The sequence below is a fragment of the Flavobacterium sp. 21.1 genome, from assembly GCF_057801535.1.
This window is the reverse complement of record NZ_JBYNXA010000001.1, coordinates 403,701-459,860: the sequence shown is the minus strand read 5'-3', so window position 1 is coordinate 459,860 and position 56,160 is coordinate 403,701. Positions and strand designations below refer to the sequence as shown.

Below are 56,160 nucleotides of genomic sequence, written 5' to 3'. Positions count from 1 at the left end.
AAGGCTTTGAGGATTATGAGGCTTTTTCGGATTTTTTCGGATCGATGTTTGGTAAACAAGGACGAACCAAAACAGCGGGTTTTAAAGGTCAGGATGTGTCAGCCACTTTGCGTCTGCAGTTAACCGAAATCCTTACGACCCAAAAGCAGGTATTGGAAGTCAATGGCAAAAAAATAAGGATTACCATTCCAGCCGGAGTAGCCAATGGTCAAACGATTAAAATTGCCGGACACGGAGGCAAAGGGTATAATAACGGGCCCAATGGCGATTTGTATATTACGTTTGATATCGTAAACAATTCATCTTTTGATGTTAAAGGAAACGATCTGTATAAAATGATATCAATCAGCATGTATGATGCCATATTGGGCGGTGAAGTTATCGTCGAAACACTGACTGGAAAAGTAAAAGTACCAATCGCCCCAGAAACCGAAAACAACAAAAAAGTAAAATTGAGAGGGAAAGGGCTTCCTGTTTATAAAAAAGAAGGAGAGTTCGGCGATTTGCACATCACATATTCAGTAGAACTTCCCAAACATTTATCTGAGAAAGAGAAAGAACTCTTCGAGCAATTACGTTCCATAAGAAAACACGCATCATGAGTGAGCAGATAATCAAAATATCCGTAATTACCTTTTGTGAATACCATCAGATAGCTCCTGATTTTATTTATGAATTACAAGAAAGCGGCCTGGTGGAATTACAACTGCAGGAAGAAAGTTATTTTATTACCAATGAACAGGTTGATGTGCTGGAGAAATACATTCGCATGCATTACGGTTTAGGTATCAATATCGAAGGACTGGAAGTTATTGCCCGTTTACTGGCTCAGATGGAAGAAATGCAACAGGAGCTAAATGCGTTAAGGCGGAAGGGGAGATAGCAGAAAGGAGATAGCAGAAGGCAGAAGGCAGTTGGTAGATGGCAGGAAGCAGATAACAGAAAGCATAATGCAGAAGAACAGAAAAATAAAGTTTAACCAATTATAATTAAGTTATGAAATTCAACAGAAGAGCAAATGCCCACTGGAAAGGCAGCGGGTTAGAAGGTAAAGGAACCGTTAGTACCCAAAGTACAGTATTAAACAATACGCAATATTCGTATAAATCCCGATTTGAAGAAGGAGTGGGAACCAATCCGGAAGAACTGGTAGCTGCGGCACATTGCAGTTGTTATGCAATGAAATTAAGCTTTTTGCTTAACGATGCCGGTTTTGTTCCCGATGATTTGGATGTAGAAGCAAAAGTTACTTTCGAAGACGGCGCCATCACGGAAAGCCATCTGAATTTAAAAGCCAAAATTGCCGGTATTAGTGATGAGGTATTTCAGAAAGTAGCTGCAGATGCGAAAGAATCCTGCCCGATTTCAAAATCAATAAAAGCGGCGATTAGCCTTACTGCAACTTTGGTATAAAATATAGCTTCATTTGCCATTTATGTGGATGAGGTAAATATAAACGACTAAACCACAAATTGCAAAGATTGTACCGATGGATTTTCGGCAATCAATGCAGTTTGTGGTTATTGTTTTAGTGCAGGTTTATTGAGATAGGTTTGCAATAGGAGCCTGATAATCTAATAGTCAAATACGTGCTCGACTTTAATTTTCTGGCTGTCCAGTTGCTTCAGTAACGAACTTAAATTGGTTACCGGAGTTGCTAAAGCAATTCTTTGCATTGAAAGGTCAGATGCGATAGGTTGTTTAAAAACGGTCTGTGCATTTTCAAAGTTTGTATCGCTATCGGAAGGAACTAAAACAGTCAATAAAATAGCCGAATTGTTTCCTGCAATTTCTTTAAATGAATGTCCGCTCCTTGCTACGGTTAATGCTGCATTTGCAAACTTGTCGTAGCGTGGAAGGTTTTGTAAACTGTCATTATCAAGAATGACGGCAGTCGTGGGAAGTGCGACATCATAAACCTGTTCGGTTCCAAGTCCGATTAATTTTCCGTAGACATATTTTACAAGTAATTCGGAAGTAAGGATGTATTTGCGTTCCGCCTTTCTGAAAAAGTTGCTTCCAAAAAATGATGTAGAACTCCACAATTCGGTTACCCTGCTTTTGAAATCAAATTCATACCAGGGCCTGTCTTTAATGAAATCAACATAGTCCTTCGTAAATTTTGCGTTGAATTTATCTTCATCTGTCGTTGGTTCTTCAGTGTCGGTAATTCTTCCGATAATTGTTTCGTACCATGATTTGATGGAATACTCAACCGTAGTACTTGACCCGATTACCCAAATCATAAAATGATAACCAGTGTTTGTAGGGAAATTATCTTTTATCTGATCATTTACAATTTTATAGCTCTGCCAAATTTGGGCAGTGTGGCTCATGAACGGAAAAGTTGTTGCCGTATGCTGCTTAAAATAATTCGCCTGTTCTTCCGGGCTAAATACCAAAAACCACTCAGGAAAAGTGAGGAAAGTCTGGTCGGCCGGTCGGATATCAGTTTTTGGTGTTTTCGGATTTTTATTTGGAATCAGCCATTCTTTTGAAATGACAAGTCCGTCACCCGCAGCAATAGTTGTGGGGTTTCTCTTCTTGAAAAAGAAAACACACGCGGCTAATCCGATGGAACAAAGCGTAAGTATATAAAGCCGTTTCATAGACTATAATTTTGTGAATGCTATCAGAGTATTATCAGATGGGTCTTTGTCCTGTAAAATGCGTGCTCCCGAATCCTGGAAACCGTAAGCAGAAATTATGTTACTCCATTCATCAATCGATTTGAATGACTTAAATTCGGAATGATCTGTTTCCCAACTCACATTCAGACCTAAATTAAAAACAGTATGAACCAAAGAGACAAAAGTTGCCATTTCCGGGGTTTTTACATCATGGTCTCTTATAATAAATAATCCACCTTTTCTCAAAACACGGTGGATGGATTTTATATAACCGTCTAAAAGTTCGTGCGGACAATGGTGCAAACCTATATGACAGGTAACCAGATCGATACTTTCACTTGGGATTTCGGTTTCACTGATTGGCTGGTAGGTAAGCGGGAAAAAGTGGCCTATTTTACTCAGTTGTCCTCGTTCAAAAATATCTGCGAGTGAATTACCGGGTACAAGATCATTAGTAAGATAGATTTCTCCGGAAAGTGAAATGTGTTTCTTCAATTCGGAAATGTATCTCCCGGTTGATCCGATTTCCAGATAACCGTTGATTTGTTTTCGGTTGCCCAATAACTGCAAAACCTGTTTCGCCATTTCCTTTTTCTGCTTTTTCAATGCCGGCAAAGCAAAAGTTACTTCAGATAAAAATGGTTTTATCTTAGGCAGGTTTTGTTGAACGGTTTTGTAAATCTCTTCGTCTGAATTATTCTCCTTTGTGGTTGACAAAATCAGATGATGAAATTTATCTTCCGGGTATAAGTGAAAAATAACCTGAAGGAAGCGATAGAAATCATCACTCCATTTTGTATCTGAGAAAACTGTTTTAAATTCTGAATTCATGTTAGTTCATTTTATAGTAGGTATCCCAAATTATATTTCTGAATTTATAATCGGGATCAAGTTGTTGTTTTAGCTTAAATAATTTTTCAGCATTTGGATATGCCTGATGAAACTGCTCCGGCGTGGCATGCGGCTGATAAGGCAGATAGTAACTTCCGTTCAGAGAAATCACTGCGTCGATCAGTTCTCTTGTCCAGATCGCAACCTTATTTTTATCAGTATCGCTGGTGCCTTGTTTGTACCACACCACGAAAGCAAATACTTCCTCTTTTGCCCAGGCCAATAGCGAACCGCTGTCGGCTTTGGCATGACGAACCGAAACATTGATCACATTCACTTTATGTCTGCTGAAAATTTCGGACATAAGTGAAGCAAATGCGTCGAATTTTTCTACAGGGACGAAATACTCCTGTAAAACGTAAGTACTTTCTTTTCGTGATTCGGGCTCCAATTCCAAAACATCATAACCGGCTTCATAATTTCTCCAGTGGATTTTTTTTCTGCTGAAGACAAGTGGGTCGATAATGTATTCCCGTCTCCATTTGCCGAAGGTATTTTTACTGAAGGCTCCGATAAAATAGCGTTCAATCGGATAAGCAGCGGCAAGAGGCATCAATCGCGTTTTTTCGGTTGGTTTCTCATCTGTTTTGGTCCAGCTAACCGCTCTCATGTTCTTAAAATGAGGAGGATAAATATCACCGTTATGAAACACTACATCTTTGTTTTCGCGTATGTTTTCAACAAAGAACTTCTTGTAACCGTCGCGTTTTATTGTCACATGGCTACGTTTTACGGCGACATTTTCAGTCAATTCCAGTTCAACATTCACAATAGCCGCTACAGCATTGTAACAACCTATGCAGGCAAAAAACAGCTCCGGTTTTACAGTTGGCGAAGTATAAACCATTTCTCCGTTGGCCAATAAAACATCCAGCGATTTGACGGAAAGAATTACGGCTCCTAATCCGATATATCTTCCATGACAGTTTACACTTAGGGAACCTCCTACAGTAAAGTTGGCGTAAGTCTGCATGATCTTAATGCTGAGGTTGTACTGATCAACATAATGCTGAATGTCGCACCAGCGGATGCCTGCCTGTACTTTAATCGTTTTCGTTTCAGCTGAGAAATCCAGTACTTTGTTCAGTTGGCGCATGTCGATGTGAATGCAGTTTGAGCTTGCAGTTTGTCCGCCCATACTGAATCTTCCACCACCTATGCAAACCGGTTTATCAGAAGTCTTTATGATGTTTTGCAGTTCTTCAACTGTTTTTGGTGTTTCCACTTTCGCAACCAGAATCGGATTGAGTTGGGTCACATCGTTTACAATTCGTTCTTCTGTTTTTAGGTTCGGAATTTTTTCGGGATCGAGATTTTTGAAATAATCGGGTGCCGAATTGGGAACAGATCCAAAGCGATTGGAATGAATGTTACCTCGTCTGAAACCCAAAATAAAGATCAAAAATAATGGTCCTGCTACTGGAATCATAATAAGCCAAAGCCAAGTTCCTGATTTGTCGGTGTCGTGCAGTCGTTTTGTTGCCGTAGCAAACAAAGCCCAAAACAAAAGCGGATATAAGAACCAGGTTGCACCTGATGAAAAAGCAATTTCAAGTAAATTAAACAACACATAAAAGGCAGTCCAAATAAAAACTGAAGCCGTCCAGTAAGTAAATCTATTGATTCGTCCCCTCGTTGTAAAAAGTAGATAGCTAACAGGAAGTTTGTCTTTTAGTGTCATTAATAATTATTGTTGATCGTGTGTGGAGAGGTGTGTATGTATTTTTGAAACTGATGCAGATGTTCGACAATTGTCTGATGATTATTGGGTTGTGCTCACTCTTTTTTGATTTTGACGAATTATTGGTTTTTGTCTTTTCATTTGTTTTTCAGTTTATTGTTGCACTACCAAGGTTTCAATACTTAAATGCACCAAGGTTTTCAAATTTAGTATTTTTCTGAAATGTTTTTCTGTTTTCAGAATAACTTTTGAAATTTCATTTGTGAAAGAATGAAACTTATGGAACTCCCCGTCTTATAATAAATTGTCAATCAAATAAATAGTTTGTTTCTGACAATTTTAAATAGTAATTTCGCGCGCATTACTCTGACCCTTATGAAAAAACAATTATTTCAGCTGATTTTTTTACTATCAGTATCAACTGCAGTTGCCCAAGTCGGAATCAACACCACAACACCGCAGGCACAACTTGAGATCAAATCCAGTAATCAGGCTGCTCCTGCAAATACCGATGGTATATTGATTCCTAAAATAGACGCCTTTCCGGTAGCGAATCCAACTGCGGCACAAAATGGTATGATGGTTTTCCTGACTACTACCGCCGGAGCCAATCCGCCAGGCTTTTATTATTGGAACAATGCAACTTCTTCCTGGACGGGAATTGCCGCAGCCACAAGTGGTTGGGCATTGGCAGGTAATACGGGAACTGTCAATGGAACTGATTTCATAGGAACTACGGATGCGCAAGCATTAGATTTCAGAACGAATAACATTCTACGAACAAGAATCACGACTAAAGGCCAGATTGAAACTTTAAATACGGGAAATTCTGTATTTATTGGGGAAGAAGCGGGAGCTAACGACGATCTTACCAACAATTTCAACGTAAGCATCGGATATCAGGCCGGGAAAAACAATCTTACCGGTATGAGAAATGTCAGTGTCGGTCATCAGGCTTTGACCAATAACACTTCAAGCAATAATGTCGCGATAGGGTCTCTGGCACAGACAAACACTTCAACAGGGAGCGACAATATTTCCCTTGGAACTTCGTCTATGACAAACAATACCAGCGGAAATAATAATATAGCATTAGGTACGAATGCATTATCTTCCAACAGTACTGGTTCACGAAATATTGCCATAGGAAGCTCCACTCTTGTTTCCACCAATGGCAATTACAATATTGCTGTCGGCGATAAAGCTTTGGTCGCCTCTTCAACTGGAACAGCGAATACTGCGCTTGGGGCACAAACACTTTTTTCTAATTCCACGGGTAATTATAATGTGGGGATAGGATTCAGTGCTTTGATCAACAATATATCAGGAAGCATGAACACTGCTGTTGGTTTTTATGCAGGTCAAAATGCTACAGGAACGGGAAATATCTTTTTAGGTAACCGTGCAGGTTCCAATGAATTAGGTCACAATAAACTTTATATAGCTAATAGCAGTACACCATCACCGCTTATTTACGGAGATTTCGGTGCAGGCTTATTACGAGTGAACGGAACTTTGAACGTAAACAATGCTTACAGCTTTCCAACAATTGATGGAACAGCCGGAAATGTTTTAACTACTGATGGGGCAGGAAATGTAAGTTGGTCAGTCCCTTCCGGAGCAGATGCTAACTCATGGCATAAGGAAGGAGATGCAGGAACTGATCCGACTATAAATTTCCTTGGTACTACAGATGCTACTGATATGGTTTTTAAAACCAATTCAACAGAAGCAGCAAGAATTTCGGCTAACGGCAATTTGGGGATAGGAACAAATGCACCGGCTTCAAAATTACACGTACGGGGAGGTCAAATAATTGAGAACGGAACATTATATATGAATAGCGGTGATAATGTTGAAAAAATCTTACTGACTGACTGGGGTGATAATGGGTCGAAAATCAACACTTCGAATAACTTTACTATAGATTATATAGCTGGTAGTAACGGCTGGGATACAGATGGAAACCACAGGTTCCTTACATCAGTTATGGGGATAGGAGCTGTTGAGAGAATGCGTATAAATAGTAATGGTAATGTAGGTATAGGGACTACAGGTCCGCAAGAAAAATTACATGTAATTGGGAATATCCGAACTTCATCCCTTGCCGGAACGGGAACAAGTATGGTTCAGGCAGATACGAATGGGACATTAACACCGCTCGCTGCAGGTACAGCAGCACAGGTTTTACTTGGAACCGGAGTGTGGGGAAGCGTTCCGGGAATGGCAAACAACTGGTCAATAACAGGAAACGCAGGAACAGTTAGCGGCACAAATTTCCTCGGAACAACTAATAATCAGGCTTTAGATTTCAGAACAAATAATACTATTCATACAAGAATTACAACCAAAGGGCAAATAGAAACTTTAAATATGGGCCGTTCGGTTTTCTTGGGTGAAAATAGCGGTGCAAATGATGATTTATCTACTAATTATAACAATTTCATAGGTTTTAATTCTGGTACTTCAAATACAACAGGAGAATACAATCTAGGAATTGGGGGATTTGCCCTGAGCAGTGCCACAACTGCTTCCAATAACGTTGCTTTAGGAAACAACAGTCAGCGTTACAATGTAAACGGGCAGCAAAACACTTCAGTAGGTTCAGAGACTTTGATCGATAACACTGCAAATGATAACGTTGCCATAGGTTATTTTGCTATGCGCGGAAATAGTTCGGGAACCAGTAATACTGCTGTGGGAATGCAATCGTCGGTAGCTAATACAACAGCGGCAAATAATACTGCAGTCGGATACCAATCACTACAAAACAATACCGGTTCCGGGATAACAGGTGTTGGGTATCAGGCTGTTCAGAATAATACTGGAATCCGTACTACAGGTTTTGGATATAGAGCTTTAAAAGCGAATACTACAGGATCAAGCAATACTGCCCTAGGTTATGACGCCCTTTCCAGGAATACCACAGGAGGAAACAATACCGCGGTGGGAAGCGAAACAATGCTGAACATTACCACAGGTAGTGGCAACACTGGGTTTGGTAAATATGCTTTATTGAATACAACAACATCCACTAACAATACGGCCGTGGGTCTAAGCTCCATGTTTACCAACAGCACAGGAGCCAATAACAATGCCTTAGGTTTCCAGGCATTATCAGGAAATACAACCGGTAATAACAATGTGGCTTTTGGGAACAATGCTTTAGGTACCAATACTACAGGTTCGAATAATATGGGGTTGGGTACTGATGCCGATGTTACTTCGGCAGCGCTTACTAATGCAACAGCCATCGGGTATAGCGCCAAGGTAAGTGCTTCTAATAGCCTGGTATTAGGTGGAACAGGAACAAATGCAGTAAATGTTGGAATTGGTACAACTACTCCGGCTGAAGAGTTAGAAGTTGTCGGAGACATTCGAACATCATCATTGGCAGGAACGGGAACGCGAGTGGTACAAGCAGATGCAAACGGTACTTTAACATCATTAGCTCCAGGAACCGCATCTCAGGTTTTATTGGGAACAGGAGTTTGGGGCACTGTACCGGGCAATTCAAGTTGGAGCCTTGCCGGAAATACAGGAACCACTGCAGGGACAGATTTTTTAGGAACCACTGATGCAGTGGATTTTGTTTTCAAAACAAACAATAACGAACGTGCCCGTTTCACAAGTGCCGGATTTATGGGGATTGGGACAACGACCCCTCAAGCGAATCTCGATATCACCGGACTTAACTCTGGAACAAATTCATTACTACTTCGTAGCGGAAACAATAGTACTGGATTCAATTCCTCCCAAATAACATTTGGCTATAATGGTACCATCGGGTATAAGCATTCCATCAAATCACGCCATATGTCAGGTGCTGATACGGGGAATGCAATAGATTTTACGCTGTGGGATTATGGGACTGATGCTCCAGGAGCTATCGGAACGAAAACGGTCATGACTATTGATGGTGAAGGAAATGGCCGGGTTGGTATCGGAACAACTACACCTGCAACTCCTCTTGAAGTGGTTGGTACGGCACGTCTTAGCAGTGCGGCGGCAAATGCTGATCTTGAATTCAACACCGCAGCCCGTTCAACGATTTATCCAAATGGTGCTAATACACCGGCGAACCTTAATATGCAGCTACGAAGTAAAGGAACAGGAGTCCTGGAACTTAATTCCGATAACAGCGGTAATGTGCAAATGGTAACTGGTGGTGGAAATATCGGGATAGGAACCAATACCGTAACCCAAGCTAAAGTAGTTATCAACGGAACTCAAAATTCAACTCTAAGTTACGGTTATCTAAACAGCGGCGGAGCTGTCGGGACTTCAAGTGGGAATGTTGGATACTCTGTTTATGCTTCCGGAAGAATTGCTGCCACAGAATTCAACGCTTTCTCAGATGCTAGAATCAAGAAAATTTTGGGTGTTTCAAACAGCCGTAAAGATTTGGAAACGCTTTCTAAAATCGAGATCACCGATTATAAGTTTAAAGATACTGTCGGAAAAGGAACCGGACTTAGCAAAAAAGTAATTGCACAACAGGTTAAGAATGTATATCCTCAGGCGGTTTCGACCATTACTGATGTTATTCCTGATATTTACGCAATTGCTAAAATCAAAGACGGAAGAGTTATCGTAAAAAATAATTTAAAGAAAGATGATCGCATACGTTTGATTTTCGACAGCAGAACAGAAATGGTTACTGTATTACAGGCTGACGAATATGGTTTTACTGTTGCTTTGAAAGACGAAGGAAAAGTGTTTGTTTACGGACGCGAAGTAAACGATTTCCATACTGTGGATTACGAAGCGCTTTCTACACTTACTATTTCTGCTACACAGGAATTGATTAAAATCATCAATCAGCAGGAGGCAGAACTTCGTGAACTTAAAGCAGATAATTCTGCAACAAATAAACGATTGTCTCAAACCGAAGAAGATATCATGCAGTTAAAAAGCCTTCTCAATGTGCAAACAGAGAAACAACCTGCCGCTACAGGACAGAACAGCAACACTACAGACAGATAATCAGGTCTCTGAATAAAAAAACCGAAACGAAAGTTTCGGTTTTTTTATTATACAAAGGTTATTGTTTGTTTTCCTATGATTATTCATTATTTTCTTTTAAATATTTTGGAGGCACATTGTCTGTTAACCAAACACCGTTATCAGAAATGAAAAACTCGAAATTGTCTTTATGCATTTGTGCTGCAAGTACTTTAATCACATGAGGTTTTCCATGTCTTTGTCCGACTTTAACAGCGGTTTCAATATCGCTGCTCAAATGAACATGATGCCTGTCTCTTTTTTCAATACCATTTTCAAAAATGGATGCAACTGCTTTTTCGGCAGTTCCGTGGTAAAGGATTTCAGGTGGGTTTTGTGCTTTGTAACCTAAATCTATGTCAATGGAGTGTCCTTGATTCGCTCTGATCTTATCAAAACTTTCATTGAAAGCAAACCTTTTTTTCGTGTTCGTTTCAACGATGTGATTTAGAATCTCTCTGTTGATTTTTATGCCATGATTGTTGACCTTTTCAAGCAATTCAGTAACATCAGTCCAACCATTTTGATCAAGTTGTATTCCTATTGTTTCCGGTTGATGTCGTAATACCAAACTCAAAAACTTACTTATATGTGTTGCTTCTTTTTCGCTGATCATGGTTTATTATGTTGCAGTGGTGCCAATTTACAAAAAGCAAATTAAAATATAGTGTCTATTTCAACCTGTTGAGAATTTTCTCTGTAGATTCAAAACTAAGATTCCGAAATGTCTGACCTGTCCATAAATTTACGTATTCTGTGAGTTGCGCATTTCTGGCCGCTTTTCTAAATGGACCGGTCAGTTTATTTTGATAAGGATAGGGCAATATGTAATCGGAATTTTCGAACAATTCAATAAACGCATTTTTTAATCCTCTTGCGTATCGGCCTGAAAAGCTGCGTGTAAGTATGATTTCTTTTTCATCAACGGTAAGCATACGTTGCTTTTCCGCTGGGGTCAATGCGCTTTCTTCTGAACATAAGAGCAATGTCCCGATTTGAAAAGCATCCGCACCCAAAATACGTACGGACTCGATTGTTTTTTTATTTACAATACCACCAGCGTATACAATTGGTGTCTCGGTCATTACCCTAACATTTTGTAGCAGAGAAAGACCGCCAATTTGCGGAATGTTTTCACTTTCAAACGAGCCACGGTGGCCACCTGCTTCAATGCCCTGGACACAAATAATATCAATTTCCGAATCAATCAAGAGTTGTGCTTCTTTTTCGCTGGTGCAGGTTCCAATCAGAAGTACTCCTGCGTTTTTAAGTTTTATAATCGAATCTTTATCAAGATTACCAAAGGTAAAACTCATAACTTTGACATTTTCCTCTAAGACAGCGTCAATCTGGCCTTGATATCCTGCCGGTCTGATGTTTTCTATTTCGGGCAGGTCAACGGGAAGATTGAGATTTTCGGCCAGTTCATAGAGATAGGCTTTGGTGCGGTCATATTTGGTTTTCAGTTCGGGTGTAATAGGAGGGATCTCGTTTACAAAAATATTGGCTGCAAAAGTGCTGTCAGTTAGTTTTTTACATTTCCGGATAATCTCCAATGAGCTGTCGTAATCCAAATCGCCTAAAGCGGCAGAACCCAGACATCCGGCTCTATTCGCAGCAGCAACCATTTCCGGAGTTGTTACACCAAACATCGGAGCTTGGATAATTGGGTAACTTATTCCCAGTTGACTTAAAATTGTACTCATAAATTGATTTTGAAAATATTAGTAGCTTTTACCGTTAAAATAGTACTATTTTTTTATTCAAGTGTACCTTCAGGACTGCCGGTGTAATCAATATATTCCCTCAAAATATTTCCTGCAACGCCAATTCGAGCTTCCTTGTCATTCGCTTCCTTTATAGTGCAATAGGAGCCAATTGCGCCGTATTTTTCCGTTACAAAAATTGTTAAATCTACATAACCGCCACCAAAAAAATCCATTAATTTTCCCCATTTTTTTATTCTGAAGACGGTCACTTCAAACCCCTGTTTGGTTTTTATTTTTCGTTCCGTAATGCAGTCAAAAGTTTTAATTATTTTAGAATTTCTAATGACGATTTTATTGGTTGAATTTACTCTCGAATTTAAATCGAATAATATGAAAGGTTCTGATTTTGGATTATTTAATTCGGCGAATATTTTTTTATCTCTCAAATAAAGAGAAAATTTTGCAGGATATAGCGAATCATTAAAAAAACCGAATTCATGGGTTTGGTAAACATATTTGGATTCCGGTTCTGCATCATAATCAATTTCGAACGCCGGTTTTCTGTTATTTGGTGGAATATAGCGATCGTATTTTTCAATTTTCTGATTAGAATTACTGCACGCAAAAGTTAGCAGCGCAAAAGCAATTAAAAAAATAACGTTTAATGTTTTCATGTTTCATGCATAACTTTTTGAGGGATGGCCTCTACTGTGCTAAATGCTTAAATGAAGGTTTGGTTTCTGTCTTTTAGACCATCCAAAAAATCACTCGAATTACCATTCCAATAGCATTTAACGCAACGATTATTCACGAATTCGTGTTCACAGTTTTCGTAACCATATAGAATACTTGAACATTGCGGACATAAATTTTCCATTGATGACTGATCTGCATAAAATTCGCTTTTGCATTCGTCACATTTTTTTTTATCGCGTATTTTTAAACTCATTATTTACTCTTAAAAATGCTATTGCGGAATAATAAGACAGCTAAAATCAGGATTATGAATAAAGGCGTTAATTTCATCTCCGTTTTTACATTATGACTTGAAGCCATGACGAGCATCCAAAAAAATGCAACCGCCAATATTGCTATAATTAGGAGTGAATTGACTAGAATTTTCATTTATCTGTTTTTTATTCTGTTCTGAGATATTCTTCTAAAGTTTAATCTTTTTAAAGCTCATATCAAATAGTTTTTCCTCGCCCCAGATTTTGTCTAAGTATTTTTTATCAGCAAGAATGATGGCATCCAATTTTAATTTGTCGGACACATTTTTTTCGGTTACTTCTTCTTTCAGTGAAACTTTGGTAATCAATACTAAAATTTCATTATTTGGCGAATCGGATTCATAACAATTGAACTGAATTAAATCGGTATCCGTTGTAAACCCTTTTTGCTGTTTGTATGCAAAACCATTCATACCATAGGTTTTCCGGATTTCTCGCAGCGAAGTTTTTCCAAAAATAAAATTGGAGAATAACGGTTTGTTGTTTTTTGGATTTTGAAGCCAGTCATTTTCCATGTAGACCACTTTTCCGTTTTCAACAGTAACTGAAAAATGATTGTTGTCGCTCGTCAGATATTTTGTCATTCCGTTTTCTTGTGCCTCGATTTTCAGTCTAATCTTGTTGAGCGTATTTTCCTCATCACCGATTTTCACATTAAGCATCGAAATGTCTGAAGAAAAAAGAGCGATTAAAAAACAAAAGAAGATTCCTATGACTGCTTTCATAGTATTTAAGTTTGGTTGTTGTTAAAATTTCCCCAATTTAGAGGTGTGACATACACAAATATATCGAAAAATATGAAAGAAAAATTTGAAAAGAAACGAATCGGATTTAGTCTTTATTTGATATCAGCCATTTCGGAAATTGACTTGCTTTTCAGGTCGTAGCAAATGATTTTGTTATTATCGCCAATTCCTTCCAATTTGAGATCTGCTAAAGTTACATCGTCAAAGGTTGTTTGCAATTTCACTGAAGCAGTTTCTCTAAATGAAGAATCAAAATATCTGATCGTTGGCGGATTTGCGAAACCGTTTGGATAGTCAATTAAAATATACTCGTTTTCAGCTTTAAAGATTTTATCGTGTGCGTTTATGTATTTTTTGTAGACTATTTCAAAGTCTTTAGGGTTTGATTTAGTCCATTTGTAAATCCCGTCGCTTCCGATCGTTACAAAGGAATTCCTGTCGATATCGCAAACATCATAAAAACTGGTATGATCTTTTCCAAAAGCTCCAGTCTTGTCGTTATTGTCCTTTAGATTCCAGGCAAATGTATCCGTATGGGGCCATCCTAAAACTGCATAAATAAGAGTATCATCATCGCTGAATAAAACCTTCGCTACACTTTCTCCTTGTTGAAAGTAATCCATGAACTTTCCATTTGTACTGTTTATTAGAAATAAAGAAGCATAATATTCTGAACTGTTTTTTTTGCTCTGATAATAATCGGTCCCCAACACAATCATTTTGGAATCGTTTGAATAGTTTACTGAAGTTATCTGTATAGGATATTCATTTAACCAGTCGATTTTAAGTGAGATAAGATCGATTTGAAAAACAAGAGCCGTTGAAGATTGCCCAGTGCTTATAGTAACCAAAGCTTTGGATTTTGTTTTATTGGTAATAAGTTCCGCCCAAAGAAATTCCAGTTTAAGTTCATCAAATTTTAATTTGTACTTTTTTCTAATCTTTTTGGTTGCAGTATCAAATATGTAAATACTGTTATCTGATGCGATAATCCTTAGGTTTTTAACGCTCAGATTTGCTTTTATCCCGGATATTGAATCCGATGCATTGCTTTCAAAGATATATTTTGAAATAGTTACAGACTGAAGATTTTCAGCCGGAGAAAGAAGATTTACAGTTTCTTCCTTTTTAGTCTTGCAGCTTAACAGGACGATATATACAAATAGGAATTTTAATAGTTTCATTTTTTGTTTCAATAGTTCTGTTATGAATTAGCTGTGTAAGTTGTCTGGTTTAAAACTCTGGGAAAATAATAGAATGAAGAAACTTGGGGTAGTTAAATAATCGTGATATAGTTGCGCAGCATACTGGTTATTAAGATCAAAATAAGCGTGTTCTGCCATTAAAGTCCCCGAAATGAAACCAATGAAGCCTGCTAACATTAAAATTTTGTAAAGCTGCCCGTTGTTGAGCCAGATTTTACATAAGAAGCCATTATATAGACCTAAACCGGCTAACAGCACAAATACAAAGACTTTTGCAGTATTATACAAGCAAAGAAAAGGGGATAGCAGCATAGCAAAAATCCCGCCTACACCGCGAGTTAAAAGTAAATAGGCGGCAAAATAAATTCCGAAGCCGGTGATGAAAGCAATCGACAGCCGCTTAAATGAAAACAAATTAAAAGTCTTTACTGTGCTGGTCATTTTATCCTCTTTATTTCGTAACCCCGATTATTACGCCAAAATCGCCATCGGTCTGTATCCAGTTTTTTTCCGGTAAATACGTTCGGGAAACAAAACCATCTAAATACAAAGCATTTTTACAACCAAGTTTTTTGAAGTACCCGGCAAACTCGTAAAAGTTGATCTCTTTTTTAGACATTGCGAATATAACTTCGTTGTTTGGCAGAATTCCGACGCCGTTTCGGATGTTTAAATTTGCCGAATTTTCCTTAAAAGCGGAATGGATTTTACCGTTGATCACCAGCATTGGTCCGGATTGCGTCGCATATTTTATTTTACCGTTGTCTGAAAAATCCTGAGTGAGGCAGATTTTTGCAACCCGGTCGGTGGTTATGTAGAAAACTCCGTTGGGTTTCAGATAGAAATTACCGTTACCGCCGGCTGTATCAATTTCAATTTTTCTGATCTTATCTTCAATATAAAGACCTTGAGGGGAATTGTCTTTTTTATACATTCCGCCGTTTGTGGCGAATACCAGTTCCCGCTTTTGTTTTTTTAGCCAAAGTCTGAGATTTTCAGCATTCTTATAGTTTTCACCGGAGGTGTTTTTCCAATAAAAATCGACGTTTAATTTTTTGGGATTAACCGTATAACTGACAAAACGCTCATCATCAGTTTTTGATTGTGCCAGAAAGCCAAAACAAATTGACGTAATGATGATTAAAAACAGGATAGTTAGTTTTTTTGTCATTTTGAATTACTGTATTAACGGTTCGCCGATTTTTTGGTGATGGCAAGCTACTTCAAAACTAACGATTAAAAGTAAAGTTTACCAGCTTTTTATAATCATTTTGATTTGTCATATCGGTTACTTATACATTCGCATTAAACAAACCTTTAATCTTTTTTTAAGATCATCATTTGTTAAGCATTCAACAGGTTTCAGATTATCCAAAGCGGGAACTTTCTCATTAATCCAGTTTAAACTTTCATGACGTAAAATTTCAAAAATGACCCGGGCAAGGTGCTTGTTTCCATGCAGCATATTTTTCAGAATTAATTCTTCAGGCGATGTTTGCCGGTCTTTTTTAAACACCTTTATGAATGCTTTCCAACTTGCTTCCGTGTAGAATTGTTCTAAGGCAATCATTATATTCTATCTCTTAAAAGTCCGTAAAAAAGTGTTATGCTTACTGCCGTAAACAGTGAAAATAGCAACACAAAAACTGTTTCTCCCAGGCCGAAGTAACTTTCTCGAGAAAATTCGAATAGTCCATATATTTCGCAGATGATGCTTATCAATGCCAAAATTATCAGACTTATCCTGATACTGTTTTTTAATGTAATTTTAAGAGCGGGGCGCTTGTAAATTATCAAAAGAAGAGAAGTGATGATTGCGAAAACATACAAAATGTAATTTGTATTGTTCGGATCACTGTTATGACCGGCCATTCCGACCATAAATTCGGCAATAAAAAAAAGCGGAATACTTATAATTAATACAAATCGATAAATAATAAGGCTGCTTTTAAACAGTAAATTGCTTTCCATAGGCTACATTAAAAATTTAAAACAGAAAAGGAAGACCAGAATCTGAATTATGATGGTATTACTTGTCTGGACAGAATCGGAGTTTTTTTTACTGTTTATGTAAATGTATGTGTTTAAAATTAAAGGTACTACTACTAATAATGTAATGTAAAACCAATAAAGTAAAACGGATTCTATAGATGATAATTTATAGACAACATTAAGAATCGAGCAATACGCAAATTCAATGATTATGAGCTTTGTAAAGCTTTTTGATTTCGTTCTTATTTTGTCGAGTTCATTCATTAGTGCGGTTTCTATAATAGTTTACCCAAAATTAAAGATTAAAGACAAGCAGTACAAATCCAAGCCGATATTCTCTTAGACCTTACTGCTGTTCCAATTTTTGCTTTACATTTTTCAAAACCGATTTGGTACAAAAGGTCTGATAGGGAACAGAAAAAACGGGTCCGAGTAATTTCGTCAAAATGTTTCCCGGAGTTGAGTAGGTATGGATCTTAAACAGCAGTTTGCTGTCAAGTTGTTCGACGGTGAAAGTTGAAATCCCTTTTTCAACATGACCTTCAAGGGTTTCATAACTGTATCCTTTTCGGTTTGTTTCGTTGATGATTTCATTTATCCGCACGCCAAAAATTATTTTCTGCGACATAGTTTTTACAGGTGGGATATAGACCTGCTGAACAATGGTGTCACCTGTTTTCATCTGCCTTTGTTCCTCGTTCCATTGTGTTCTGAATATCATAATGTTGTCGGGGAAAATCTGATAGTTGAAAAGAAAATCAAGATCTAATTCTTTTAAATTTTTGGTTGAGTTTATGTTGATGGTTGTTACTTTCTCTGTCAGTTTGGTTCTGTCGTAGTCCATGACTTTTTTGGTTTTCAAAAAGTCAAGGTGTTGTCTGAATTTATTTTTTTGTTCTGTCAGGTAAATTTTCATTATAAAACGGTCATTTTTTACAGGATGCTTTTTCCTATTTTAGTTATAGCAACACTATTTTCATTTCTCTTAAGGCAGTTTATGCTTATTAACTTTTCAATTGTCTTCATGATATCACTTTCCGATATTATGTTTTTGTAATTCTCGTTTATCGATGCAATATACGCTGAACCTTTGGACGGATAATTTACAAAACGTAAGAGAGAATCATCCCGGTAGGTAATTCCGTTTTTGAAAAAGATTCTGTAAACATAACCATTTTCGATAGCCCGTTCATTTCTTTTTAAACTTCGGATTAAATTTGAAATCGCTTCATGATCCGCATTTAATCTTTCGAATAGTTCGTATTCAATTCCTTTATATTCAACGGTATATGTCTTCTTGAAACTGCTGCGTCCTTCGTATTCTTCAGGTTTTTTATAATCTATTAAATTCAGTTGAAGTGCATTTTGCAAATCCTCCTGCAATTCCAGAATGTCTGCTTTATCAAGGATTACCTCGCTTATTGCTTTGTCATATTTTCTGAGTTGCACTTTTTCAGCAATGAACGGCGCGATTGGAAAGGAGTTGAAATCGGAGCAATATCCAATATGCTCATACTCGTCGCCTTTAGATAAACACATCGTTACTCCATCGCTGACCGATTCATCATTTCTTATTTTTTCATTGCTTTCTCTGGTCAGGTGACAAGGGTAGCAGACTTCTTTGGGAAGATATTTACTGTCGGTAGGAATAATGGGTGTATGGCAGTCTTCGCATTTTGGTGCAGTATGTGATTCCCACCAATTGGGACAATCTCGTGACCATTCGTCCGGTGACGGAAAGTAAAGTTCGATCTGATACCGATCCGTGTATTCTTTTGCTATTTTTCGGGCTTCCTGAACAAGAGCTTCTTCGGTTTCAAAATTTTTGTATTCTAATTCCGTTATGTTTTCTGTTTTGTAACTAAAACCGTTTTTAAATACCAAGTCAATAGTCAGCCCGATATATTCATAATCGGAATGCCACAAACACTGAACCGCCTTTGGCTTGGGCTGATCTGTCGTAAACAGTTTTTGAATTATTGTTTTTATCACTGTTGTTGGTTTTAAGATGGTGGCTCAGTTAATTTTTTCGATTTTCTATGATTACGAAAACCAATACAAAGAATAGTAAAATAGTTATTAAAAAGAGTTCTTTCCAAACCGATTTTTCACATGAATTGTATTCTTTCAGCGTTAATAGGTCTGCGTTATTCTCCAGTGATCTAAATGAAAAAACTTTCTTTTCACTTCGGAATCTTTCATAAAGACTTGTTTCTTTACTTACGGTAAAACTAATGGAATCCCTGTATTTTAAGTTCATCAGATCCTTTCGTCTGGTCTTCTCAAAACCGCAGGATTCAATACTGTACTGCATGGAATTATCGTCAACGATTTTGAAAACGATGTTTGGGACGTTATCACCTGTTGGTTCATTGATAGCTTTTTCAAGTAATTCGGCTTTAATCTCGATTAAGTCTTTGCTTTCGACTACGTTAGGTTTAGTAAAAATGAAAATTGTAGATCCCGCATAGAATAAAACAATAAAGATGTAGTACAGAATTTCCTTCTTACGCTTTAACATGCCTAAAAATACTTTAGTAAAAGGTAAATGCTTCCTGCGTAAAAACAGTAAAAACTAAAAGACAATAGTGTCAGATTTCGGAAAAAATTGGGTGCAAAGGTCAGACTTCGTTCCTTTCTGAAGATTTCTATTAGCCAGCCAAAAGTATAAATGACATTCAGAAGTATCAATAACAATATCATTCCGATAAGGAGGAAATATTCGCCGTCGCCCATTTCCATGGTTAGAGGATTTGACCCTATAATTTTTAAGCTCAACAGGATGAATAAGATCAACAGACCATTGAAAAGAAATCGTCGTAATTCCCACCAAAGGAATATATCAAATTTCGATCTGTCCGTTTTTCTGACTGCTATAAGATTTACAGGTAGTTTCACTCTAAAGGATTTTACATATTATTGATCCCATTGAATAAGCGGTTTTTAGAAATTCTCCTCACTTATTTTTAGACCATCTTTAAAGGTAACTATTAAATATATTTTACCTTCTTCAGTATAATGAATAACAGTCCCGTTGCCGTTTTTTACAGAACCTTTATCTCTTGATTTTCCTTCTTTAGTATAATTTCCCTTAACATTTACAAGCAAACCGTTATCAAATGTTTTTTCAACCCATAATTGGCCGTTTTCATAATAGTATTGGTAGACACCATCTTCTTTCCCCATTTTGTAATAGAACTTTTCCTGAAGATTTCCGTTAGGATAAAATGCCTGATACAGCCCGTCTTTTGTACCATTAACGAAATTATGGTCTAATTCCGTTTTTCCGTTTGGATACAAATAGATATGATGACCATTCCTTAAATCATTTTTATATAATCTGGTGCCATGAATTTTGCCATCGGAATAGTAGCTTTTTACAATTCCTTCAAATTTGCCATTTTCATAATTTCCAATTTCACTGAGGTTGCCGTTAGGGAAGAAGTACTTAAATTCTCCCTGTCGTTCACCTTTCGCGTAGTTTATTTCTTTTTGGATATTCTTTTTAAAAGTTTTGTCTTCAATGGTATAGAAAAGCCATTTCCCGACGCGATTTCCGTTAAGATATTTTCCTTCACCATATAATAAAAAGTGCCCGAAAACCTGCTTTGACTGGTTGTCTGTGGAAACGTAGGCGTAGTCTTTGGAAACCTCGTAATCTTTCCAAAATCCCTGTCTGAGATTATTCTTATCGGTTTCTCCGCTTGGCATAAAATTTTTATTTGCGTAACCGCTTTTCATATAGTCATTCATTAGTTCATCTTTGACAAATTGTATGTCCTGAGCAAATAAAGGGGTGGTTAACAGAAGAAAAAAGGAAAGGATAGATTTCGTTTTCATGATATTGACGCTAAAATCCTGTGGGACTTAGTAACGGTTGTTTTTGTTTCTGATGTTTACAAATATACCAAAAGTGGTAAAGGAAAGTAAGTATTTAAAACAGAATATTATCGAAATGTATATTGTCAGAAGGTTTTATTTTGCGTCGAAAAATGTATCCCAAAGCTCCTGCTGTTTTTTATTGGTATTATCAAACGGTTCTTTGCGTTTTAATTTCAGTCCGTATGCTTTGTTAGTGGAATTTTCATAATATTCAAAAGTGGATGTTTGGTTTTCTGTATCAGACTGGTTCTGAAGTAAGATAATTTGTCTGATTGGTACCAATTTCTCGTCCCTCCACTCATAAAGCGTCTTGGAATGATCCATGTAGGAGCTGCCTTCGTAAGTTTCCTCGATTTGTTTTTTATCTTTTTTGACACTATAGTCGGTCGAGTAGGAGCCGGCGTAATGAATTGTATTTGTACTGTTTGAATAGTAATAAACTTCCTGCCACGTATTGCCATTCATATTTCTGAATGTCGACGTAATAATTTCGTTTCGGTTGTCTCCATCAAGATCCTCAAAATCGATTTTGTACACGGGAATGTTTGGTTTCGCACTGCCGATTAGTTTCCATTTTCGGTTATCCAAATGGTAAAAGTTTATGACACTGTCCCTGACGTTTATTTCCGTGGCGATTATGGCTTTTTTATCAATGAATTTGCCGACAAGAAGCTGTCTGAACGTACTGTCTTCTTCAATAACAGCATTGCCGTAATAGTAGACAGAAGTGTCAGTCTGAGCTAATGCCGACACGCTCTCTAAAAAATGATCAAGAATCTGTTTGGTTGTTTTTTTAGGATCGTTTGTTTCTTTTAGAAAAATGGCATTTGAAATTACCGTATTGCTTTTTTTCCCGCAGGCAGTTACGAGTAAAAGAATTACGGCTACTATCAATGCATGTGGTTTCATTTGCCGGTTCATTTTTACCATTATTCCGTTTCCCAGCCCGGGCCGAATTTTTCGTTTGACTCAGGTTCAATGACAGTCAGATGGTTTAATTCCATTGGGTTTTCACCTTTTTTGATTCTTTTGTGCATATCCAGTAAGTCCGTCAGCAGTAATAAGATTCCTTCGTCAGATTCATTTTTACTTATTTTCAGTTTGGTCAAAGCTTTTTGAGCGGCTTCCCAAAAGAAATCCCTGTTTTTTGGCGCAAAGGTCCTTAAATCAAAATTGAAGCTGATATCTTCATTCTCTCTGAAAAAACCTCCATATCCGTTGAATTCATCCTCATTTTCTTCCCGATATACGAATTGTTCCAAGTACTGATGAAATTCCTCAGCTTGCGGAATTGTTTTCAGTTCATCGGTTATCAGTTGCAACATATGTGCCATCCGGGACCAGTTCCTTGCGAATCCGCGACCGTCTTCAAGTGTCCAAAATGCTGATGCCATATTTTTTTAGAATTGAGTGTAAAACCCTGTCTTGTTAGTGACCGTTCTTTATCAGTTTATCTTTAAATATCAAATTACTTAAAGAGATAATTATTACTATTAATAAAAGAAGAAACAACGTAATCATTCCTTTATCCATTTCCCAAAGAACTTTTATCGCGACGAACAAATTAAACAATAAGCAAACTAAGCAGGTAATTTTGATGCTCTTTTTAAATTTCTTTCTTTTCATTGTCAGATAGGGCAGTAGGATTAAAGAAGAGATCGTAATAACTGTAAAGAATAAAAAGATGTAATGCGTTAAAAGCAGACTTGCATTTTCCTTCATTCCGAGCGTTAACATAGTGAATACTACAAAGGAGACCACTAAGAATACTGAATAGGTAAACAATAAAAATCGGTATAAATCACTCATTTTTCTTAAACCGTCATTTGCTATGATCTCCTGTTAATCAGATGGAGTCCGTATCGGAGTAAATATACCAATTTTCACCTTGTCCCCACGTATCAATATGATGACCGTCAAAAGTGTGATTGTTTGTTAAAGTCGTGCTGTCACAGGGAGAATAGACAATCGTTACATTATTAAGGTTTTTGACATTCCATCCTTCATCTACAACCAATGAAATTTCATAGTTTTTATCACAGTTTTCAAAATTGTCAAAATTAATCAGAACCCGACTTATTCCAAGGTCCTCCAGCTGTTCTTTAAGATCATCGGGAAGACTTTCAACAGCTAATTCGATTTCTTTTTCACTTTTTGGGGTACGAATATAATCCGTTTCAATTTCAGCTACGACTTTATTGAAAGCTTCTTTTTTTGTTTGAAACACAGTGTTGTTTTCATTAAATATCTTTTCAAAGTTGGGATTGTAATAGGAATAGATAGTCCAACTTAGCACAAGGAATGTGATAATGATACCAAGTAGCGCTATTTTTCCTCCTGTCATTTTTGGGTTTGAGATTTCTTTTCTTGTGAATTAAGATTCTAATTCCAATTATCTATTTTGATATCATCAGGTGAAGGCTTTCCTTTTCCCGTTTCAACGAGTTGTTTGAGACTTAGCATAAAAATAGCCCATTTCATGCTGCAATGTGCTTTGAATTCTACTTCTTCACGCCAGTTTCTGTGGCCAAACAACACTATGGTATACTCTTCTTCCTGATGCAAATCGAATGTGACTTCGGTATCAATCCATTCTTCTGGGCCCGCAATAAATTTCCACTGCACTTTTTTGTCAGGTTCGAGTGATTGCACCTCCATTTCCATACTTCCCAATTCTGTGCCTTCCGGCGTAGTAAATCGGACCGTAATCGTTTTTCCGGTTTGGGAAATTCCGGAAGTTTCTTTTGTCCACCAACCTGCTATTCCTTCCGTTGTTGCCAAGGCTTCATATACTTTTTTAATAGGAGCTTTTATGCCGACTCTATGTATGATATTTACCATAATAGTTGTGTGTTTAAAGTTTTAGCAATGAATTTTAAGAGACTGATAATTACAAATGTATCGAAAATATTGACAGAAAAATTTTAAAATTTGGAGAGATATGCAAAGAGACCTTCGTCAACAGATAGTAAGAAACGGATTGCTCGGATACCCTATTTTATTTGCACTTTTCCGTTTTTAGTTCCAGCATTTTACCAACATCTTCTGCTCTTTCATATTCCTGATGATAATCAATATAAACCCATTTACCATTCTTTTTTTCTAAAAACGACTTGATTTCCGTAAAAACGGGCGATTTTTTGCCCATAAATGCAAATGCATCTTCATAAATTTCAAACTCTTTTAGCAACGTCCATTTGCTATTACAAAGCGCATATATTTTGCAAGTGTTTACCGGACTATAATCTAACTTATCAATTACCAATGCTATTTCGTCCTTATGATCAGCATTGTTGTCGCCGATATTTATTAAGCAGTACAGACCCTGGGCAGCTCCCAAATGTAGAGTATCCGCGTTCTTTTTATTAACAGTTAAGTATAGGTCCGGATCTTGTCTGTAAAACCAATCCACAACCGTAGTTTGCCAGTCATGCTCGTACGGACTGGCTGCACTGTCAATTTCAGTTTTTGTGAGTCGGGAATAATTGTGTTCAAAAAGAGTGTCTTTTATCCCGTTGCCATCAAAATCACCAATTGCAAACAATTTGTCTAATTTGCGAAGTTTAAAGGTGTCTGCTGCTGTTTTATTATCTAATTCCGGATTAATTTTTTCCGTTTTTTCCGTACAACTAAGCAGGACTAAAGCAAATGTCAACAGGGAAATTAACTTTTTCATTATTTGCAGCCTTAAAGCCCAGTTTTAAGCAATTTATCAAATTTTTTGGTTAGCAACCGCGAGTCTTCACTGACAGTATCAAATTTCGGTTTTGACAGATCAATAAGATAATGATTATTCCAGCTGTCAACAATGGTGTCGTTTACATCTTCAACGCTATGATCATGAGCTTCATAAACCCAGATCAGTGAACGGATTTTATTTTTATCATTTTTAAGCAGCCATGAAGTTTTTATAGAAACGTCTCCGGCATCACCAAAGCTTTCTGCCAATTCAATGTAGTTTGATATTTCATCTTTTTCGGAATCATACATAAATAGTTTGATTGACGAGGGTAAATATTCAGAAGGCGTTCTTGCGATTAATCCGATTCTGATCTCATCAATTGGAAATTTATAACACGCAAACAAGCCCGGCGGATCACTAAAATGAGCCTCGGCAATTTCCTTTGGGAACAGGATAACGTCCAGACTGTCAAGTGTATGTCCTTTGAATTTTTTAAAATCTTCTTCGGAGTATATTTTTAGCGTATCAAAAGAAATAGCTTCAAACTTTTTAAGTAATCCGGAGTATTTACTCTCTTTGTTGATCTCTGCTTTTTGTGTGATCGGTGTTTCCGATTTTTCATTACAGCTAAATAGCGTAAGCAGTGTAATTAAATACAGTAGTTTCTTCATCTTTAATGATTGCCAATACACGGATGTCACCTTTTTTCAGGTAATTATTATGCTTCAGGAGTTATTGCGCAAAAAATAGCGCCAAAAGAAAAGGTAGCATCACGAGTACAGAAATGATAAGTGGTTTCCAGATTGTCTTTTTTGGAAAATCAGATTCGTTTGGAAAGTACTTCGGGTAAAAGTATTTAGATAAGATCCCACCACAGGCCATATTAACGACAAAAGTCATAGATGTCATCGGTTTCTCAGGAATATTTAAAATTATCACTGAAACGATCGTGAGTGCTATCGAAAGAGCCAAAATTGTGTATGCTTCTTTCTTCTTACCGACATCTTTTAGATTTTGCATTAAAAGCACGCCTCCAAATATGGATGTAAAAAACATAGAGAAACCCCAAATTGCCTTTTCGGAATAGATCTTCGGTTTCTCAAAAATTTCAAAATTATTTACTGCTTCCGTTTTTTGGTCTTGAATTTCCATTTGAAATAAGTTAGGTTTTAAAGTTTAGTTTGGAACTGAGGGTTTAACGTTTTTTGGCTTTAAAAAGCTCGGGCGAAGTTACACAAATTTCCAAATGAAAACCAGTAACGTTCAAAACCATCGCAGTAAAAGCCATTATTCGATACTTATGTAATTTTCCCATTTATCGGTTAAATAGTGGCTGAATTTAACCAGGGTTTCCTTTTGAGAGGGCGTACAGTTTTTGCAATTCCGGTTCATCTTTGAAATCAGATCGTTTGCCATATTGGTACTTGTTTCATTTTCATATAGTAAAGAAAATTCGAGCATAACTATCGAAGTCCAGGTTTTTATATCATTGTCAGTAAAACATTTTTGATTTTCAAAATAATCTGTAAAAGCTACAGTGTTATTTTCAAGGTAGTCTAATCCTTTATATCCTAAGCCTTCTGCTAAAGCACCGTCTGCAACTTTATAGGAGTTCGTAATGACTCTGAAATAAAAATTTCGCTCGTTTTCGTCTGAACTTTTCAGCATTTCAAAAAATTCAAGTGCCTGATCGTCATTTTTGGCTTTGTTTTCGAATAATTCTTTTGCGAGTTTAGGTGTTTTAGGATCGCTCAGGAATTTCTCCAGACCACAATCTGTATTTGAAGAGACCGTTGTTTCAGTTTGAACAGACTTTTGTTCACTAACCTTCTTTTCTGTTGAAGTACCCAATTGTTCGTCTGTATTATGAATGGCATCATTTTTCTTGCAGCTGATGAACGTTGCAAAGATTCCGATTAGGACTATTTTCTTCATTTTTTGATTAGAGCTAACTTTCGGTTTTATAATTCATCAATCAGATCTTTCAGCTCTTTGGTTCGCTCTATGGTGGTTTGAATCAGGCAGTCTAATTTCAGCTTGTTTTCATATGGACCACTACCGGTACCATTATCGCCACTTTTGAATTGGCAGTTTAAATCTCTGAATTTTATCCACGCTTTTTGAGCTTCGGTCAGCGCTTTTTTTTCTTGAGGGTCAAGTCCCTTTTTTAGTTGGTTGTAAACAGAATTTAATTTGGCGTCGGCTTTTTCATAATCTTTATACAATTCGTCTTCACCGGTTACAGATTGTGAAAAGGCGAATGTTGAAAACGATACAAGTAAGATGCAGGCTGTTTTTTTCATTTTAGACTAAGTTTGATAAAGTCGGGTTAACTGTTTATTCAAAACCATCGTTGTAGTTTGTGATTTTTATTCTTCCTATTTGTTCTCCTTGTTGTATTTCAACTTTATCCATTCCATTTTGGTCTAGTGCATTAAAGATCGTGAAGAAATTTTCAACATCGGATTCCGTTTCTTTTTCCAGTATGAACTCGATACCGGTAAGCATATTTCCAGTTTCGTGTTTATTACCACTTTCCACAAATTCGCTAATGAAATTATAAGTCAGAATATTAATTCCTACGATTGGCTTGTTAAGATTTTTGATCAATTCAGGATGGCCGTTTTCTTTCCACATTAGCGGCATTTCGTCACCCATTCCATACCAATCCAATTTTTCCGTAAGCTCAAACGAGTTAATTGTTAAACTGAATTCATCCAATTGGAAGGCTGTAAATTCGAATCTTTTTCCGTTGATTTCAAGAACGATCGGTCCATCGGTTAACCATGCATCTTGTTTTAGGTCCCACATTATCCAAAATCTTTCGATTCTTTTTCCGATAAGCCCGGACAGCGTTTCATTGAATTCGATCCTGAAACTCTCAGCATTGTCGTGGAAATTTGGTTTGTATTTTGAAATTCCAAGCATACTTATGTGTAATTCATTAATGTTCCCTGACTTTATAAATGCGGGCTATATTCCCCAAAACTAAGCTTTCAGGATAAACCTTACAAGAGACAACTGACACTATTCAAACCTAAAAAAGTTTTGTCAAAACCATCATGTCAGTAATGAGTTAATTCTCCAATTTCAAGTAACTATGCTCAAAACTGAAAACCACTTTTTTAAACTGGCCTATTACATCCTGTCCGATATTTCCATAATTTACTTTACCATAAACGCCATAGTTATTTCGGTCAATTTCCATTCGTTGCAATTTTATGGCCTTGTTGCCCAGGTATATTTCCTGGTCTTTCATAACTAATACTTCTGTCGCAACTTCTTTTGCACCGGCACCGGCGGATTTTATTGTTTCCAAATTTCCGTTAAGGTCCAGATCAGATTTGAATGTGTCGTAAAATGATTTATTAAATAGGCTGTTCTGTGCGCCGCTGTCAAAATTAAACGGCAAGGTTTTGCCTTTGTAGGTTATCATAACAAATGCCCGAAGCTGGTCTGTAAACAGGTTTTTTTCGATTTTTTCGGTTTCCAGGTTTTTTGAAAATGTAAGTTTATCTTTTTCGATGGTAATTGTCCCTAATTCTTTGGTTATCGGAAAACCAATGATTCCATTAATAACATACCCAGCAGTAGGAAATGTAAATGCGTCATCAGGATAAACTAAAAACATCGCATTCCATATTTTTAATGTTCCCAAAGTAAACTCGGGGGCAATGGCTACAAGGACTTTGTTCCTTTGCCCTGAAAAACTCCCGACCGAAATAGTATTATCCGGCAGAATAATCATGCCCATTTTCTTAGCCAGACTTTCTGTGATGCAGCTGATTCCCGCACCGGTGTCAAAAACAAAATCAGATTCCGTTCCGTTTGCGCTGACCTTTGTTGTGATTAAATTGGCCTTATCTTTTATAGTGGGAAAGGTAACCGAAGAAAAAATCTGTATAGATTGTGCCGGTTTGCCTCGCAGCGCCTGCCAGATACGCTGTGCATTGATTTCGTCCGTCAATTCCTCCTTGGTGAAATGCTTTTGAAATTTGGTTGTTAAGGTTTTGGAGGTTGTGTAGGCCAAATCATAATTAAACTGCTTAATATAGTTGTCATTCTTCAGCTTAGTGAATTCAAAAGTATTGATAATCGGATTGTTTTTCAGACTGTCTAAATAGCGGTTCGATAATCCGGGGTTATTGCACACATTGGCATACAATCCTTTATAAAAGTAGTAGTCCGAACCTTTTTGTTTATTGTTCAGACTGTCCATTTTAACAAACTGATGCTGTTTGCTTAATTCTTTTAAATTGAGATCCGGGCTTAGTTGTCCGAATACTGTTTGTACAGTCAATAAAAAACAAAATAGAAGTTTGCCTTTACTTTTCATCAATGGGTGGTTTTGGGTCTAAATTACGGTTTTTTCGTATATTTTCTAAGTATCCTTTTGTTTCCAGTTTCGTTTGCCTTTGTTAGCCTTTTCAAATTCGTCTTTCCCTAAAATATTCTCGTCCAGAGCCATATCGGTAGCGCAGTAATTTTTGAAGAACTCTTCTAGTTTGTCTCTTTTTTGCAGGACTTCATCATTGATGTAATTAACGTCGATGTTAATGCAAATCGCGCCAATCAGACCATAATCGTTGCGATAAATCGGTATGGTGGTGCATTTGAATTTTCTTTCGCCGATATTCAGCTCATAGTTCAATTTATCTTCCTTACGTTCTTTTCGTTTTTTCAGATCAAGCACCAGCATCGTGGTTCCCATTCCGATTTTTCTTCCGCTCACTTCGCCATTTTCAATTTCCACAATGGAACGGGAAGGATTCATAAGGTTGTGAAGGAGGATCTCAATCCCCATGTTTTTAAATGTCTGCCCAAGCAATCGCACGATGACTTTATAATTTTCCAGAAAAGCATTGTTGTCATCTTCAATTTTAGAACCGTGATACACCTGATACAGTTTTTCATATTGTTTTAATTCGGTGTGCTCAAGTTGGTTTCTGACATTGTTCTGCTCACCAATGAAAATTAACTGTCGTGCCGCAGTGTAATCTTTATTCTTTAAAAAATAATGAACGGCCAGTCGGAAATCTTTGAGATTGAATTGCGGAAAATTATGCTGATCCGGTTCAAAGGGATAAAAGTCATATTCATCAAGATCTTTACCTCTTGATTTGGCTTTTTCCCGATATTTCCCGATGAAATAACCACCGGCAAATAACAATAAAGAGACAATTACTTCCGAAAGCACCGGCACAAGTACGGAGTGCTCGACATCTATTTTCAAAAACATAATCAGAAACTTTTAACCGGTTATTAAAATAATTTAAAGTTGCATTGCAGCAAATACCATTAATGTTCCGTAGGTTTTAAATAATAGGATAGCTTTATTAGGTTACTTACAAAGTTACCAAAAAATTAGGAAGAAAAATTTGAAAAATGGGAGGGAAGTGGAAAGATCGATTTTTGCAATACGGACTAAAATTTTGTCCTTTTAATGCCATTTATCAGATATCCCAAAGACCCTGAATGTCAATAATTTTCCATTTAGAACCAACTTTTTGCAGATACAAAGCATTGCCAAATTTGGTTTCCTTTGAGTAGATATCTATTTCTACGTATACTTTCTGATTATCAGCGGAAAATATCGGATAGGAAATCCTGATGTATTCAGCATTTGGATTTTTTCGGATAGTGCCCGTTGCTATAGCTTTTCTATTTCGTAAGATAGTTTCAGGAAGCTTGAACGATGTTGCGCAATTTTGATGAACAAAATTTAAAGAATCATTTTTTCCAAAAAAGGAATGCCCATCGATTTTCACAACTAATAGTTTTTGGACGTATAGGTCCCGGTTAAAATCTGAATTTATTTTATGGTAAGTAATCTTTTTGTAAATAGTATCTAAATCTGTTTTGACATTAAGTCGTTCAAGACTATTGCAAAATGGCAAATTAAGCGTGTCATTGCTGACAAACTGAAGTATAGCCTGTGAAATTGCTATTGATTCAGTTTCTCGTACTTTATCATTACAATGCTCCAAACTGTTTTTGGAACAATTTAGAAATAGCAAAAGCGATAGGAATAACAGTTTCTTCATGTAAAAAATTGATCTTTACAAAACCTCTTTTAACGGTAATTTGCCTGATTCTTACTTCGGCCGCGGTAAAGAATAAGCAATTTGTTTAATGCTCTTTGATTTGTATTGTAGTCATCAATTTTTAAATGCTCAGATCCTCCCGGATAGTTATAAATTAAGTAATAGTGCGTATGTTTTCCGGAACCTTGACTGATTGCCTCTTCGTTTCTGATTTCGGCCCATTCATAAAACGGTGTTGAAATGGTTTTGATTCCTTTGCTATTAATGATAATTTGAGGTTCTGTATTTGTGGCTTCTTTATATTCTTTGAAACCCATATAAGCACCTAAAATTGCCACTATTGAGCCAAATATATAATTGTCGGTTGCAGCAAGTAAATAAATTCCAAATCCTAAAAAGACTAACATAAGTACCATTTCAAAGAAATTTTTTCCTTTTGAATAGTAGATAATTGTTTCATTTGGAACCGTCACGTCATCGTGAAATACGTCCTCTTGTTTAAATTTGTTTTGTAAGGAATTCCATTTCCCTTTGTCTGCAGAACTGCGTATTTCTGTTTTTTCAAAAAAACTGTTGTCGGCCCAAATCAATTTTTCCTGAACGGCTCTTTTTTTAAGTTCGTGCACATTTCGAACATTCTCAAAAGCCCAAAGTCGCCATTTTGTAATCATTACGCTCCAGTAAAGCCAGGCAAAACCAAAAGCAAATATAAATCCTGCAAACGAGATCCAAGCTGGAAAGATTTTTAGGGTTCCTAAATAAACACAGGCTACAATTGTTCCAAACATAATTACCATTACAGGATAATTTACCATTCTGCGTCCTTTTGCTATTGCTTCGTCTACGGTTACAGTTTCATTCATATATTTTATTTTGTGTCGTTTAACAATCTTTATAATCTTTATTCGGGACAGGCATTCTTTTAGGTTAAAAGAGAGCCAAATTTATAAAAAACACCCTATAAATCTACCATTTTAGATCAGCGAGCTCGTCGTATTTATTGGCTTTGAGGATCATTTTTTTTCATTCTCCTTTGCCTGCTCGTATTCTTCCAAAGTTATACGGCAAAAAACAGTAAAATAGCGGAACCATTTGTTTCCCTATGCCTCATAATAAAATTGTTCAAGGTTGGTCATACTGTGTATGGATTTTAGCCTTTTATTTATTTTGCCAATAGTTTCGCCAGTTCTGTTTTATATTCTTCATTGTCTGTTATGCCATCATGTCCCTGTCCGTATAATGTAATTAACGTGTCCTTATTTTTAAATTCCTGTTTCAGTTTCAGTGAAGAACCATAATATATAACTTCATCCTTATTTCCATGGAATATCACTACAGGCATTTTGCATTTTTTCAGATAGTCGTTTGTAGCCAGTTTGTATTTTAAAATAAAGGTAGGAACAAAGGGAAAGCGCTGTCTCATCATATCGGTCAGATTGTAGTAGGGCGCTTGTAAAATCAATAATTTGGGATTATTTGCGCAGGCGAGTTTTGCTGCGAAACCTGTCCCGATTGAATAGCCTAATACAATTATTTGGTCTTCCTTATACCTTTTTTTCAATTCGTTATACGCTTGCTGATTGTCTTCGAACAATTGATCTTGTCCGTTTATTTGGCCTTCACTTTTCCCGTAACTTCTGTAGTCAACTATAAAAACATCATAATTTAAGTCCGTATAGGTTTTCGCAACGTTTCCCCAATTACTTAAAGAACCGGCGTTCCCATGCAGATAAAATATAAGACCTTTTGATGTGTCGGCTTTGAACAGAAGTCCGTTGATTGATTTTCCGTCTTTCGATTTTATGTTTAATTCTTCAAATTTTGCTGGAAATTCAAACTGATAGTTTTTATCTAACTTTTGAGGAAAGAAAATCAATTTCTCCTGAAAAAAATACAGCAGAACACATAAGAACAGATAAACTACAGCAGCGATTTTTAGGATTTTAAATACCGTTTTTTTCATAGCTTGGTTACGATGAGGCGTTTGTTACAATGACTTTCTGCGATGGTTCATGTTGCCGATTTCAAAGAACGCGTTGATTTGAAAAAATTTAAAAGTCGGTTCAACATAGTTCAATTATGAAATGATTTGGGTAAAGTTTCCTCTCGTTTTTGAATGCAAATTATTTCTCTAAAATACCTTTCTCTACACTATCATCCAGGAGTTTTTCCGCATAATTCCATAGTTCTGTTGAACCATTTTTTATTACTTTTTTCTTATCGTAGACCGTTTGATATTTTACGCCGAATTCTTTCCACGTTCCGCCGTTATTGGAAGTATTTTGCAAAAGAGGTTCAAGGCGGTCCATTGATTTTGCAAATTTAGCTTCATCTGAAATACCATCTTCAAATTCGGTCCATATTTCAATAAATTCAGCAGCCTGTTTCTCGGGCAACATTCCGAAGATCCGTTTGGCCGATTTCAGTTCTTCCTCCGTATTGGTATGATTCTTATTTTGATCGTAGATGAAAGTGTCGCCGACGTCAATTTCCACAATATCGTGTATCAGCAACATTTTTATGACCTTCAGCAGATCAATTTTTGCATCAGAATATCCACTTAGGACCATGGCCATCACCGCTAAATGCCAACTGTGTTCCGCGTCATTTTCGTTGCGGTCGCTGTTGAAAAGTTTGGTCCGCCTTTGGATGTATTTTATCTTATCGATTTCTTTGATAAACTCAATTTGCTTCAATAAATCTTCTCGTATCATTTTCGTATCATTTTACACTATTATTTTTGATAACCTTTCACCACTTTTTGAAGCGGCGGATTTTAGTTTCAGAGCCTTACAAAGATACCGAAAAGCTAAAAGAAAAACTGAAAATAGGAGAGAAGAGGAAGTAGTAATCCCGCTAGCTGCTGATTGCTTTCTTTTGGCCGACAAATCGTATCACAGAGCCTTTGCCATTGTGAAAAAGACCTTCATTAAGCTCAATTTCCTTTTCTTCCAATTCTATAATTTCGTAATTCGGGAAATCGGATTTTATTTCGTCTATTGAGAATAAGCTTTCAATGTCTTTCGGGCCACCCACTTTTTCATTCGCAGTCACATAATCAAGGTGTTTTTTGCTGAAGGCTTCGAAAATAATGATTCCGTCATTTTTTAAGTAGTGATCCAGTGTCTTGTGGATAGGCGACTTGATATCGGCCGGGAAGTGTGCGTAGATCAATGCAATTACGTCAAACTGATTTTTTTCGAGATTTAAAGTGTCCAATTCACCAACCTGATAATCAATTACGACTCCGTTTTTTTCGGCAAGTTTTACTGCTTTTCTTTTGCCTTCAGAACTAATGTCAAATGCTGAAACTCTCCATCCCAGTCGGGCTGCAAAAACAGCATTTCGTCCTTCTCCTTCGGCCGGAAAAAGAACCGTTCCGGGAGTTAGTTTGGTCAATTGTTCTTTTAAATAGTTGTTTGGTTCTTCACCATAGGCGAATTCTTCGTTGCTGTATCGGTCGTTCCATCGGTCAGTCCAGATGTCGTTTGAATTTAAGTTGTTGTTCATACTATTTTGGGGTTTTATGTTTTCGACTTCGGATCTCAAAGGTACCAAAAATACTGCAAGAAAAATTGTATAAATCATGTAAAGAAACAGTGGCGCTTCTAAAAGTCTACATCCCCTGAAACTACCAAGGTCCTTTCTGTTTTACCTGATAAAAGCGATTGCCGTCAAACCGGTAAAGTCCGGAGCCGCCGCCCCACCACATGGTTCCCGATTGGTCCTGGTACATACTTTGGATACAACAGTTGATTCCGTCTTTTTCTTTAAATACAGTAAACGCTTTTGGATCTTTTCTGCTGAGAGAAGGATCGAATCTGGTCATGCTGCCTCGGGCTGAAATCCAGATGATACCCGACCTTTCCTGATAAATACCCCAAACGTCACTTCCGTTTTCCTGCGTTTTGAGATACATAAAGGTTTTTCCGTCATACCGACAGATACTGTCTTTCAGTGTAAACCAAAAATTTCCGTCGTTATCTTGTAACATGCCCCCGGAATAGTTACTGCTCAGACCTTCTTTTTCTGAAATATTTGAAACCGTTTTTCCGTCAAAGCGATAGACGCCGCTATCTTCTGTAGAAAACCAGATATTTCCTGTTTTATCTTCCATTATCCCTTTAACTTTTACAGTGGAAGGAAGCAAAGGAAATTGCGAAAAAGGCATTCCGTTGTTCGTATCAGCAGCAGGATCATATCTGAAAACGCCACTTCCGGTGCCTACCCAAAGGGTACCGTTCTTATCTTCCAGAATACTTCTTCGGCCAATCTTTATATTAGTCAGCCCACTTATCTCTTTATAATTTTTGAACGTTTTCCCGTCATATTTAAAAAGTCCCTGTTCCGTGCCAAACCACATGTCACCTTTTTTATCTTCCGTAATTGAAAAAACACTCATGCCAGTAAAACCATCTTCTTTGGTATAATATCGTAACGATTTCTTATCATACCGAACAGTCCCTTCGCCACCGGTTCCGAACCATAAATTTCCCTTCGAATCCTGAAAAATGCTCAAAATATATTGGCCCACCAGCGTAGTGTCAAAGTCGGGATAGATACCCTTGAAGTCGGAATTTCGAATAACGGCCGGACTGGGAGCGGAAATAGTTGCGTTTTGAGGCCCGAGTGTAGTTACTTGTCCGCTACAGGTTGCAAAAAAAGTTAAAAAGCTAAAAAGTACAATTTTGTTCAGTGCCATAATTATAATTTTTGACATGTCTCTTTGGAGTAGTGGCGGGGCGTAACCATTGCTACTTACAAATATATCAAAAAGACTAAAAGGAAAACCTGAAAAACGGTGAGAAGTGAAGCTTTAGACGTTGGTTGAAACCCTTACTGTAAACCTGTTTTTTTACAACTGATATTTTCGGCCATTCTGTAGGTTGTATCCGCAACTGTTGCGTAGTATATTTTAGCGACATCACATTCACAATTTTCTTTTTTCAAGGTAACAAGTACAATTCTTGGTCCGAGCGGCGGATAATTTCCGTGCCCGCGGTTGGTAACTTTAAAACCTTTCTTTTCCAGTTTATCAACGAGTATTAGTTTTTCATTATTGTCTTCTGGAATAGAGGTGGTTAGCGAGTCATACAAGTCCCGAAATTCAATCCGTTGCCCGTTTGCGTTTTTGATTGTCAGTTCCAGTACCTGATCTTCAAAATTTAAATCCGACGTTTTCTTTTCAGAGCACGAGACCAATAAAATAAAGACAAGTAAAAAAGACAGGTTTTTCATAGGGTGATTCCCCAATTTTATATTGTTAATCCCGAAGCATGTCCAGATTGCATAAGTTCTTTTTTTCGCTTTCGGTTAGATTTTTAAAATCATATTTCATTTCCATCATCTGGCTGGGATGTGATTGTCGTTGTAACTAGTACAGAATTGATTCTGCGGTTAAAATGGCAGATCACTTTTTTTAACCAAAAAAAGCTACAACATTTCAGTTATAGCTTTTGTTTTATAGCTAAAAGTCGGGAGAATCCAAACTATATTTTATTCAATAGTCACGGTTTGCTCCGAAGTAACCTTCATTTTCATTCTCATTGTCATTTTTTCATCCATCTTCATTGTCATGTTCATTGGCAAGTCAGAAGTGAATTTTGTTAAATATTGTTCTTTGATATTATATTCGGCTATTCCGGTTCCTGTTCCTGTAGCGGTCATATTGAACTGCTCTTGCTCCATGTCCAATCCCAGTGATTGCTTTAAATCGAAGTAGGCAACGTTTCCGTTAATTTGCTTTAAAAGATATTCGATAGTTACTTTGATCTGTATAGGCTTCATGTTTTGAATAGGAATAGACATTGGGATCTCACTTTTAAAAGTATCGCCAATTTTCATTGGTTTTTTTGGAAACGTTATTTGCTCCTGAACATTCTCAAGCATTGTTATCAGCGTTTTTTTCATTTCTTCTGATATTTGGTTCCCGGTTATAGACTCTACTTTGAATTTATTGTCTGCACTATATTTACCCAAAATCGTCATTCCGGCATAGGGCATTTCCTGCGTTGTGGTTTCTCCTTTTATGGTATTGGAGGAAGTCATTTTATTGTAAACCATTTTTGCCGGAAATTCACCATTCTTTTTTAGGTCGTAGGTGAATATGTCGGTCGACAGATTCATTGTAGTTTGAAGTTGGATAGGTAATTCGATGCCTTTACTTTTAAGTTGCTCGGTTGTTTCTTTGTCGGCAATAAAATCAAGTTCCGTCTGCGACCCGGTCTTCAGTTCTGTCTTGTATTTTTTATTCGGACTGAACTTAGATTTAAAAATAATACTTTCCTGCGCATAAGAAAACGTTGCTGTACAAAATAGGAAAATAAAAAGTAATGGCTTATTCATTGTTTCTGTAAGTTTGCTGCTAAAATCAGGATGGATTTTAGCAAATGTTTTTTATTAATAATGGCCGCAAATATACCAAAAAAACGCAGCAATAGTGTGGATTTACATCGTTAGTTAGGCATCTGTAACCCACATCAAAACAGGATATTAAACAAAAGCCGCAACAATTATGCTGCAGCTTTTTGTTTTTTATAGTTCAAAGTCGAAAGACCTGGCACAGTGACAAAGTAAATAATTATTCTCAGTCATTCTTGTTCTCTTGACTCTTGTTTCTTGCCTCTTGCTTCTTGCTTCTGCCTTCTGCAATCTGCCTTCTGCTTTTCCCTTCTCCCTTTTCCCTTGCCATCTGCAATCGCTAATTATTATAAGGATCCATCAAACCACGCGAGGAATAGTCCCTCTGATACCAAAACTGCCCCGGATTTACAAAACCTTCAATTTCATTGCTGTAAATGTAATCCGGTTCTTCCTGCTCTATATTTTTTTTGTAAGCAAGCTTAGCACGCAGTTTCGTCTTAAATTCTCCCTGATAAACCGGCGTTGCAAATTCCCATAATTCGTTAGATGCCAGGAATAGGATATGATAACTGTTGCCACACCAGCTGCTTGGTAAATACTCAATATCTTTCCATTTACCGTTTTTATCCTGTGCCTGAATATTTAGATACAGTCGACTGTCCTGAGCGTCAAAAAACAAAGAGTCTTTAGAAGTATTAGCCACGACCAGTTTAATTCCATCATATTTATCGGCCCATTTGGTTTTTTGTTTGGGATTAAGGATGATCTGTAAGGTATTTGGAGAAAAAGATACCGCAGAATTGACTTTCTTAGAACTGTTATTCGAGCCGCCCCATCCGCCATATCCTTCAAGTTCTTTTTTGCGTTCTGATGCAGCATAATAATAACCTCGGTTCATAAAGTCGATGTTTAATTGTTTTGAGGAGTTTTTATCATCGTTTTTCCAAACCTGTTTTCCCGATTGATCGATGTAACCCGTGATTCCGTCCTGCATCACGTAAATAAGATCGTTCTTAAAACCAAATTCAATATCATGAAATTGTGGTTTTACAATTAGATTGTTTGTTGTGTTCCAAAATCCGTAGCGGTACGAATAGTCATCACTTTGAACACTGATATCTTCCTGCATGAAAATAATGTTTCCCCTTCTTATTAAGCGTCCGTGGTCCCAGTTTTTTAAATAATTGGGTTCAATAACAAATTTTCCGTTTATATCTATTGCTCCCCATCCATTTGCGGTTTTTACAAAAGCTATTCCGTTTTGGAACAAGTATTCCGGTTCACCGTTGTACGTTTCATACAGAATTTGATCAAACGATTGCGAGGTGACGGTTTTGCCTTGCGTGTCAATTAAAAACCACTTTCCCTTATATACTTGTGCAAATGCCCTGTTAAACGTAAAAGGTGTGATTTTATCCCAGTCCCGATTTGAAAACAGTAGTTCTCCTTTTGAATTAATTGCGCCTGCAAAATCATAGCGCTTATCAGAAGACCATGTTTTAATCGTATCGCGATTAACGGAATAAATGCTTATACTGGCAATGTCCTGATGGAAAGTGTCATTGCCGTGCTCCATGGTCCATTTTTTTGACGGAACCGTGAATCTGTGATTTCCTTTCAGATCAATAAATCCTTGATCGTCTCCGTTTGGATCGTCTTCTATTAACACTACTTCTGCATAACCGTTTTTAAAATTGTCTATTCTCTGATATTTCCCATAGTTTACGATCCAATGGCCAAGGGAATCAATGACTCCCTGCTCATAAATTTTAGTTTCACTGTCTTCGTCGGAATGTTTATTATCCTTTAGCCCTCTTACGACGGCAACGCCATTGGTGAAGGTATTAATTCTTGCAAACACAGTATCCACAATTAATTTACCCGATTTGTCGATCAGACCTTGTTTATCAGTTTCTGTTGTTACCTGCGTAAATGATTTGTTGCCAAAAGGTTGCATTTCTTTATAGTTATGTTGGAAAAGAATCGTTCCTTTTTTGTCGATTATGAAAGGTTTACCGTCAATATAAACTTTTGCAAGTCCGTTCTTAAAAACATAGGCAATATCATATTTTGGCGGAATCGCAAAAGTTCCGGTTTTGTCAATGTATCCATAAGTTCCGTTTACCCGAACCGCGGCAAGTCCTTCCGAAAATTTTAACGCTTCAAGAAACTTAGGCTTGATAACCATCTTACCGGTCTTATCAATATATCCCCAACGGTCTCCCTTCATAATAGAATAAAGGTTTTCCTTATCCTGTCCGAAAGCTTTAGAAACAAGCATTGTAAGTAAGAAAATTTTAAAAAGTAATTTCATTTTTGCACTGTTATTTACGATTGGAACCGATTTTATAAAATTGCCGATATAATGTATTAAGACTGACCGATTTCTTCGATCAGGTTTTTAGGTTTGTCCTTCGTTAATTGCCGCCCTTTTTTTATAAGGAAATAGATCAGCCAGCTCATAAGCGCTATAAAGAGTATAACCCCAAAAATATATCCTGCTTTTTCAGGGCCGGATTCTTTAGGAGCTTCCGCCAACGTATTAATTACTGACATTATACTACCCAGAGCCAGAATAATACCTACAATCATTAAAATTATGCCCAGAAGTTTCCGTAAAATAGTCATTGTTTAAAAAGTTTTGGCGATTATGGATGTCTTTATTGATTCCTACAAATATATCAAAAACCGTTGCAGAATAAAGCTAAAAAAGCAGAACAGAGGTATGAAACTATAGTCCGATTTGATAAAGTCCTCTAAAGCGCATAGTTAGAATATCCGTGCATTTCTTTCTGAATCGGTTTAAAATTTCCCTTTATGATTTGAGTCATAATTATAAGGTTAAGCGACAGCTAATTTTGTGGGACAATAGAAATAAATTAACAAATGACTACAGAACAAAAAGAACTTATTAAAGCGACAATTCCCATTTTGCAAGCGGGTGGAGAAGTACTGACTGCTCATTTTTATAACCGTATGTTTACCCATAATCCCGAATTGAAGAATGTTTTTAACATGGGAAATCAAGCCAACGGAAGACAGAAAACAGCTTTGGCCAATGCAGTATTGGCTTATGCGGAGCATATTGATAACCCAAGTGTATTGGTAGGTGCACTGAAAAGCATGGGAACCAAACACCGAAGTTTAAACATACAACCGGAGCACTACCAGATTGTGGGAAACCATCTTATCCATTCGATTGCCGAAGTAGTAGGTGAAGGAGCTACTCCTGAAATACTGGATGCATGGACTGAAGCTTACAATGAACTCGCTGCGATCATGATTTCCATTGAAAAAGAAATGTATGCGGAAAACGATGCAAAACCTGGGGCCTGGAACGGCTGGCGTAAATTTGTCATCAGAAATATCGTTACCGAATCGGAAGAAGTAAAATCATTCTACCTGTATCCGGAAGACGGTCAGCCAATCGCCGGCTACAAAGCAGGCCAGTTTGTGAGCGTACAGGTATATGTACCGGAACTGGATCTGTTACAACCAAGACAATACAGTTTGTCCAGCGCGTTTGATCCGGAATTTTATCGCATTTCGGTGAAAAAAGAAGCGGGTATGGAAGGCAATCCGTCCGGGATGGTTTCACAAACACTTCATGGTAAAAACATAGGGGATACCGTAATGCTTTCAGCGCCCGCAGGTTTATTCCATTTGCAGCAGGATGATAGAAAGCCGTTGGTATTGATTAGCGGTGGTATCGGACTGACACCAATGCTGAGTATGCTGGAAACCAATAAAGCCAATCGCGGGCAGAACAAGAATGTCTGGATTCACGGATGCCGTAATCATTCGGTACATGCCTTTCAAACCGCAGTGGAGCAGCTCAAAAATGATCTGCCGTTAGAAACCTATACGTTTTATGATTCGGTTGCTGATTTTGATAACAGCAGCAATCAGGTAATTGCGGGCCAGGTAGATCTGGAAAAATGTAAAGAAGCCATTTTACTGGAGGATGCCAACTTCTATATTTGTGGCCCGGAACTGTTTATTAAAAAGCAGTACAACGCTTTGATTGACCTCAGTGTAAATAAAGAAAATATCTTTTATGAGGAGTTTGGTCCAAGCGTTATAAATTTGAATTAATACCAGTGGTTTGGTAATTTGTGTTTTTTTTATGTCTCCCGAAAGGAGCAAAAATAAAGGAAGAGCAGATAGCTGCTCTTCCTTATTTAAATCACAACCCAGTTGCCGGGTCGTTATACTTTCTTTCCAAACAATTTGAGTAGTTGTTGTTGGGACATGTAAAATTCTCCCTTACTCGTCTTAAAGTAGATTTGAAATGGAGGTCCCTGAAAACTTGTGCATGTAACATCTTCATCTCCTAATTTAAAAGTCTTCTTGTAATTTTTATTTGCTTTATTTTCTTTGGTAAAAAAGGAATTAAAAAGTTTATACAGTTCCTCTAAATCATTACCCGTTTCCTTAAAATTTATTTTATTGTTTTTTGTGCCCGACAGTCCGTACTCCAAGGTATATACTTTCGTTCCGTCAACCATTTCCGATTTTAGTGCAGCATGTGAATTTTGACCGTTGGTAAAACCGCCAATAACGGTAATTTTTTCCGGAGAAGCAGAAGTTTCCACAATTTGGGCATTAGTAAAACTAAAAATTAGCAGAAACATGAAAGTGCATAGTGTTTTCATAATGTGGTTTCGTTGGTTTTTAAAAGTGGTATTTATTTTTTCGCCGACATGGTAAGTGACGGTTCTGACAAATGTAACAAAAAGTTACAAAGAATAAATCCAAATTACAAGAAGTAAATCAATAGTAAGTCTTTTAATTCGGCACCAAAAAATAAAATTAAAATGTAACAAAACAACTTAAGTAACGTCTACTGTCTCAAACCTTTACCTGATAAGTATGAAAAACAAAATGTGTCTTATATTAATAGTGTTGTTAACTACGTTGGGTTGCTCTGCAGACAATGATCCACAGCAGGTTCAGTCGCAACCCGTTAAAACAGTTATCTATTTGATCCGCCACGCTGAAAAAGAAGATTCCAGTGCCAATACGAATCTGTCCGCTGCTGGTTTGATACGGGCAAACAACTGGGCTGCCCTTTTACAGGATGTGCCGTTCGATGCCTTTTACAGCACTAATTATAACAGAACACTTCAGACCATACAACCCACTGCAACCGCTAACGAAAAAGAAGTGATACTGTACGATCCCGCAAATTTTTCACTGGCGGACGTGGTAATAAACCATAAAGGAAAAAATGTATTTATAGTAGGGCACAGCAATACCATTCCGCCATTGATCAATGCCTATTTAGGAGCGGCCATTTATCCGAACATGGCGGAAACAGAATTTGGTAATTTGTATAAGATCACTATTATGGATGGCGTGGTTTCGCATGTAATGACAGTGCATAATTGATGGCAGGTAATTCTTTCAAAACACACTAAAATCGGGAAAAGATTCCTATCAACATTGTCATTCAGGTAATGCGCAATTCTCTTTTTCAAAGCGCTAAAAAGCAAATATTACTATTGATAAACAAACTCACTGGCCTTAAAAACCTTTACCCATTTCTCAACGAATTTATCTTTAAGTTTCGCTTCTTTTACAGCAATGAAATTGGAATACAAAGCTGTTTTTCCGGTGGTAATATAATAAAGTTGTGATTCAGGATTTTTGTCATCGTGAAATGAAGCCGCCTCAATCTTAAACAGGATCCACGGATTTTTCGCATCACCCGGACTTTTTTCAACAACAGTAAACTTAGCATTATCGGAATTTTCTTTGGCTTTCGCATAGATCATATTCATGACATTTTCCACCGGAAGGTTCTGCCCGCCTTTTATGAACATCATATTGCCCATCAGGGTCCATTTCTCAAGTGATTCCTTTTCCGGAATTAATTCGATCATATGTATTTGCCCGTCTTCCTGGTTGGAGCCGACCTTCCATTTATATTCTTCCGGCCAGACAATTTTCAGGTTTTCTGTTTCCTGAGAAAATGCGGAGTGGGTAAGAAACAGTACGAAAAGGAGGGATAGTAAGTGTTTTTTCATGGTTTTGTATTGTTGATGTTATTGTATTGTTAATTGTTATTCAAATGTTTGAAGGACCTTATAATTAGTTACAGATTTCTACTTACAAAATTCTTTAATTCCGATGTCAGCTTCCGGTTCTCCGTATTTTTTGGCGTTATACAAATCTGCGCAGAAGTCCGTATATCCAAGTTTTTGTTTTGCTTGCGCCAAAACAAGATAACCATAACCATACTTCGGATTTATTTCGAGTGATTTAGAAGCGTCTTCAAACGATTTTTGATATTGTCCCAGTTCTAAAAATAAAAATGACCGATAACCAAAGGCTCTGAAAAAGTCCGGTTTTATTTCTAACGATTTATTAAAGTCCTTTTCGGCCTCTTTGTATTTTTTTAATTTCCTGTAACAAAGTCCCCTGTCTATATAGGGAACATGATTTTTAGGATTTAATTCAATTCGTTTTGTTGAATATTCTATGGCCTTTTGAAAATTATTCTGGTGGTAATACAATAAGCTTAGATTATCATAAAGCAGATCCAGAGTAGGATTAGCAAGAGTTAATGCTTTGAGATAATCACTTTCTGCCTTTTCAAAGTCTTTAAGTTGAAAATAGCAATAACCCCGATTTAAAAAGCAATCGGATATTGAACCATTGCTTTCGATTAATTTGGAATACGCAGCAATAGCCCGTTTATAAGATTTACTTGCCGCCAACAAATCGGCGCCGAAATGTAGTTTTTGAGTAGTCGTTCCTTTGCATATTGAATCGGGAATTTCCAAAACATTATAGTTGCCCATTTTTATGGCGGTTTCTTTGTCAATACAGGCAGCATCTATATTCAGGAGGGAACAATTTATTTTAGACCTTGCGGAATAGGCTTGCGGATATTTATCGTTGAGCACTATAGCTTTATTTATCATCTGTAAGGCCCTCTCATAGTTTCCGTTTTCTGCTAAAAGAATTGCCAGGTTGTTATATAGCTCAGGTGCTTCAAATTTATTCGCCAGAGCCTTTTCGTAATCACTTTCTGCGGTTGCAAAATTTTTTAATTGCTGGTTTACAATTCCTTTCCAATAAAAATATTCTCCTGCAGGGTCAATCGAAACCGCTTTTTCTAATGCTGACAAAGAAGGGTCTAATTCTCCTATTCTATTATGAAGCAATCCCTTTTCATAATAATAGGCAGCCTTTTTAGGATTCAATTTAATGGCTTTGTCTATACTTGATTTTGCTTCTTCATACTTATAAAAAATATAGGATGCTTTGGAATACCTGACCCAATATTCTGAACTAAGGGTGTCCTTTTGATGGTTTTCTTTTAATTTTTTAACGGCAGTCATTGCGTCAATCATAGAGTTTGTCTTGATTAATGCGTCAATTTCCTTGTATTTATTGGCAGTCTGCCCGAAACTTGTCAAGCAGCATAAGAAGAAAATAAATGCCCTTAGTCGTAATGTATTCACCGTATGTATTTTGTCTTTAAAATTTGCAACTATTGTCCCATCGTCTTTGTTTCAGGCGAATATTAGCTATTGTTTTAAACCGTTTAGCTTTTGTATTTTTTATTATTAATCATTCAACAGTTTTTGAAATCTCCAATTTTCGACTTTTTTAATCCTAAGTATTCTATCTGCAAGCTCAGAATTGTATGAACATCTCGTCTTTTCAAATCCAATCCAGTTGGGGAAATGTTTTTTTGCCATTTCAAAAATCCTTTTGTCAAAACTTTTAGAGCGCATAACGCCCACATCACTGTCGGGTCCCACAATTAATTTCATTCTATGGTTAATGACATATTTAAAAGCATCTTGCAGGTGATGATTTCTAAGTTCCCATAACCCTTCGTCTTCCCAAATAAATGCTCCGTACATCGTTTCATATTCCACTTTAGGATTAATTATTTTTGATTCTGCAGGTAATGTTTCCTTATTTCTAACGAAAGTAATCCAAATCCATATTTTTAAAATAAAATCCATCATCATTAAGAGGTACTATATAAAAGCTAACGTCCCTATGGTTTTGGGTCAGGCGGATATTTTAATCCCCAAACCTTTCCATTAAGACTTGAATATACAAAAAGATTGTTCCACAAAACAGGCAAACCTAACTTGCACAAAACCGCTGTTATCAGCCTTTAATCTTTCTTTTGTTCTTTGAAAATATCTTCCAGAAGATCTTTATGTTTGGTGTATTTGTAAAGATTTCTTTCTTTTAGTATCGAACCCAATAATAGATCGTTTTTTTCTTCTTCAGTTCCATTTTCTTTATTTAAGCAAAGAAGATGATATAAGAGAGTTTCATAGTATTTATCTAAATAATAGCCTTTGTAACTTTGCATTCCCTTGTCTTTAATGATATTCATTTCAAAGTCTGTGAAATAAAAATCATTGTATTGATAATAGGGGCGACCATTGAATTTTGGATATTTTTTTATATAGTCAAATGCTTTTTGTGTATTTGCTGGTTTTGCTACATTTATATAACCCCAAATTGAAGTTCCACAAAGGCTCATACAACGCAAAAATAAAATTCCTTTTTCAGTATCATCTTTCAGATTATAATCTTTAACCTTAAGGTCTATTCTTGACAAATCAAAAGGTTGATTTTTATTTCCAACGGATGTAAATAGCATTCCATAATAGTTGTCAACTAATTCATAAACAGGAACATCTTTCGTTGTTAAACTATCAATTAGCTTATTGTTGTCAATTTGATTCTCTTCCCTAAGATTTAAATTTAGCTCTCTGATTATGTAAATCTGCTTTAACGTAATGTTATCAGGTCTCGAGATAAATGGTTGAGAAAGTAATTTGTTTTTTGTTGTGATTGTTTGTGCAATGAAATCATTAGCTACTTTTAAATTTTCAGGGACATTGGTTTTTAAGTCTTTCAAAATATCTTTTGTAGGTTCATTACGAAACATAAAGTCCTTGTAAATTTTTGCAAGTTCAATAAGTTTTTCGTTGTTGTTGGCTTGTCCAAATGATATTCCTGTCAAAAAGATACCTAAAAGGGTTAAGATTGTTTTTTTCATTTTTCGTTTATTTTTAATGGCTGCTAACGTCCCGTCGGCTTTAAGAAGTTGAGGGTATTCTATTAAGACTGAAGTCAAATATACAAAAAGCTCGTTCCATTAAACACTCAACCCTTAATTTCTTAAAACTGCTGCTGTATGCCATTTTTCTTTTACTCTTAACTTCCAATTTTTCCATATCGTTGGTAATCAGAAAAGTATAAAACTATTTTCTTTCCTTCCTTGAAATATGGATAAAATAATTCGTATCGGCCATCATTTGCACTAAATCGAATTTCATTTAAGTTTTTATAAAAGACTTTCTTTAAATATTCTCTGTCATCTTTTGACGTTTCTTGAATAAAATCTTTTTTTGGCGGAAGAATAGTATCATTAATCCCTTTGTAGTAATCCCTAAAACCTAAAAAAACTTTTGATTGGTCTATGCTATCTGCAACAATAACAGATACATATGGAAAATTTTTGTCAGTTTTCGAATAAATGTCAAGTATGTCACTTGTTTCAGTAATCCATTTTTCGTTAAATGAATAACTAACAAGCTTATTTGATTTTTCAATGTTAGCTTCAATTATTGATTTTGCGGATGATATTAACATCTTCTCTTTTTTGCTTGAAGTCAAGTAATCACCACCATATAGAAGTACAAAAATTAAAGGAAAACTTAATCCGAACAGTAGGCCTAATTTCTTAGAAGTTTTTTTGGTATTATTTATATCGTCTTGATTATGTTTTTCAGCAATTCGTGTTAAGTTGAACATTACATTTATAATTAAAGCGCCTAACATTAACGCTAATATGCCAACCACGCTTAAATAAAATGTTTCAGTCAAGTTTTCTCTAAAAACCTTTAGTCCAAATACCGTTATCGAAATAAAAATAAACACCCAATAGACTAACAGGATTATTGAAGTAATTCCTATTACGTTACTCAATTTAACTAATGCTTTATTATTCATGTTTGTATTTTTGTCGTGTTGTTTAAAATGGTTCATGATCCCGCTAGCTTTGTATCAGGCGAGGTTTTTTATTACTGGTGCCTACAAATATATCGAAAAGTTAGATTTACTCCGGTTCGTTCCATTATGAACCGAAGCCAGCCATTTCTTAAAACCGCTGCTGTATGCCATAGCTATTCAAATTTGTCAGTGTGAATAAATAACCATCTGTTTTGGAATTCTTTTTTTAGCCTTAATACATCGTTTTCTATTAGATCATTGAACGTACTATCAGGAATATTTTCATAAGAACTAGTTGGGTTTAATTCCAATCTTAAATCATTATCCGTATTAAAATTATCGCGAAGCAGTAAAGCTTTATTTTTATCACGATACCTTACGATTTCAAATTCCTTTTCAAACGCAATTTTAACCTTGTTCAGACTATCAAATCTGTGCTTAAAATACGCGTCATTATTATATTTTTGAGATAAATAGATATCCTGATTTTTAATTGTCATCTTCAAATCTGCATTATAGTTCTCAAGTTGTTTATAAAGCAGTTTTCTATCGTCCGTATGTTTACAGGCAGCACAGAAAATAAATAGTATTAGAAGTAGTCGATTCATTTTACTTTAAGTTTTGTTACAACCTTGCGAAGGCTTTATGCAGTAGCGGTTTTTGGTCACTGATGTTCACAAATATACCGAAATGATTAAAAGAAAAAGTTGAAAAAATAGGGAGGGCAAGCAATAGCTACTCCAATTATGCACCAAGCTCCGTTATTGCTTAAAACCGCGGTTAGCAGTTGGTATTATTTTAATCGTTTTCATCATCTCTAAAGACATCGAATAGTACTTATTAGGTGCGTGAATATTAGAGAAAAATTCAAATTCAATAGATTCATCGTTGATGTTAGTCATATAGATAACTTTAGTGCCAAACCACATGGTTTTAACACCAAGAACCCCAAATTTATTATTATCTATAGTTAGTGAGTCAAATTTAAATATTTTATCACCTGGATTCTCAGCTAGGAAGACTTCTTTAGTTTCAGTTAACCATTCTTTTATATTTCTGTTTGGAAACCTGTTGGTTAGCGTCCTGGGCGTTTTAATAGTCATTTGATCGTAATATTCTGGTTCCTTTATCTTAGAAGCCATGCCTTTTTCCATCATTATGCCTAACCTTGAATTTTGAATTCTGTAATATTTCCGATGGCTCATTACGTTATCGTTAAGCCTATCCCAACTTAGTAAAGTATCAAAATCATACAGCCTGTTAATTTCAATTTTACTTGAGTAGTGAGGAAGGTGTATATTGAACTTTTCTTGCTCTCTTTTGGAACATGATGTAAGTACAATTATAGCGATTAATACGTAGTTCAGTGGTTTCATACTTGGTGACTGCTGGTAGCGGCTGGCATTATTCTTTAAATTTAAATTTAGGAGATTCCACGATAGTGCGGATTTGCACTCGAGCAAAGCGATAGCCAAAGGAATCCGTGACCGCAATCAACAGCAAAAAAACCGCGCTATCGGGTAATATAGTTCTTTGTGGGCACGAGCAAGATGCTCGCGCTAGCGGGGGGTAATACCGCTAATATTCTCAGACTTTCTCGACCCATCATTTATTAAAATCGCTATTATCCATAGCAATTTATTTTTCTAATTCCCTTTCATTAATTATATGAATAGAAAATTCATTATTACTATCCATATCGAGAAGTACTCCAGAGATTTCGTAATTATTATCTTTTTTTATTATAGGCATTTTAAAAGAAATATATCCACCAGGTGTGTTATGTTTCCCTTCAAATATCCAAGCTAAGCTACCATCGGATTGCTGCTCATATGATAAAATCGAAACTGGATATTCAATAATTTCATTTTTCCAATTAAAGTCTAATTTAAAACTTATAGGCATGAATATTTCGTCAACAACTAAAAACAAAGGTTCTCCATTTTTCATATCAAATTCTATCGAGCTATTTCCAAATCCCTCAAAATTTAAATCCTCATGAGAATCTCTGCATAATGTGTAGAGACTTTTTAAATCCTTTTTATTGACAGAAAATATTAAAGAATCTATTAAAGAGTCTTTATTAGTAGTTTTTTCTTTTATAAAATTATCAAGTGACTCATCGATACCTAATGAAATCGCTTCATTCTTTGAAATAGTAATCCTTGGTGAAATATCCCCTTCAAGTTGATAATTATAATATTTTAAAACGGTTTTACTGAAAGTTAAAGGAATGTCGATAGGATTTACATCTCTAATGTTGATTAATTTTACTTTATTACCTTGGCTAATAGCTTTTTCCTTTATACTTTCGGGAAACTCTTGTCTTGAAACACATACTAAGTGTTGAGCTCCAACTTCATCTAGTTTAGCTAGCCAACCGTTAAAAGTGTTAATGTCAACTTGAGAAGTTCTGTCTTGGACTTCTATAATTGTTATTGTTTTTCTGTGTTTAGGACCACTTTCAATAACAATATCACATTGTCGTGTTCGGCCAGATGCCGAACTAATTACAGGTAAATGAACATTGTGTTGAACTACTGCATCAGGTTCAATACTTTTTTGAATCATATTAATCAGTAATTCTAAGTCTTTTCCAGTGTTTTTCATTCAATTCAACTTATATTATTTGTATGTATGCCCGTTTTAGGGAGTGGTGGGGTTTTATTACTGATGCGGTTTATTGCGGATTAGGATTTTCCCTTTTAAATTTGAGAAGCTCATTATGTATTTTCAAATTCAATTCTTCTCTTCCCTCTTCGTTGAAATGTTGTCTTATTTTATTTAGAACAATTGCCCTATTTCTCGGTCCTTCGATTCCGTATTGATCTAATAATTTTTCTTCATTCTCTTCCACACGTATTTTTACTTTCGCTGCATCAATTTGATATTCTTTTGTAACGCCTTTGAATTCATTTAAAAGAAATTTAAAAGCTTGATCCAACATATTAAGAAATCCTGTTTTTAAATTTTCTTCCATTGAAATATTTAAGTTTGGACAATACTTAAGCAGCGGCTTATCAATACCATCAATAAATTTAGGTAAATCTTCAAAATTGTTGCATTCAAAATTGTGTGCAAATTGATTTCTTATACTAATTATATGTAATAAATTGGTGTAAGTCTGTTTGTCAATTTAACCACAATCCATAAGCAAATCAATCTTAGCACGTAAGCTTATCGATGAAGATTTATTGTCTAGCGTTTTTGTATTCCCGTGTAAATCTAAACCCATCATATGTTTGATGAGCTTAGAAGTTAATGACTCAACAAAAAGTGTTTTTTCAATTGCAATTTGTCTATTTTCGAATGTAGGTGTAATGTTCATTTAAATGACAGCTATCTTCCCGCCAGGTGTAAGAAGTCGGGGGCTTTAATTACTTTAGTTTGCTTTATCTCGAAGCCAAATATACAAAAAGACCATTCCATTAAACACCAAAACCCCAATTTCTTAAAACCGCTGTTGGACACAGGTTATCTTTTCCATGAATTTTTTCACTTCGGGGAATTCTTTATCATAACTACTAAGGTCTATTTTACTTATTTCATCACAAATAGTTCTTGATAAAAATAATTTCATTGATAAATTATTGAAATCAATTTCTCTCAAATTCTCATTATTTGATCTACAAATTTCTGTTAGAAAGTCTAATATAGGTTTTCGGTCGTATGCTAACAAAGTTCTTTTCTTTTTGTCAGCCATTCTGATTTGAGAATATTTTTCTTTTCTTAATAATTTATTTACGGCTTTATAAATTAATTCAGGATATACTAGATCCTCAAGTTCAATACCATCATGTGCTATATTATCATATCTAATTATATATTCACATTTTAGTTCAATATTTTTAATCGATTTTGTCTTTAAGGAATTGTATTGACTCCTTCCAGCGCCATCCTTATCAAATATTGCTAAAATTTTTGGCTTATATTCTAATTCGGAACAATAATCGCTTACAAATTGAAGAAATCCTGGATATTTATCGACACCGCCAGCAACTAAAATATTTGGAACAGGAATTTGAAATTTTTTCATCAAACTGATAAATAAATCTTTGTCTTCTTGTCCTTCAACTAAAATATTGTAAGGCATAATTTCCCATGAATCATTTCTTCCGATTCCAAAATTTTCTTTTATACGTTGAGCTTTTTCGAAAGTTGATCCATTATAAATTTCTGTATTTAGCTTATAAAAAAGTAATCCTTTTTTTCGTGTATATTCTTTTAATTATTTTGAACCTTCAAATAAAAATGTGTTTTCTAAATTATCAACATTGATAAAGAAATGTGAATGCGTAGTTATTATTATTTGATTGTTTTTTGATTCAGTTAATAAATTTGAATATAAACTTTTTTGCAAACCTGCTTGAAGAAAAGCTTCTGGCTCATCTATAGCCCAAATAACATCTTTTTTTGTTCTTGAATTGACATATTGAATTAAAGAAAGTAAAATTGTACGCTGAATACCACTTCCTTTAGTTTCTAATTTTCTTTCATTTGTATCATAAAGTGTAAATTCTATCATATTAGATATTGCTTCTCGTAGATACAAATATTCTGGAAATTTAATTTTTAATTTCCAATCATTTGAATCAATAGAATCAACATTTTCCAATAAATTTTTAAAAATTTTAGTTAATTGATTTTCAATTTTACCAACTGCCTTTTTTGATTGAGTAATAAATTCATCAAGTTTTTCTAATGAATTTTTTTGATCTTGTCCTCTTCTTTGATCTAATCCTAGCGGAAGAATTTCTTCATTAACGATTTCAGAAACTAGTTTCGGAATATTGACATTACTGGCTTCTACAAAAAACAATTTAAAATTTTTCTCTAAAAATGTTCTAATTTCTTTTTCTGTTATATTGTCATTCCCTTTCTTCCCTTTTAAAATTATTTCTTTTTGGCCTAATTTTTCTGTGAATTCTTGACTGATAGTATAAATTACTCCACTTTCAATTTCTTTTATTTTGCCTCTTAAGTTTGTAGAATATCCTTGTCCCCTTGAACCTTCAGCAATATGATAAGGGATATCATTATTTGGGTCAAAATTTTCTAAAATTGGATTGAAAAACAGATTTAGAGCTCTTAAGAAATTTGTTTTTCCAACATTATTTGAACCACATATTGTCAAAAAATGATCCTCTGTTGGATTTATTTTTAAACTTGAAATTGATCTGTAATTTTTTATGCTAAATTCAAGTATTTTATATTTCATTTTTTTTTAGTTCTGTTTTTTTAACTTGTGCCTAACGAATAAATACATACATAACAAAGTTTAATTACATTCCAAAAACAAAAGCCTTAAAAACACATTAAAATAATGTTGACGTATACACCCCGCTAAGCTACAAAACCCAACAAGAAAACCCAATTTAAGTTATCAACAATTGTAGGATTTTTATAGACTTTTTATGAACACCCTACAATCTTCAAGGCGCCCCCAACAAGCCGATTCATCTCCCCATTAACCTCCTGAAAAAAGCAAACACTAAGCAACCCAAAAACAGTAGGGCCGTCAGGGATGGTGCAAGGCAATAGTAAGTCGGTTGGAGTAGTGGCAGGGGTATTCAAATCGAAGAGCATTTCGGGGCTTTCCTGTAGGATGGGGCGGGTTTGTTGCTCAAAATCCAAACCCAACGTAAAATAAGTCACCGCTACATGCGTAGCACTACTGGGCTGGGTAAGGCCATTCGCAATAAATTGTTGTACCACTAATCGCTCCTGTTCCCAATCCATCGCAAATTTAAAAGGAAAAACACGGCTAAAAGGAGCCGTTTTATCAAACTCAAATTGGGTTACAAGCTTCTTAGCTTCCGCAGTACTCAAACCATTGCTAACGGTACGCTTACCGCGTTCACTTACCGCATCCAGTTTACTGATCTCCTGAAACAATTGCAACACGGCATTGTGCCCAAAAGTGAGCCGCAAAGGTTTAAGATACTTCGCAATACTGTCCCTGAAATATTTTCCGGCTCGGGCACATTGCGCAAACTCCGAACTGTTTTCCCGGGTTCGTTCATAGTTGGCCTCTTTCTTTATTTTTTCACCGTTAAAACCTCCTGTTTTTCTCACTACGATCTTCCCGTTCAGTTCATAAAAAGAAAGCCCATCCAGATTCCCTGTGAGTTGCACGATCCCTTTTAATTTTCCCATAGTTATGTTTTCTCAGAGTATTAGCAATAGATATGCCATAGTTACTCAATACCTATGACAAATATATAGCACGGATATAGCACGGATATAGCACGGATATAGCACGGATATAGCACGGATATAGCACGGATATAGCACGGATATAGCACGGATATAGCACGGATATAGCACGGATATAGCACGGATACTTCGTATATACAGAATGTAAAAGTAAGATAAAATCTATAATTATATGTAATTTCTTACATAATATATTTGAGAAAAGTCTAAATTTAGCTCCTTTGGGAAAATGGTCTAAGTTGTAAGCGGACACATTGGCTACGGGTGTATCATTACCATAATTCCATTTTTCCGGATAAGCAACGACTACAATCCAAAGAAAAAAATCGCCTAATAACAAAGAAAGTTTCCTATCGTACCAGACTATGTACAGGACATCGCGGCTTAAGTTTTACCACCACATCCAACTCCTTGATCTGTGCCATATAATCCTTAGGCAGCAGCAGGTTCTTAATCAGCCAGTCCAGTTTCACTAATCGGCTCATCTTATACACCGGAACGATAGGGGCAAGCAGCGAATAATCTGTAAAGCCCACCTGGGTTTTTACGGTGCCAGGCACGACTAATTTCTGTGCTTCCAATAAAGCCATATAGCGCATCGGTCCAAGATGTTTCCTGTACTGTTTGAAAAGATCAACGGTAAGTGCGCTCTTTTGCAGGTCCTCCTCTAAATGCGACTCCCGCACAGGCAGCCACTCAATATAAGTAGGAGGGAGTTCGTTCAATCCCATACGAACGCCCACACGGTAAAAAACATTGTACACTTCCTCTTTTTCGTCGTGGCTAAGCTTTCGTTCCAACAGCTCATAAGCGGCAATCGAATAATGGATCAGCATAAACAACACATCTCTGTAAGCCCAGTCGGGTATGGTCGCCCCACGGTTTTCCTCAACTGCTTTGTGGATATGGGCCATGGCATCAATGGCTTTGTGGGCCTGTTCCTCGGTGGCAAAAACAATCTTCCGCGCATAACTAACGGTAGAAAATAGTCTTCCCAACGGATCCGACGGAAGCTTACCGGTAAAATACAGCCAGTCCACCGCCTTATTCAAAGCAAATTCCGCCGAGCCTCCCGCAAATATAAACAGGATGGTATCGCTCTTACCCCAAATGCTCCTTACAACCGAGTCATGTTTTACAAAGTCTTTCATATGCAAATGATTCTTTTTGTAAAGGTAGAAAAATATATTTATTTAAAAGTACTTTGTATTTCAAAGTTTATTACATTTGTAAAAAGAAACCGGAGAAAGTGAACATGTAACCAAACTTTCCACATCAAAATCAAGTTTATGCTGACATTCAAAAAAAACTATTTCGCTTTCACTGTCCTGATATTCATTACCGAAGTATTAATTGCCCTCTATGTCCATGACGATTTCATCCGACCGTATCTTGGGGATGTCTTGGTCGTAATCCTGATCTATTGTTTTCTGAAGTCCTTTGTAAGATTACCGGTTTTAACAGCTTCCATAGCAGTATTGGTGTTCGCATTCACTGTTGAATTCATGCAGTTTTTGAATATAGTGGAAAAACTAAACCTCCAACATTCAAAACTAGCCAGAACCGTAATAGGAACATCCTTCTCATGGATTGATTTACTAACATACATCGTTGGGATAACCATCGTACTGGCTATTGAAAAATATTGGTTCAAAAGAGAAATCATAACGGTTACCGAAGGTGTATGAGTCAACCGCAGAAGCTGTCATTGTGGTTTTTATTATTTCATAAATAAGCTTCCCAATTTCTCCGATTGTGGTAAATTTGCTATAAGAAGCGCTGAAATATAAAGTCCTTCGTTTAGTATTATTTATTATGTCTGAGCACAATTACATATACTGTCTGGAATCGGTTCCGGATACGGAGGTTACAGGTACGAGTCCGATTCTCCCATCGCTGGAAGCACTGGCGATGCAATACGGCATTACCAATGTGTACAAGACCTGCGATAGCATAGAAGGCTTTGAAGAAAGTATCAGTACTTTGCTTTACGAAGACAAGGGTTTCAAGTATTATTCCTTTATTTATCTAGTATTTGAGGGAAGGGCCAATGAACTCAAAATTGACAATTTCTACTACAGTTTTGAAGAAATAGCCGAATTCTTTGAAGGAAAGCTGAAAGGCAAAATAGTGCACTTCGCTAATACCCTCCAATTGGATCTGGAAGAGGAGACTTTTCAGTATTTTTTAGATGTAACAGGAGCCAGAGCCATTTCCGGTTATGCTAACCAAGTCCCTATTCTTAGTACTGTCTTAGATAACCTGTATTTTTCTCTCAGTCAGGAGTATGATGACGTGGTGGAATTAACAGAAGCTTTGTTTGAGAAACAGTATGCATTGTGTTCCGTTATGGGGTTTAGGGTTTATTATTAGGGGTGTGCCTTCGAGAGCCTCAGGCACCGTCGTAAAGAGAGCCTCAGGCACCGTGCTGTCATTAAATTGGCTTTTTCTTGCTACATTCTTGGGGCTGGACTCTCGAAAGTACCTTTATGATTTGAAATCCTTATAAGCAGTGGCTAATTCTGATAGCAGTTCCGTATTGCCAAGGATTAGCGCTTCTTTCTTTTTTCTGCTCCAACCCTGTATTTGTTTTTCCCTGTAAAAGGCTTGATCAATTCTTTGGTATTCTTCATAGTAGCGTAGCACTACAGGGAGTCGTTTCTTTGTATGATTTGCGCCTTCTCCTTGCTGGTGCTGTTCGAGCCTTCTTTCTAGATCAATTGTGCTTCCGGTGTAGTAGCTTCCGTCTGCGCATTCTAAAATGTATAAGTATCCTTTCATGTTTTTTTGTGGTGACTGATGTGCCTTCGACCCTTCGAGATCAGGGTACGCAGGCATCCTGTTGGCGTTAAATTATCTGTCTCTTTATAGTTCGTCCTGGTGGCTGAGGTTCTCGAAGCCAAATCTTTATTCAATTATTTCATTAAAAGGGTTTCTGGGTTGAGGCCCATGTAGGCGCAGAATTCTTCGATGGTGACCAGCTGATGTTTTTCTTTGTTGTTTTGTTCCTTGATCCTGGCGTAGATGTTGCGGGACTGGCGCTCGCTTTTTCCTGTGATTTGCTGAATATCTTTGGGGTAGATGCAGATTCTTTTCATGGGTGTTT

At 36.4% G+C, this 56,160-nt stretch carries 63 protein-coding genes (1 of these 63 cut by a window edge); 8 read left to right on the top strand and 55 right to left on the bottom strand.

The genetic code is table 11. From position 1 onward, the window contains the following. The 3 genes from AC3E9U_RS02090 to AC3E9U_RS02080 form a co-directional block, all read left to right on the top strand. Positions 1-602, top strand: partial view of a DnaJ C-terminal domain-containing protein gene (locus tag AC3E9U_RS02090; RefSeq protein ID WP_488745246.1) — the 3' portion only. 301 nt of this gene lie to the left of the window's left edge; the window shows 602 of its 903 coding nt (coding positions 302-903); its start codon lies off the left edge, out of view; the stop codon is at positions 600-602. Then, a complete protein-coding gene (locus AC3E9U_RS02085) occupies positions 599-883 on the top strand; it encodes a chaperone modulator CbpM (RefSeq protein WP_488745245.1) in 285 nt (94 codons plus the stop codon). Before AC3E9U_RS02090 ends, AC3E9U_RS02085 begins: the two co-directional genes overlap by 4 nt. 113 nt (positions 884-996) lie before the next feature. After that, on the top strand, positions 997-1,413 hold the full coding sequence (locus tag AC3E9U_RS02080) for an OsmC family protein (RefSeq protein WP_488745244.1): 417 nt from the start codon (positions 997-999) through the stop codon (positions 1,411-1,413). Positions 1,414-1,574: 161 nt separating this feature from the next. Here AC3E9U_RS02080 and AC3E9U_RS02075 read toward each other — a convergent pair whose 3' ends face one another. From AC3E9U_RS02075 to AC3E9U_RS02065, 3 genes are read right to left on the bottom strand one after another with little or no spacing between them, the layout of a single operon-like run. Beyond that, positions 1,575-2,609, bottom strand: a complete 1,035-nt coding sequence (locus AC3E9U_RS02075) for a hypothetical protein (protein WP_488745243.1) — start codon at positions 2,607-2,609, stop codon at positions 1,575-1,577. Between the two features lie 3 nt (positions 2,610-2,612). Then, positions 2,613-3,461: a class I SAM-dependent methyltransferase gene (locus AC3E9U_RS02070; protein WP_488745242.1), complete on the bottom strand. Its 849-nt coding sequence runs from the start codon at positions 3,459-3,461 to the stop codon at positions 2,613-2,615. A 1-nt stretch (position 3,462) separates the two neighbouring features. After that, on the bottom strand, positions 3,463-5,202 hold the full coding sequence (locus tag AC3E9U_RS02065; protein WP_488745241.1) for an FAD-binding protein: 1,740 nt from the start codon (positions 5,200-5,202) through the stop codon (positions 3,463-3,465). A 375-nt stretch (positions 5,203-5,577) separates the two neighbouring features. On the opposite strand from AC3E9U_RS02065, the gene AC3E9U_RS02060 reads away from it, so the two are divergent. Next, positions 5,578-10,188, top strand: coding sequence for a tail fiber domain-containing protein (locus AC3E9U_RS02060; protein WP_488745240.1), 4,611 nt, complete (start codon positions 5,578-5,580; stop codon positions 10,186-10,188). Between the two features lie 79 nt (positions 10,189-10,267). Here AC3E9U_RS02060 and AC3E9U_RS02055 read toward each other — a convergent pair whose 3' ends face one another. The 36 genes from AC3E9U_RS02055 to AC3E9U_RS01880 form a co-directional block, all read right to left on the bottom strand. After that, positions 10,268-10,819, bottom strand: coding sequence for an RNA 2'-phosphotransferase (locus AC3E9U_RS02055; RefSeq protein WP_488745499.1), 552 nt, complete (start codon positions 10,817-10,819; stop codon positions 10,268-10,270). A 58-nt stretch (positions 10,820-10,877) separates the two neighbouring features. After that, positions 10,878-11,912: an NAD(P)H-dependent flavin oxidoreductase gene (locus AC3E9U_RS02050; protein ID WP_488745239.1), complete on the bottom strand. Its 1,035-nt coding sequence runs from the start codon at positions 11,910-11,912 to the stop codon at positions 10,878-10,880. A 53-nt stretch (positions 11,913-11,965) separates the two neighbouring features. After that, on the bottom strand, positions 11,966-12,589 hold the full coding sequence (locus AC3E9U_RS02045; RefSeq protein WP_488745238.1) for a hypothetical protein: 624 nt from the start codon (positions 12,587-12,589) through the stop codon (positions 11,966-11,968). A 485-nt stretch (positions 12,590-13,074) separates the two neighbouring features. Continuing rightward, the gene (locus AC3E9U_RS02040; RefSeq protein ID WP_488745237.1) at positions 13,075-13,650 is read right to left on the bottom strand and encodes a hypothetical protein; all 576 of its coding nucleotides are present in this window, start codon (positions 13,648-13,650) and stop codon (positions 13,075-13,077) included. A gap of 113 nt (positions 13,651-13,763) precedes the next feature. Further along, positions 13,764-14,855, bottom strand: a complete 1,092-nt coding sequence (locus tag AC3E9U_RS02035; protein WP_488745236.1) for a hypothetical protein — start codon at positions 14,853-14,855, stop codon at positions 13,764-13,766. Positions 14,856-14,882: 27 nt separating this feature from the next. After that, positions 14,883-15,317, bottom strand: coding sequence for a hypothetical protein (locus AC3E9U_RS02030; protein ID WP_488745235.1), 435 nt, complete (start codon positions 15,315-15,317; stop codon positions 14,883-14,885). A 10-nt stretch (positions 15,318-15,327) separates the two neighbouring features. Further along, complete coding sequence (locus tag AC3E9U_RS02025; protein WP_488745234.1) at positions 15,328-16,047, bottom strand: phosphodiester glycosidase family protein; 720 nt, start codon at positions 16,045-16,047, stop codon at positions 15,328-15,330. A 117-nt stretch (positions 16,048-16,164) separates the two neighbouring features. Beyond that, positions 16,165-16,446: a hypothetical protein gene (locus AC3E9U_RS02020; protein ID WP_488745233.1), complete on the bottom strand. Its 282-nt coding sequence runs from the start codon at positions 16,444-16,446 to the stop codon at positions 16,165-16,167. Between the two features lie 768 nt (positions 16,447-17,214). After that, the gene (locus tag AC3E9U_RS02015) at positions 17,215-17,712 is read right to left on the bottom strand and encodes a DUF1990 family protein (protein WP_488745232.1); all 498 of its coding nucleotides are present in this window, start codon (positions 17,710-17,712) and stop codon (positions 17,215-17,217) included. Positions 17,713-17,801: 89 nt separating this feature from the next. After that, positions 17,802-18,860, bottom strand: coding sequence for a hypothetical protein (locus AC3E9U_RS02010; RefSeq protein WP_488745231.1), 1,059 nt, complete (start codon positions 18,858-18,860; stop codon positions 17,802-17,804). Positions 18,861-18,888: 28 nt separating this feature from the next. Then, complete coding sequence (locus tag AC3E9U_RS02005) at positions 18,889-19,389, bottom strand: hypothetical protein (RefSeq protein WP_488745230.1); 501 nt, start codon at positions 19,387-19,389, stop codon at positions 18,889-18,891. 2 nt (positions 19,390-19,391) lie between these two features. Beyond that, positions 19,392-19,766: a hypothetical protein gene (locus tag AC3E9U_RS02000; RefSeq protein WP_488745229.1), complete on the bottom strand. Its 375-nt coding sequence runs from the start codon at positions 19,764-19,766 to the stop codon at positions 19,392-19,394. 45 nt (positions 19,767-19,811) lie between these two features. Then, entirely contained in the window at positions 19,812-20,708 is an 897-nt protein-coding gene (locus AC3E9U_RS01995; protein WP_488745228.1) for a toxin-antitoxin system YwqK family antitoxin, read from the bottom strand. A 135-nt stretch (positions 20,709-20,843) separates the two neighbouring features. Further along, entirely contained in the window at positions 20,844-21,659 is an 816-nt protein-coding gene (locus AC3E9U_RS01990; RefSeq protein WP_488745227.1) for a hypothetical protein, read from the bottom strand. A 20-nt stretch (positions 21,660-21,679) separates the two neighbouring features. Continuing rightward, positions 21,680-22,144 (bottom strand): hypothetical protein, encoded by a 465-nt coding sequence (locus AC3E9U_RS01985; protein WP_488745226.1) that lies wholly within the window; start codon positions 22,142-22,144, stop codon positions 21,680-21,682. A 34-nt stretch (positions 22,145-22,178) separates the two neighbouring features. After that, entirely contained in the window at positions 22,179-22,559 is a 381-nt protein-coding gene (locus AC3E9U_RS01980; protein ID WP_488745225.1) for a hypothetical protein, read from the bottom strand. 37 nt (positions 22,560-22,596) lie between these two features. Beyond that, positions 22,597-23,094: a hypothetical protein gene (locus AC3E9U_RS01975; protein ID WP_488745224.1), complete on the bottom strand. Its 498-nt coding sequence runs from the start codon at positions 23,092-23,094 to the stop codon at positions 22,597-22,599. 38 nt (positions 23,095-23,132) lie between these two features. Next, on the bottom strand, positions 23,133-23,591 hold the full coding sequence (locus AC3E9U_RS01970; RefSeq protein WP_488745223.1) for an SRPBCC family protein: 459 nt from the start codon (positions 23,589-23,591) through the stop codon (positions 23,133-23,135). Positions 23,592-23,748: 157 nt separating this feature from the next. After that, entirely contained in the window at positions 23,749-24,426 is a 678-nt protein-coding gene (locus AC3E9U_RS01965; RefSeq protein ID WP_488745222.1) for a hypothetical protein, read from the bottom strand. An 11-nt stretch (positions 24,427-24,437) separates the two neighbouring features. Next, a complete protein-coding gene (locus AC3E9U_RS01960) occupies positions 24,438-25,103 on the bottom strand; it encodes a hypothetical protein (protein ID WP_488745221.1) in 666 nt (221 codons plus the stop codon). A 61-nt stretch (positions 25,104-25,164) separates the two neighbouring features. After that, on the bottom strand, positions 25,165-25,584 hold the full coding sequence (locus AC3E9U_RS01955; RefSeq protein ID WP_488745220.1) for a hypothetical protein: 420 nt from the start codon (positions 25,582-25,584) through the stop codon (positions 25,165-25,167). 135 nt (positions 25,585-25,719) lie between these two features. Further along, positions 25,720-26,367, bottom strand: a complete 648-nt coding sequence (locus AC3E9U_RS01950) for a hypothetical protein (RefSeq protein WP_488745219.1) — start codon at positions 26,365-26,367, stop codon at positions 25,720-25,722. A 26-nt stretch (positions 26,368-26,393) separates the two neighbouring features. Then, positions 26,394-26,735 (bottom strand): lysozyme inhibitor LprI family protein, encoded by a 342-nt coding sequence (locus tag AC3E9U_RS01945; RefSeq protein ID WP_488745218.1) that lies wholly within the window; start codon positions 26,733-26,735, stop codon positions 26,394-26,396. Positions 26,736-26,769: 34 nt separating this feature from the next. Further along, a complete protein-coding gene (locus AC3E9U_RS01940) occupies positions 26,770-27,360 on the bottom strand; it encodes a hypothetical protein (RefSeq protein ID WP_488745217.1) in 591 nt (196 codons plus the stop codon). A 148-nt stretch (positions 27,361-27,508) separates the two neighbouring features. Next, a complete protein-coding gene (locus tag AC3E9U_RS01935) occupies positions 27,509-28,768 on the bottom strand; it encodes a retropepsin-like aspartic protease (RefSeq protein ID WP_488745216.1) in 1,260 nt (419 codons plus the stop codon). A gap of 45 nt (positions 28,769-28,813) precedes the next feature. Then, a complete protein-coding gene (locus tag AC3E9U_RS01930) occupies positions 28,814-29,671 on the bottom strand; it encodes a PAS domain-containing protein (protein ID WP_488745215.1) in 858 nt (285 codons plus the stop codon). 214 nt (positions 29,672-29,885) lie between these two features. Beyond that, positions 29,886-30,476: a hypothetical protein gene (locus AC3E9U_RS01925; RefSeq protein ID WP_488745214.1), complete on the bottom strand. Its 591-nt coding sequence runs from the start codon at positions 30,474-30,476 to the stop codon at positions 29,886-29,888. 29 nt (positions 30,477-30,505) lie between these two features. Then, a complete protein-coding gene (locus tag AC3E9U_RS01920; RefSeq protein ID WP_488745213.1) occupies positions 30,506-31,339 on the bottom strand; it encodes a hypothetical protein in 834 nt (277 codons plus the stop codon). 299 nt (positions 31,340-31,638) lie between these two features. Then, entirely contained in the window at positions 31,639-32,439 is an 801-nt protein-coding gene (locus tag AC3E9U_RS01915; protein WP_488745212.1) for an alpha/beta hydrolase, read from the bottom strand. A gap of 160 nt (positions 32,440-32,599) precedes the next feature. Beyond that, a complete protein-coding gene (locus AC3E9U_RS01910) occupies positions 32,600-33,190 on the bottom strand; it encodes an HD domain-containing protein (protein WP_488745211.1) in 591 nt (196 codons plus the stop codon). 142 nt (positions 33,191-33,332) lie between these two features. Continuing rightward, positions 33,333-33,986 (bottom strand): class I SAM-dependent methyltransferase, encoded by a 654-nt coding sequence (locus AC3E9U_RS01905; protein ID WP_488745210.1) that lies wholly within the window; start codon positions 33,984-33,986, stop codon positions 33,333-33,335. A 121-nt stretch (positions 33,987-34,107) separates the two neighbouring features. Continuing rightward, a complete protein-coding gene (locus AC3E9U_RS01900) occupies positions 34,108-35,178 on the bottom strand; it encodes a ligand-binding sensor domain-containing protein (protein ID WP_488745209.1) in 1,071 nt (356 codons plus the stop codon). 134 nt (positions 35,179-35,312) lie between these two features. Then, entirely contained in the window at positions 35,313-35,714 is a 402-nt protein-coding gene (locus AC3E9U_RS01895) for a hypothetical protein (RefSeq protein ID WP_488745208.1), read from the bottom strand. Between the two features lie 258 nt (positions 35,715-35,972). Further along, a complete protein-coding gene (locus tag AC3E9U_RS01890) occupies positions 35,973-36,821 on the bottom strand; it encodes a hypothetical protein (protein ID WP_488745207.1) in 849 nt (282 codons plus the stop codon). A 355-nt stretch (positions 36,822-37,176) separates the two neighbouring features. Next, on the bottom strand, positions 37,177-39,153 hold the full coding sequence (locus tag AC3E9U_RS01885; protein WP_488745206.1) for a WG repeat-containing protein: 1,977 nt from the start codon (positions 39,151-39,153) through the stop codon (positions 37,177-37,179). Positions 39,154-39,209: 56 nt separating this feature from the next. Continuing rightward, positions 39,210-39,467 carry a hypothetical protein gene (locus AC3E9U_RS01880; protein ID WP_488745205.1) on the bottom strand — a complete coding sequence of 86 codons (258 nt, stop codon included), beginning with the start codon at positions 39,465-39,467 and terminating at the stop codon, positions 39,210-39,212. Between the two features lie 258 nt (positions 39,468-39,725). Between AC3E9U_RS01880 and hmpA the strand changes: the two genes are divergently transcribed. Next, positions 39,726-40,934, top strand: coding sequence for an NO-inducible flavohemoprotein (hmpA, locus tag AC3E9U_RS01875; RefSeq protein ID WP_488745204.1), 1,209 nt, complete (start codon positions 39,726-39,728; stop codon positions 40,932-40,934). 113 nt (positions 40,935-41,047) lie between these two features. Here hmpA and AC3E9U_RS01870 read toward each other — a convergent pair whose 3' ends face one another. Next, the gene (locus AC3E9U_RS01870; RefSeq protein ID WP_488745203.1) at positions 41,048-41,494 is read right to left on the bottom strand and encodes a hypothetical protein; all 447 of its coding nucleotides are present in this window, start codon (positions 41,492-41,494) and stop codon (positions 41,048-41,050) included. A 217-nt stretch (positions 41,495-41,711) separates the two neighbouring features. On the opposite strand from AC3E9U_RS01870, the gene AC3E9U_RS01865 reads away from it, so the two are divergent. Next, positions 41,712-42,230 carry a SixA phosphatase family protein gene (locus tag AC3E9U_RS01865; protein ID WP_488745202.1) on the top strand — a complete coding sequence of 173 codons (519 nt, stop codon included), beginning with the start codon at positions 41,712-41,714 and terminating at the stop codon, positions 42,228-42,230. A 110-nt stretch (positions 42,231-42,340) separates the two neighbouring features. Here the strand turns inward: AC3E9U_RS01865 and AC3E9U_RS01860 are convergent, their stop codons facing one another. The 13 genes from AC3E9U_RS01860 to AC3E9U_RS01800 all read right to left on the bottom strand — a co-directional run bounded on the left by AC3E9U_RS01860 (position 42,341) and on the right by AC3E9U_RS01800 (position 54,205). Continuing rightward, positions 42,341-42,868, bottom strand: a complete 528-nt coding sequence (locus AC3E9U_RS01860; RefSeq protein WP_488745201.1) for a hypothetical protein — start codon at positions 42,866-42,868, stop codon at positions 42,341-42,343. 78 nt (positions 42,869-42,946) lie between these two features. Then, positions 42,947-44,311 (bottom strand): tetratricopeptide repeat protein, encoded by a 1,365-nt coding sequence (locus tag AC3E9U_RS01855; RefSeq protein WP_488745200.1) that lies wholly within the window; start codon positions 44,309-44,311, stop codon positions 42,947-42,949. A gap of 105 nt (positions 44,312-44,416) precedes the next feature. After that, entirely contained in the window at positions 44,417-44,830 is a 414-nt protein-coding gene (locus AC3E9U_RS01850; protein WP_488745199.1) for a hypothetical protein, read from the bottom strand. A gap of 152 nt (positions 44,831-44,982) precedes the next feature. Continuing rightward, positions 44,983-45,882: a hypothetical protein gene (locus AC3E9U_RS01845; protein ID WP_488745198.1), complete on the bottom strand. Its 900-nt coding sequence runs from the start codon at positions 45,880-45,882 to the stop codon at positions 44,983-44,985. Between the two features lie 158 nt (positions 45,883-46,040). After that, positions 46,041-46,838 (bottom strand): hypothetical protein, encoded by a 798-nt coding sequence (locus AC3E9U_RS01840; RefSeq protein ID WP_488745197.1) that lies wholly within the window; start codon positions 46,836-46,838, stop codon positions 46,041-46,043. A 173-nt stretch (positions 46,839-47,011) separates the two neighbouring features. Further along, entirely contained in the window at positions 47,012-47,446 is a 435-nt protein-coding gene (locus AC3E9U_RS01835) for a hypothetical protein (RefSeq protein ID WP_488745196.1), read from the bottom strand. 153 nt (positions 47,447-47,599) lie between these two features. Continuing rightward, positions 47,600-48,214, bottom strand: a complete 615-nt coding sequence (locus tag AC3E9U_RS01830) for a hypothetical protein (RefSeq protein ID WP_488745195.1) — start codon at positions 48,212-48,214, stop codon at positions 47,600-47,602. 262 nt (positions 48,215-48,476) lie between these two features. Further along, a complete protein-coding gene (locus AC3E9U_RS01825) occupies positions 48,477-49,448 on the bottom strand; it encodes a hypothetical protein (protein WP_488745194.1) in 972 nt (323 codons plus the stop codon). 70 nt (positions 49,449-49,518) lie between these two features. Further along, positions 49,519-49,818 (bottom strand): hypothetical protein, encoded by a 300-nt coding sequence (locus tag AC3E9U_RS01820; protein ID WP_488745193.1) that lies wholly within the window; start codon positions 49,816-49,818, stop codon positions 49,519-49,521. 471 nt (positions 49,819-50,289) lie between these two features. Beyond that, a complete protein-coding gene (locus tag AC3E9U_RS01815; protein WP_488745192.1) occupies positions 50,290-50,931 on the bottom strand; it encodes a hypothetical protein in 642 nt (213 codons plus the stop codon). A 135-nt stretch (positions 50,932-51,066) separates the two neighbouring features. After that, positions 51,067-52,056: an ATP-dependent nuclease gene (locus AC3E9U_RS01810; RefSeq protein ID WP_488745191.1), complete on the bottom strand. Its 990-nt coding sequence runs from the start codon at positions 52,054-52,056 to the stop codon at positions 51,067-51,069. Between the two features lie 194 nt (positions 52,057-52,250). Continuing rightward, positions 52,251-52,994: a hypothetical protein gene (locus AC3E9U_RS01805; protein WP_488745190.1), complete on the bottom strand. Its 744-nt coding sequence runs from the start codon at positions 52,992-52,994 to the stop codon at positions 52,251-52,253. Between the two features lie 410 nt (positions 52,995-53,404). After that, entirely contained in the window at positions 53,405-54,205 is an 801-nt protein-coding gene (locus AC3E9U_RS01800) for an oxygenase MpaB family protein (protein WP_488745189.1), read from the bottom strand. 138 nt (positions 54,206-54,343) lie between these two features. On the opposite strand from AC3E9U_RS01800, the gene AC3E9U_RS01795 reads away from it, so the two are divergent. Continuing rightward, complete coding sequence (locus tag AC3E9U_RS01795; RefSeq protein WP_488745188.1) at positions 54,344-54,742, top strand: ribosomal maturation YjgA family protein; 399 nt, start codon at positions 54,344-54,346, stop codon at positions 54,740-54,742. A gap of 127 nt (positions 54,743-54,869) precedes the next feature. Further along, on the top strand, positions 54,870-55,427 hold the full coding sequence (locus AC3E9U_RS01790; RefSeq protein ID WP_488745187.1) for a DUF6642 family protein: 558 nt from the start codon (positions 54,870-54,872) through the stop codon (positions 55,425-55,427). Positions 55,428-55,541: 114 nt separating this feature from the next. Here the strand turns inward: AC3E9U_RS01790 and AC3E9U_RS01785 are convergent, their stop codons facing one another. Both AC3E9U_RS01785 and AC3E9U_RS01780 read right to left on the bottom strand, forming a co-directional pair. Continuing rightward, complete coding sequence (locus AC3E9U_RS01785; protein ID WP_488745186.1) at positions 55,542-55,835, bottom strand: GIY-YIG nuclease family protein; 294 nt, start codon at positions 55,833-55,835, stop codon at positions 55,542-55,544. A gap of 134 nt (positions 55,836-55,969) precedes the next feature. Further along, positions 55,970-56,152, bottom strand: coding sequence for a hypothetical protein (locus tag AC3E9U_RS01780; RefSeq protein WP_488745185.1), 183 nt, complete (start codon positions 56,150-56,152; stop codon positions 55,970-55,972). Positions 56,153-56,160: the final 8 nt, after the last annotated feature.

What these genes read in the sequence shown, in the direction of transcription:
- AC3E9U_RS02020 (WP_488745233.1), bottom strand. Translation starts at nt 16,446, where the DNA reads ATGATTGCCTTAGAACAATTCTACACGGAAGCAAGTTGGAAAGCATTC.
- AC3E9U_RS01990 (WP_488745227.1), bottom strand. Translation starts at nt 21,659, where the DNA reads ATGAAACCACATGCATTGATAGTAGCCGTAATTCTTTTACTCGTAACT.
- AC3E9U_RS01810 (WP_488745191.1), bottom strand. Translation starts at nt 52,056, where the DNA reads ATGAAATATAAAATACTTGAATTTAGCATAAAAAATTACAGATCAATT.
- AC3E9U_RS01820 (WP_488745193.1), bottom strand. Translation starts at nt 49,818, where the DNA reads ATGGAAGAAAATTTAAAAACAGGATTTCTTAATATGTTGGATCAAGCT.
- AC3E9U_RS01840 (WP_488745197.1), bottom strand. Translation starts at nt 46,838, where the DNA reads ATGAATAATAAAGCATTAGTTAAATTGAGTAACGTAATAGGAATTACT.
- AC3E9U_RS01825 (WP_488745194.1), bottom strand. Translation starts at nt 49,448, where the DNA reads ATGAAAAACACTGGAAAAGACTTAGAATTACTGATTAATATGATTCAA.
- AC3E9U_RS01980 (WP_488745225.1), bottom strand. Translation starts at nt 22,559, where the DNA reads ATGAGTGATTTATACCGATTTTTATTGTTTACCTATTCAGTATTCTTA.
- AC3E9U_RS01975 (WP_488745224.1), bottom strand. Translation starts at nt 23,094, where the DNA reads ATGACAGGAGGAAAAATAGCGCTACTTGGTATCATTATCACATTCCTT.
- AC3E9U_RS02070 (WP_488745242.1), bottom strand. Translation starts at nt 3,461, where the DNA reads ATGAATTCAGAATTTAAAACAGTTTTCTCAGATACAAAATGGAGTGAT.
- AC3E9U_RS01915 (WP_488745212.1), bottom strand. Translation starts at nt 32,439, where the DNA reads ATGAAAAAAACGGTATTTAAAATCCTAAAAATCGCTGCTGTAGTTTAT.
- AC3E9U_RS02085 (WP_488745245.1), top strand. Translation starts at nt 599, where the DNA reads ATGAGTGAGCAGATAATCAAAATATCCGTAATTACCTTTTGTGAATAC.
- AC3E9U_RS01885 (WP_488745206.1), bottom strand. Translation starts at nt 39,153, where the DNA reads ATGAAATTACTTTTTAAAATTTTCTTACTTACAATGCTTGTTTCTAAA.
- AC3E9U_RS02065 (WP_488745241.1), bottom strand. Translation starts at nt 5,202, where the DNA reads ATGACACTAAAAGACAAACTTCCTGTTAGCTATCTACTTTTTACAACG.
- AC3E9U_RS01935 (WP_488745216.1), bottom strand. Translation starts at nt 28,768, where the DNA reads ATGAAAAGTAAAGGCAAACTTCTATTTTGTTTTTTATTGACTGTACAA.
- AC3E9U_RS02030 (WP_488745235.1), bottom strand. Translation starts at nt 15,317, where the DNA reads ATGACCAGCACAGTAAAGACTTTTAATTTGTTTTCATTTAAGCGGCTG.
- AC3E9U_RS01890 (WP_488745207.1), bottom strand. Translation starts at nt 36,821, where the DNA reads ATGAATAAGCCATTACTTTTTATTTTCCTATTTTGTACAGCAACGTTT.
- AC3E9U_RS01795 (WP_488745188.1), top strand. Translation starts at nt 54,344, where the DNA reads ATGCTGACATTCAAAAAAAACTATTTCGCTTTCACTGTCCTGATATTC.
- AC3E9U_RS01830 (WP_488745195.1), bottom strand. Translation starts at nt 48,214, where the DNA reads ATGAAACCACTGAACTACGTATTAATCGCTATAATTGTACTTACATCA.
- AC3E9U_RS01985 (WP_488745226.1), bottom strand. Translation starts at nt 22,144, where the DNA reads ATGGCATCAGCATTTTGGACACTTGAAGACGGTCGCGGATTCGCAAGG.
- AC3E9U_RS01900 (WP_488745209.1), bottom strand. Translation starts at nt 35,178, where the DNA reads ATGGCACTGAACAAAATTGTACTTTTTAGCTTTTTAACTTTTTTTGCA.
- AC3E9U_RS01895 (WP_488745208.1), bottom strand. Translation starts at nt 35,714, where the DNA reads ATGAAAAACCTGTCTTTTTTACTTGTCTTTATTTTATTGGTCTCGTGC.
- AC3E9U_RS01940 (WP_488745217.1), bottom strand. Translation starts at nt 27,360, where the DNA reads ATGCTTGGAATTTCAAAATACAAACCAAATTTCCACGACAATGCTGAG.
- AC3E9U_RS02035 (WP_488745236.1), bottom strand. Translation starts at nt 14,855, where the DNA reads ATGAAACTATTAAAATTCCTATTTGTATATATCGTCCTGTTAAGCTGC.
- AC3E9U_RS01800 (WP_488745189.1), bottom strand. Translation starts at nt 54,205, where the DNA reads ATGAAAGACTTTGTAAAACATGACTCGGTTGTAAGGAGCATTTGGGGT.
- AC3E9U_RS01950 (WP_488745219.1), bottom strand. Translation starts at nt 26,367, where the DNA reads ATGAAGAAAATAGTCCTAATCGGAATCTTTGCAACGTTCATCAGCTGC.
- AC3E9U_RS01945 (WP_488745218.1), bottom strand. Translation starts at nt 26,735, where the DNA reads ATGAAAAAAACAGCCTGCATCTTACTTGTATCGTTTTCAACATTCGCC.
- AC3E9U_RS01780 (WP_488745185.1), bottom strand. Translation starts at nt 56,152, where the DNA reads ATGAAAAGAATCTGCATCTACCCCAAAGATATTCAGCAAATCACAGGA.
- AC3E9U_RS01845 (WP_488745198.1), bottom strand. Translation starts at nt 45,882, where the DNA reads ATGAAAAAAACAATCTTAACCCTTTTAGGTATCTTTTTGACAGGAATA.
- hmpA (WP_488745204.1), top strand. Translation starts at nt 39,726, where the DNA reads ATGACTACAGAACAAAAAGAACTTATTAAAGCGACAATTCCCATTTTG.
- AC3E9U_RS02045 (WP_488745238.1), bottom strand. Translation starts at nt 12,589, where the DNA reads ATGAAAACATTAAACGTTATTTTTTTAATTGCTTTTGCGCTGCTAACT.
- AC3E9U_RS01995 (WP_488745228.1), bottom strand. Translation starts at nt 20,708, where the DNA reads ATGAAAACGAAATCTATCCTTTCCTTTTTTCTTCTGTTAACCACCCCT.
- AC3E9U_RS02025 (WP_488745234.1), bottom strand. Translation starts at nt 16,047, where the DNA reads ATGACAAAAAAACTAACTATCCTGTTTTTAATCATCATTACGTCAATT.
- AC3E9U_RS01970 (WP_488745223.1), bottom strand. Translation starts at nt 23,591, where the DNA reads ATGGTAAATATCATACATAGAGTCGGCATAAAAGCTCCTATTAAAAAA.
- AC3E9U_RS02005 (WP_488745230.1), bottom strand. Translation starts at nt 19,389, where the DNA reads ATGTTAAAGCGTAAGAAGGAAATTCTGTACTACATCTTTATTGTTTTA.
- AC3E9U_RS01930 (WP_488745215.1), bottom strand. Translation starts at nt 29,671, where the DNA reads ATGTTTTTGAAAATAGATGTCGAGCACTCCGTACTTGTGCCGGTGCTT.
- AC3E9U_RS02015 (WP_488745232.1), bottom strand. Translation starts at nt 17,712, where the DNA reads ATGGACTACGACAGAACCAAACTGACAGAGAAAGTAACAACCATCAAC.
- AC3E9U_RS01865 (WP_488745202.1), top strand. Translation starts at nt 41,712, where the DNA reads ATGAAAAACAAAATGTGTCTTATATTAATAGTGTTGTTAACTACGTTG.
- AC3E9U_RS01860 (WP_488745201.1), bottom strand. Translation starts at nt 42,868, where the DNA reads ATGAAAAAACACTTACTATCCCTCCTTTTCGTACTGTTTCTTACCCAC.
- AC3E9U_RS01920 (WP_488745213.1), bottom strand. Translation starts at nt 31,339, where the DNA reads ATGAATGAAACTGTAACCGTAGACGAAGCAATAGCAAAAGGACGCAGA.
- AC3E9U_RS01805 (WP_488745190.1), bottom strand. Translation starts at nt 52,994, where the DNA reads ATGGGAAAATTAAAAGGGATCGTGCAACTCACAGGGAATCTGGATGGG.
- AC3E9U_RS02040 (WP_488745237.1), bottom strand. Translation starts at nt 13,650, where the DNA reads ATGAAAGCAGTCATAGGAATCTTCTTTTGTTTTTTAATCGCTCTTTTT.
- AC3E9U_RS01870 (WP_488745203.1), bottom strand. Translation starts at nt 41,494, where the DNA reads ATGAAAACACTATGCACTTTCATGTTTCTGCTAATTTTTAGTTTTACT.
- AC3E9U_RS01835 (WP_488745196.1), bottom strand. Translation starts at nt 47,446, where the DNA reads ATGAATCGACTACTTCTAATACTATTTATTTTCTGTGCTGCCTGTAAA.
- AC3E9U_RS01965 (WP_488745222.1), bottom strand. Translation starts at nt 24,426, where the DNA reads ATGAAAAAGTTAATTTCCCTGTTGACATTTGCTTTAGTCCTGCTTAGT.
- AC3E9U_RS01785 (WP_488745186.1), bottom strand. Translation starts at nt 55,835, where the DNA reads ATGAAAGGATACTTATACATTTTAGAATGCGCAGACGGAAGCTACTAC.
- AC3E9U_RS01960 (WP_488745221.1), bottom strand. Translation starts at nt 25,103, where the DNA reads ATGAAGAAACTACTGTATTTAATTACACTGCTTACGCTATTTAGCTGT.
- AC3E9U_RS02060 (WP_488745240.1), top strand. Translation starts at nt 5,578, where the DNA reads ATGAAAAAACAATTATTTCAGCTGATTTTTTTACTATCAGTATCAACT.
- AC3E9U_RS01880 (WP_488745205.1), bottom strand. Translation starts at nt 39,467, where the DNA reads ATGACTATTTTACGGAAACTTCTGGGCATAATTTTAATGATTGTAGGT.
- AC3E9U_RS01815 (WP_488745192.1), bottom strand. Translation starts at nt 50,931, where the DNA reads ATGCCTTACAATATTTTAGTTGAAGGACAAGAAGACAAAGATTTATTT.
- AC3E9U_RS02080 (WP_488745244.1), top strand. Translation starts at nt 997, where the DNA reads ATGAAATTCAACAGAAGAGCAAATGCCCACTGGAAAGGCAGCGGGTTA.
- AC3E9U_RS01910 (WP_488745211.1), bottom strand. Translation starts at nt 33,190, where the DNA reads ATGATACGAGAAGATTTATTGAAGCAAATTGAGTTTATCAAAGAAATC.
- AC3E9U_RS01850 (WP_488745199.1), bottom strand. Translation starts at nt 44,830, where the DNA reads ATGATGATGGATTTTATTTTAAAAATATGGATTTGGATTACTTTCGTT.
- AC3E9U_RS01905 (WP_488745210.1), bottom strand. Translation starts at nt 33,986, where the DNA reads ATGAACAACAACTTAAATTCAAACGACATCTGGACTGACCGATGGAAC.
- AC3E9U_RS01790 (WP_488745187.1), top strand. Translation starts at nt 54,870, where the DNA reads ATGTCTGAGCACAATTACATATACTGTCTGGAATCGGTTCCGGATACG.
- AC3E9U_RS01955 (WP_488745220.1), bottom strand. Translation starts at nt 25,584, where the DNA reads ATGGAAATTCAAGACCAAAAAACGGAAGCAGTAAATAATTTTGAAATT.
- AC3E9U_RS02050 (WP_488745239.1), bottom strand. Translation starts at nt 11,912, where the DNA reads ATGAGTACAATTTTAAGTCAACTGGGAATAAGTTACCCAATTATCCAA.
- AC3E9U_RS01925 (WP_488745214.1), bottom strand. Translation starts at nt 30,476, where the DNA reads ATGAAGAAACTGTTATTCCTATCGCTTTTGCTATTTCTAAATTGTTCC.
- AC3E9U_RS02075 (WP_488745243.1), bottom strand. Translation starts at nt 2,609, where the DNA reads ATGAAACGGCTTTATATACTTACGCTTTGTTCCATCGGATTAGCCGCG.